The organism is Rhizobium sp. P2_G9, from assembly GCF_056403475.1.
Genome location: NZ_JBFUFK010000073.1, coordinates 1 through 48,280 on the forward strand (window position 1 = coordinate 1; position 48,280 = coordinate 48,280).

General features: G+C 59.2%; 45 protein-coding genes and 4 tRNA genes. 25 read left to right on the plus strand and 24 right to left on the minus strand.

Going from position 1 to position 48,280, the window contains the following annotated elements; translation table 11 throughout:
- Positions 1–204: 204 nt before the first annotated feature.
- Positions 205–681: an Lrp/AsnC family transcriptional regulator gene (locus AC1DYF_RS37075; protein ID WP_477883525.1), complete on the minus strand. Its 477-nt coding sequence runs from the start codon at positions 679–681 to the stop codon at positions 205–207.
- 123 nt (positions 682–804) lie between these two features.
- Between AC1DYF_RS37075 and hppD the strand changes: the two genes are divergently transcribed.
- The 4 genes from hppD to maiA are packed head-to-tail and all read left to right on the plus strand — an operon-like array spanning position 805 to position 5,017.
- A complete protein-coding gene (gene hppD / locus AC1DYF_RS37080) occupies positions 805–1,917 on the plus strand; it encodes a 4-hydroxyphenylpyruvate dioxygenase (RefSeq protein WP_477883527.1) in 1,113 nt (370 codons plus the stop codon).
- Positions 1,918–1,969: 52 nt separating this feature from the next.
- Complete coding sequence (hmgA, locus tag AC1DYF_RS37085; protein WP_477883529.1) at positions 1,970–3,331, plus strand: homogentisate 1,2-dioxygenase; 1,362 nt, start codon at positions 1,970–1,972, stop codon at positions 3,329–3,331.
- A 31-nt stretch (positions 3,332–3,362) separates the two neighbouring features.
- A complete protein-coding gene (locus AC1DYF_RS37090; RefSeq protein WP_477883530.1) occupies positions 3,363–4,385 on the plus strand; it encodes a fumarylacetoacetate hydrolase family protein in 1,023 nt (340 codons plus the stop codon).
- Positions 4,382–5,017 (plus strand): maleylacetoacetate isomerase, encoded by a 636-nt coding sequence (maiA, locus tag AC1DYF_RS37095; protein ID WP_477883531.1) that lies wholly within the window; start codon positions 4,382–4,384, stop codon positions 5,015–5,017. The genes AC1DYF_RS37090 and maiA overlap by 4 nt, the downstream gene beginning before the upstream one ends.
- A gap of 39 nt (positions 5,018–5,056) precedes the next feature.
- Here the strand turns inward: maiA and AC1DYF_RS37100 are convergent, their stop codons facing one another.
- The 4 genes from AC1DYF_RS37100 to AC1DYF_RS37115 form a co-directional block, all read right to left on the minus strand.
- Entirely contained in the window at positions 5,057–5,527 is a 471-nt protein-coding gene (locus AC1DYF_RS37100; RefSeq protein ID WP_477883533.1) for a hypothetical protein, read from the minus strand.
- A gap of 355 nt (positions 5,528–5,882) precedes the next feature.
- Positions 5,883–5,959, minus strand: a tRNA-Pro gene (locus AC1DYF_RS37105).
- A 73-nt stretch (positions 5,960–6,032) separates the two neighbouring features.
- Entirely contained in the window at positions 6,033–6,521 is a 489-nt protein-coding gene (locus tag AC1DYF_RS37110; protein WP_477883535.1) for a DUF192 domain-containing protein, read from the minus strand.
- The gene (locus tag AC1DYF_RS37115; protein WP_477883537.1) at positions 6,521–7,099 is read right to left on the minus strand and encodes a cold-shock protein; all 579 of its coding nucleotides are present in this window, start codon (positions 7,097–7,099) and stop codon (positions 6,521–6,523) included. Before AC1DYF_RS37115 ends, AC1DYF_RS37110 begins: the two co-directional genes overlap by 1 nt.
- 235 nt (positions 7,100–7,334) lie before the next feature.
- Between AC1DYF_RS37115 and AC1DYF_RS37120 the strand changes: the two genes are divergently transcribed.
- The 7 genes from AC1DYF_RS37120 to AC1DYF_RS37150 all read left to right on the plus strand — a co-directional run bounded on the left by AC1DYF_RS37120 (position 7,335) and on the right by AC1DYF_RS37150 (position 11,762).
- Entirely contained in the window at positions 7,335–7,775 is a 441-nt protein-coding gene (locus tag AC1DYF_RS37120) for a VOC family protein (RefSeq protein WP_477883539.1), read from the plus strand.
- Between the two features lie 320 nt (positions 7,776–8,095).
- Positions 8,096–9,451 carry a YcbK family protein gene (locus tag AC1DYF_RS37125; RefSeq protein WP_477883541.1) on the plus strand — a complete coding sequence of 452 codons (1,356 nt, stop codon included), beginning with the start codon at positions 8,096–8,098 and terminating at the stop codon, positions 9,449–9,451.
- A 130-nt stretch (positions 9,452–9,581) separates the two neighbouring features.
- A tRNA-Glu gene (locus AC1DYF_RS37130) sits at positions 9,582–9,656 on the plus strand.
- 218 nt (positions 9,657–9,874) lie between these two features.
- A complete protein-coding gene (locus AC1DYF_RS37135) occupies positions 9,875–10,558 on the plus strand; it encodes a TerD family protein (protein ID WP_477883542.1) in 684 nt (227 codons plus the stop codon).
- A 40-nt stretch (positions 10,559–10,598) separates the two neighbouring features.
- Positions 10,599–11,375: a VWA domain-containing protein gene (locus AC1DYF_RS37140; protein WP_477883543.1), complete on the plus strand. Its 777-nt coding sequence runs from the start codon at positions 10,599–10,601 to the stop codon at positions 11,373–11,375.
- A gap of 190 nt (positions 11,376–11,565) precedes the next feature.
- Positions 11,566–11,640 (plus strand) — tRNA-Glu (locus tag AC1DYF_RS37145).
- 47 nt (positions 11,641–11,687) lie between these two features.
- Positions 11,688–11,762, plus strand: a tRNA-Glu gene (locus tag AC1DYF_RS37150).
- A gap of 1,105 nt (positions 11,763–12,867) precedes the next feature.
- Here the strand turns inward: AC1DYF_RS37150 and AC1DYF_RS37155 are convergent.
- Positions 12,868–14,148: a calcium-binding protein gene (locus AC1DYF_RS37155; protein ID WP_477883545.1), complete on the minus strand. Its 1,281-nt coding sequence runs from the start codon at positions 14,146–14,148 to the stop codon at positions 12,868–12,870.
- A 207-nt stretch (positions 14,149–14,355) separates the two neighbouring features.
- Between AC1DYF_RS37155 and AC1DYF_RS37160 the strand changes: the two genes are divergently transcribed.
- Together AC1DYF_RS37160 and AC1DYF_RS37165 are read left to right on the plus strand one after the other, a co-directional pair.
- Positions 14,356–14,745 (plus strand): hypothetical protein, encoded by a 390-nt coding sequence (locus tag AC1DYF_RS37160; RefSeq protein ID WP_477883547.1) that lies wholly within the window; start codon positions 14,356–14,358, stop codon positions 14,743–14,745.
- Between the two features lie 109 nt (positions 14,746–14,854).
- The gene (locus AC1DYF_RS37165) at positions 14,855–15,310 is read left to right on the plus strand and encodes a hypothetical protein (protein ID WP_477883549.1); all 456 of its coding nucleotides are present in this window, start codon (positions 14,855–14,857) and stop codon (positions 15,308–15,310) included.
- A gap of 126 nt (positions 15,311–15,436) precedes the next feature.
- Here AC1DYF_RS37165 and AC1DYF_RS37170 read toward each other — a convergent pair whose 3' ends face one another.
- The 10 genes from AC1DYF_RS37170 to AC1DYF_RS37215 all read right to left on the minus strand — a co-directional run bounded on the left by AC1DYF_RS37170 (position 15,437) and on the right by AC1DYF_RS37215 (position 27,528).
- Positions 15,437–16,000, minus strand: coding sequence for an immunity 53 family protein (locus AC1DYF_RS37170; RefSeq protein ID WP_477883551.1), 564 nt, complete (start codon positions 15,998–16,000; stop codon positions 15,437–15,439).
- Positions 15,966–16,232 carry a hypothetical protein gene (locus AC1DYF_RS37175; protein ID WP_477883552.1) on the minus strand — a complete coding sequence of 89 codons (267 nt, stop codon included), beginning with the start codon at positions 16,230–16,232 and terminating at the stop codon, positions 15,966–15,968. The genes AC1DYF_RS37170 and AC1DYF_RS37175 overlap by 35 nt, the downstream gene beginning before the upstream one ends.
- A gap of 187 nt (positions 16,233–16,419) precedes the next feature.
- On the minus strand, positions 16,420–17,613 hold the full coding sequence (locus AC1DYF_RS37180) for a calcium-binding protein (protein WP_477883553.1): 1,194 nt from the start codon (positions 17,611–17,613) through the stop codon (positions 16,420–16,422).
- Between the two features lie 362 nt (positions 17,614–17,975).
- Positions 17,976–19,784 carry a single-stranded-DNA-specific exonuclease RecJ gene (recJ, locus tag AC1DYF_RS37185; RefSeq protein ID WP_477883555.1) on the minus strand — a complete coding sequence of 603 codons (1,809 nt, stop codon included), beginning with the start codon at positions 19,782–19,784 and terminating at the stop codon, positions 17,976–17,978.
- Positions 19,785–19,841: 57 nt separating this feature from the next.
- Positions 19,842–21,164 carry a homoserine dehydrogenase gene (locus tag AC1DYF_RS37190; RefSeq protein ID WP_477883557.1) on the minus strand — a complete coding sequence of 441 codons (1,323 nt, stop codon included), beginning with the start codon at positions 21,162–21,164 and terminating at the stop codon, positions 19,842–19,844.
- Positions 21,165–21,187: 23 nt separating this feature from the next.
- The gene (locus AC1DYF_RS37195; protein WP_477883558.1) at positions 21,188–22,411 is read right to left on the minus strand and encodes an LL-diaminopimelate aminotransferase; all 1,224 of its coding nucleotides are present in this window, start codon (positions 22,409–22,411) and stop codon (positions 21,188–21,190) included.
- A gap of 106 nt (positions 22,412–22,517) precedes the next feature.
- Positions 22,518–24,320, minus strand: a complete 1,803-nt coding sequence (locus AC1DYF_RS37200; RefSeq protein ID WP_477883560.1) for a calcium-binding protein — start codon at positions 24,318–24,320, stop codon at positions 22,518–22,520.
- Between the two features lie 248 nt (positions 24,321–24,568).
- On the minus strand, positions 24,569–26,371 hold the full coding sequence (locus AC1DYF_RS37205; protein ID WP_477883562.1) for a hypothetical protein: 1,803 nt from the start codon (positions 26,369–26,371) through the stop codon (positions 24,569–24,571).
- Between the two features lie 182 nt (positions 26,372–26,553).
- On the minus strand, positions 26,554–27,180 hold the full coding sequence (locus AC1DYF_RS37210; protein WP_477883564.1) for a LysE family translocator: 627 nt from the start codon (positions 27,178–27,180) through the stop codon (positions 26,554–26,556).
- A gap of 18 nt (positions 27,181–27,198) precedes the next feature.
- Positions 27,199–27,528: a hypothetical protein gene (locus AC1DYF_RS37215; protein WP_477883566.1), complete on the minus strand. Its 330-nt coding sequence runs from the start codon at positions 27,526–27,528 to the stop codon at positions 27,199–27,201.
- Positions 27,529–27,663: 135 nt separating this feature from the next.
- Between AC1DYF_RS37215 and AC1DYF_RS37220 the strand changes: the two genes are divergently transcribed.
- The 3 genes from AC1DYF_RS37220 to radC all read left to right on the plus strand — a co-directional run bounded on the left by AC1DYF_RS37220 (position 27,664) and on the right by radC (position 31,374).
- Positions 27,664–29,505 (plus strand): PHA/PHB synthase family protein, encoded by a 1,842-nt coding sequence (locus AC1DYF_RS37220; RefSeq protein ID WP_477883567.1) that lies wholly within the window; start codon positions 27,664–27,666, stop codon positions 29,503–29,505.
- A gap of 195 nt (positions 29,506–29,700) precedes the next feature.
- A complete protein-coding gene (map, locus tag AC1DYF_RS37225) occupies positions 29,701–30,525 on the plus strand; it encodes a type I methionyl aminopeptidase (RefSeq protein WP_477883568.1) in 825 nt (274 codons plus the stop codon).
- Positions 30,526–30,561: 36 nt separating this feature from the next.
- A complete protein-coding gene (radC, locus tag AC1DYF_RS37230) occupies positions 30,562–31,374 on the plus strand; it encodes a RadC family protein (RefSeq protein WP_477883591.1) in 813 nt (270 codons plus the stop codon).
- Positions 31,375–31,681: 307 nt separating this feature from the next.
- Here the strand turns inward: radC and AC1DYF_RS37235 are convergent, their stop codons facing one another.
- The 3 genes from AC1DYF_RS37235 to tpiA all read right to left on the minus strand — a co-directional run bounded on the left by AC1DYF_RS37235 (position 31,682) and on the right by tpiA (position 34,899).
- The gene (locus AC1DYF_RS37235) at positions 31,682–33,310 is read right to left on the minus strand and encodes a CTP synthase (RefSeq protein WP_477883569.1); all 1,629 of its coding nucleotides are present in this window, start codon (positions 33,308–33,310) and stop codon (positions 31,682–31,684) included.
- A gap of 142 nt (positions 33,311–33,452) precedes the next feature.
- Positions 33,453–34,016 carry a preprotein translocase subunit SecG gene (secG, locus tag AC1DYF_RS37240; protein ID WP_477883571.1) on the minus strand — a complete coding sequence of 188 codons (564 nt, stop codon included), beginning with the start codon at positions 34,014–34,016 and terminating at the stop codon, positions 33,453–33,455.
- Between the two features lie 115 nt (positions 34,017–34,131).
- On the minus strand, positions 34,132–34,899 hold the full coding sequence (gene tpiA / locus AC1DYF_RS37245) for a triose-phosphate isomerase (RefSeq protein WP_477883573.1): 768 nt from the start codon (positions 34,897–34,899) through the stop codon (positions 34,132–34,134).
- A gap of 221 nt (positions 34,900–35,120) precedes the next feature.
- Here tpiA and AC1DYF_RS37250 point away from each other — a divergent pair, with 221 nt between their 5' ends.
- Together AC1DYF_RS37250 and AC1DYF_RS37255 are read left to right on the plus strand one after the other, a co-directional pair.
- Positions 35,121–36,644 carry a caspase family protein gene (locus AC1DYF_RS37250; protein WP_477883575.1) on the plus strand — a complete coding sequence of 508 codons (1,524 nt, stop codon included), beginning with the start codon at positions 35,121–35,123 and terminating at the stop codon, positions 36,642–36,644.
- A 113-nt stretch (positions 36,645–36,757) separates the two neighbouring features.
- Positions 36,758–37,372 carry a hypothetical protein gene (locus AC1DYF_RS37255; RefSeq protein ID WP_477883576.1) on the plus strand — a complete coding sequence of 205 codons (615 nt, stop codon included), beginning with the start codon at positions 36,758–36,760 and terminating at the stop codon, positions 37,370–37,372.
- On the opposite strand, the gene AC1DYF_RS37260 is transcribed toward AC1DYF_RS37255, so the two are convergent.
- Entirely contained in the window at positions 37,364–38,248 is an 885-nt protein-coding gene (locus tag AC1DYF_RS37260; RefSeq protein ID WP_477883577.1) for an alpha/beta hydrolase, read from the minus strand. The two genes, AC1DYF_RS37255 and AC1DYF_RS37260, sit on opposite strands and share 9 nt — an antisense overlap.
- 140 nt (positions 38,249–38,388) lie before the next feature.
- Between AC1DYF_RS37260 and parE the strand changes: the two genes are divergently transcribed.
- Both parE and AC1DYF_RS37270 read left to right on the plus strand, forming a co-directional pair.
- A complete protein-coding gene (parE, locus tag AC1DYF_RS37265; RefSeq protein WP_477883578.1) occupies positions 38,389–40,437 on the plus strand; it encodes a DNA topoisomerase IV subunit B in 2,049 nt (682 codons plus the stop codon).
- Positions 40,438–40,600: 163 nt separating this feature from the next.
- Positions 40,601–41,206, plus strand: coding sequence for a PilZ domain-containing protein (locus AC1DYF_RS37270; protein WP_477883580.1), 606 nt, complete (start codon positions 40,601–40,603; stop codon positions 41,204–41,206).
- 3 nt (positions 41,207–41,209) lie between these two features.
- Here the strand turns inward: AC1DYF_RS37270 and AC1DYF_RS37275 are convergent, their stop codons facing one another.
- Positions 41,210–41,518, minus strand: a complete 309-nt coding sequence (locus AC1DYF_RS37275; protein WP_477883581.1) for a hypothetical protein — start codon at positions 41,516–41,518, stop codon at positions 41,210–41,212.
- A gap of 236 nt (positions 41,519–41,754) precedes the next feature.
- On the opposite strand from AC1DYF_RS37275, the gene AC1DYF_RS37280 reads away from it, so the two are divergent.
- The gene (locus AC1DYF_RS37280; protein WP_477883582.1) at positions 41,755–42,357 is read left to right on the plus strand and encodes a transglutaminase-like cysteine peptidase; all 603 of its coding nucleotides are present in this window, start codon (positions 41,755–41,757) and stop codon (positions 42,355–42,357) included.
- Between the two features lie 131 nt (positions 42,358–42,488).
- Here the strand turns inward: AC1DYF_RS37280 and AC1DYF_RS37285 are convergent, their stop codons facing one another.
- Positions 42,489–42,803: a DUF6949 family protein gene (locus AC1DYF_RS37285; RefSeq protein WP_477883583.1), complete on the minus strand. Its 315-nt coding sequence runs from the start codon at positions 42,801–42,803 to the stop codon at positions 42,489–42,491.
- Positions 42,804–42,931: 128 nt separating this feature from the next.
- Between AC1DYF_RS37285 and AC1DYF_RS37290 the strand changes: the two genes are divergently transcribed.
- The 3 genes from AC1DYF_RS37290 (at position 42,932) to AC1DYF_RS37300 (ending at position 45,770) form a co-directional block, all read left to right on the plus strand.
- Positions 42,932–43,657 carry a hypothetical protein gene (locus AC1DYF_RS37290; RefSeq protein ID WP_477883584.1) on the plus strand — a complete coding sequence of 242 codons (726 nt, stop codon included), beginning with the start codon at positions 42,932–42,934 and terminating at the stop codon, positions 43,655–43,657.
- 350 nt (positions 43,658–44,007) lie between these two features.
- Positions 44,008–45,402: a D-alanyl-D-alanine carboxypeptidase gene (locus AC1DYF_RS37295; RefSeq protein WP_477883592.1), complete on the plus strand. Its 1,395-nt coding sequence runs from the start codon at positions 44,008–44,010 to the stop codon at positions 45,400–45,402.
- A gap of 101 nt (positions 45,403–45,503) precedes the next feature.
- Positions 45,504–45,770: a hypothetical protein gene (locus tag AC1DYF_RS37300; protein ID WP_477883585.1), complete on the plus strand. Its 267-nt coding sequence runs from the start codon at positions 45,504–45,506 to the stop codon at positions 45,768–45,770.
- A gap of 4 nt (positions 45,771–45,774) precedes the next feature.
- On the opposite strand, the gene AC1DYF_RS37305 is transcribed toward AC1DYF_RS37300, so the two are convergent.
- Positions 45,775–46,209 (minus strand): DUF1489 family protein, encoded by a 435-nt coding sequence (locus AC1DYF_RS37305; RefSeq protein ID WP_477883586.1) that lies wholly within the window; start codon positions 46,207–46,209, stop codon positions 45,775–45,777.
- 52 nt (positions 46,210–46,261) lie between these two features.
- Positions 46,262–47,659, minus strand: a complete 1,398-nt coding sequence (locus AC1DYF_RS37310; RefSeq protein WP_477883587.1) for an L-serine ammonia-lyase — start codon at positions 47,657–47,659, stop codon at positions 46,262–46,264.
- A gap of 152 nt (positions 47,660–47,811) precedes the next feature.
- On the opposite strand from AC1DYF_RS37310, the gene AC1DYF_RS37315 reads away from it, so the two are divergent.
- On the plus strand, positions 47,812–48,280 hold a 469-nt coding region (locus AC1DYF_RS37315), incomplete at its 3' end, for a DUF599 domain-containing protein (RefSeq protein ID WP_477883589.1).

Below are 48,280 nucleotides of genomic sequence, written 5' to 3' on the forward strand. Positions count from 1 at the left end.
TAGCGCCCGCGCGATCGGGGTTCTCTGCGATCATATCCATGAGGCCCTCCAAAGTTGGGATTGCAAACACGACTTTGATACAAGCCGTGGCGCTATCCACCCTCATGGAATCTTGTGGGGGAGATGGCCGGCAGGCCAGAGAGGGTCTTACTATTGCGCGATTACCTTCGGTCGACCTCGCCTGCTCGCACCAACCGCAGCACCCTACCCAATCGCCCCCAGCGGCAGCCCCTCGAATGACTTCAGCGTATCCAGCACGATCGACGTCTTCACATGCTGCACCGAGTCATGCGGCAGAAGGATATCGTTGACAAACCGGGACAAATCCTCAAGCCCGCGAATGGCGACTTTCAGGTGGTAGTCCATATCGCCCGTCAGCGCGTAGGCTTCCAGGACTTCCGGCAATCCGTTGACCAGCTGCGCGAACCGGCGCGCATTGTCCCTGTTGTGGGTGGCGAGCGTCACCGAGATCACGACCAGCATCTCGATGCCGAGCTTTCGTCGATCCAGCACGGCCTGGTAGCCGCGGATGTAGCCATCCGCCTCAAGCCGGGTCCGCCGCCGCGAGCATTGCGATGGCGAAAGGGCGATCAGGTCGCCCAACTCGTTGTTCGTCAGCCTGCCGTCGCGCTGCAATTTATCCAGGAGGCGAAGATCGAAACTATCTAGTTGCTCAGACAACGCATGAAATCCTAAAATGTCGCACGGTTTGTGCAAACAATGCGCGGATGTGACGATAAATGCAAGCACATTGCATGTAAGCTGGCGCATATTGTGCATGATCAAGTTTCAAAGGAGGAGACAATGGGTCCTTTCCCGCACGACGCACCCCCGGCAGAAATCACCGCCGACAATCCGGCCGGCACGGACGGCTTCGAATTCGTCGAGTTCTCCCACGAGGAACCCGAAAAGCTGCGTGAGCTGTTCACGCGCATGGGCTACAGCGCCGTGGCCAGGCACAGAACCAAGGATATCACCGTCTGGCGCCAGGGCGACATCAACTATGTCCTGAATGCCGAGTCGGGCAGCCACGCCCGGCGCTTTGTCGAAAAGCACGGCCCCTGCGCACCGTCCATGGCATGGCGCGTGGTCGATGCCGAATACGCCTTCAACCACGCAGTCGCCAATGGCGCCACGCCCTATGAAGGGCAGGACAAGACGCTCGGTGTGCCGGCCATCGTCGGCATCGGCGGCTCGCTGCTCTATTTCATCGAGACCTACGGCGCCAAGGGTTCGGCCTACGACCGCGAGTTCGAATGGCTCGGCGAGCGCGATCCCCGTCCGGCAGGCGTCGGCTTCTATTATCTCGATCACCTGACCCACAATGTCTATCGCGGCAATATGGACAAGTGGTGGGATTTTTACCGCAACCTGTTCAACTTCAAGCAGATCCACTTCTTCGACATCGACGGCCGCATTACCGGTCTGACGAGCCGCGCCATCACCTCGCCCTGCGGCAAGATCCGCATTCCGTTGAACGAATCCAAGGACGACACCAGCCAGATCGAGGAATTCCTGAGGAAATACAAGGGCGAAGGCATCCAGCATATCGCCGTCGGCACGGATGACATCTATCCCGCAACCGACCGGCTGGCCGACAATGGCCTGAAATTCATGCCCGGCCCACCGGAAACCTATTACGACATGTCGTTCAGCCGCGTGAATGRCCATGACGAACCCATTGACCGGATGAAGAAGCATGGCATCCTGATCGATGGCGAAGGCGTCGTGAATGGCGGAATGACGAAGATTCTGCTGCAGATCTTCTCGAAGACGGTGATCGGCCCGATCTTCTTCGAGTTCATCCAGCGCAAGGGCGACGAAGGATTTGGCGAAGGCAATTTCCGCGCTTTGTTCGAGTCGATCGAAGCCGACCAGATCAAGCGCGGCGTCATCAAGGTCGCCGCCGCCGAATGAGATTGACCGGCCCCGCGTCACCGCGGGGCTCCACTTCGGGGAGGAAAGACCGATGGACCAGATAGTGCCGAACACGGGCGCGTCCGCAGGCGTAGCCGCCGCCGATCTCAAATATATGCCCGGTTTCGGCAATGATTTCGAGACAGAAGCTCTCCCCGGTGCTCTGCCGCAAGGGCAGAACAGCCCGCAGAAATGCAATTACGGCCTCTACGCCGAGCAACTGTCCGGCTCGCCCTTCACCGCGCCGCGCGGCACCAACGAACGCTCCTGGCTCTACAGGATCCGCCCCAGCGTCCGCCACACGCGGCGCTTTTCAAATACGGCCTATCCCTTCTGGAAATCCGCGCCTTGCGTCGAGGAGCACTCGCTGCCGCTCGGCCAGCTGCGCTGGAACCCGCTTCCCGCCCCTGAGCCCAATACCGATTTCCTCAGCGGCATCCGCACGATGACAGCGGCCGGCGACGTGATGACCCAGGCCGGCATGGCGGCGCATGCCTATGCCTTCAATGCCGACATGGTGGATGACTATTTTTTCAACGCCGATGGCGAACTGCTCGTCGTGCCGCAACTGGGCACGATCCTGGTGTTCACCGAAATGGGAGCGATGGCGGTCGAACCGAATGAAATCTGCCTGATCCCGCGCGGCATGATGTTCAAGGTCACGCGCGGCGGCGACGAGCAGATCTGCCGCGGCTATATCTGCGAGAATTACGGCGCAAAATTCACGCTGCCGGATCGCGGTCCGATCGGGGCAAACTGCCTCGCCAATCCGCGCGATTTCAAGACCCCGACCGCCGCCTTCGAAGACAAGGAGACGCCCTCCCGGGTACATGTCAAATGGTGCGGCCGGTTCTACCTGACGGAGATCGGCCATTCGCCGCTCGATGTCGTCGCCTGGCATGGCAATTACACGCCGTTCAAATATGACCTGCGCACCTTTTCGCCCGTCGGCGCCATCCTCTTCGATCACCCCGATCCGTCGATCTTCACCGTGCTGACCGCGCCGAGCGGCGAAGCTGGCACCGCCAATGTCGATTTCGTCATCTTCCCGCCGCGTTGGCTGGTGGCCGAACACACGTTCAGGCCGCCCTGGTATCATCGCAACATCATGAGCGAGTTCATGGGCCTCATCCACGGCCGCTACGATGCCAAGGAGGAAGGTTTTGTGCCCGGCGGCATGAGCCTGCACAATATGATGCTGCCGCACGGGCCGGACGCGCTGGGTTTCGAAAAAGCGTCGAACACGGAACTGAAGCCGGTAAAGCTCGACCAGACCATGGCCTTCATGTTCGAGACCCGCTTTCCCCAGCAGGTGACCCGGTTTGCGGCCGAGACCGAGACGCTGCAGGATAATTATCTCGAATGCTGGGACGATCTCGACCGCAAGTTCGACGGCACGCCCGGCATCAAATAAAGATTCTGCACACACGCATCCGGATCGCATCATGAAGCTCGCGACATTGAAAGACTCTACCCGGGACGGCCAGCTCGTCGTCGTCTCCCGGGATCTCACCCGCTATACCGAGGTCGGGCATGTCGCCCGCACCATGCAGGCGGCGTTGGACGACTGGGCGTATACAGCACCGCGACTCGCCCGCATCGCCGAAGGCGTCGAAACCGGCGCCCAGCCGACCAAACGCTTTCACGAGCACGAGGCCGCCTCGCCGCTTCCCCGCGCCTATCAATGGGCCGACGGTTCGGCTTACGTGAACCATGTCGAACTGGTCCGCAAAGCCCGCAATGCCGAAATGCCGGCAAGCTTCTGGACCGATCCGCTGATGTATCAGGGCGGCTCCGATGGCTTTCTGGCGCCGCGCGACCCGATCCTGATGGCGGACGAGGCGTTCGGCATCGACATGGAAGGCGAAGTCGCCGTCATCGTCGACGACGTGCCGATGGGAGCAAGCGCAGAGACCGCCCGGGAGGCAATCCGCCTGCTGATGCTGGTCAACGACGTCTCGCTCCGCAACCTGATTCCGGCCGAACTCGCCAAGGGGTTCGGCTTCTTCCAATCCAAACCCGCTTCTGCCTTCTCCCCCGTTGCCGTCACGCCGGACGAATTGGGAGATGCCTGGGACGGCGGCAGACTGCATCTTCCGCTGCTGGTCACGCTGAACGGCAAGCCGTTCGGCAAGCCGAATGCCGGCATCGGCATGACCTTCGATTTCGGCCAACTGGTCGCGCACGCGGCAAAGACCCGCAACCTTGCCGCAGGCTCGATCATCGGCTCCGGCACGGTGTCGAACAAGATGGCAGGCGGCCCCGGCAAGCCGATCGACCAGGGCGGCAGCGGCTATTCCTGTATCGCCGAGATCAGGATGGTGGAAATCATCGAGAGCGGCAGCGCCAAAACCCCGTTCATGACATTCGGCGATCAGGTGCGCATCGAGATGAACGGCAAAGACGGCCGCTCGATTTTCGGAGCGATCGARCAGAGCGTGCAAAAATATCAGGGTCCGGGAAGATGAGCGAAGCGATCCTCTACGACTACTGGCGCTCTTCCGCCTGCTACCGCCTCCGGATCGCCCTCAATCTGCTGGGAATTCCCTACGCGACCCAAAACATCGACCTGCTCGCCGGCGACCACCGGCAGCCGGCCTATCTCGCCGTCAATCCGCAAGGCCTTGTCCCCACTCTTGCCCTCGACGGCATGAACATGACGCAATCGCTGGCGATCGTGGAATATCTCGACGAGATCCATCTCGGCACCGGCCTGCTGCCGCGCGATCCCGTCGGCCGGCACCGCGTCCGCTCGCTCGCCTATGCGGTGGCCATGGACATCCACCCCATCTGCAACCCGCTTGTCGCCGGGCATGTGGTGCAGATCACGGGAAACGAGGGGGCGCGGGAGGAGTGGATGCGGCATTTCATATCCAGGGGGCTGACGAACCTCGAAGCGATGCTGGCAGGGAGTGAGGGGCCGTTCTGCTACGGGCAGGTGCCGACCATGGCCGATCTGTGCCTGGTGCCGCAGGTTTACAATGCGCGGCGTTGGGGGGTGGAACTCGGCGGATTGGAAAGGATTGTCGCGATTGACGCCACATGCGGCGAATTAGCGGCGTTTCGCGATGCGCATCCGGATATTGTGAAAAATCGATAACGGGGACGACATTTGCCTACGCTCGGCAGGTGAGTCGACTCACTCGTATGGAAGTCCGCCATGCAACATGCACTCGTGAAGGGCTGGTGCGGTCAGGGGTTTGGCAACTTTCAAACACGCACGTAGGACACCAAAACACCATTTCCAATAGGTTTGCGTCGAGCAAAACTGAGAAGCTGTTTTAGCTATTTCACCTCTCTCGCTATCCAATTTTACTTGGTTCGGATCGAACGCCACACTGACACCAATCGCCTTTGCAATAATTGCCGAGGCCGAATGAGGTGAGAAGCGTCTCTCCGTGTAGGCTCCAGACGCGAATTGAAATCGCAGAAACAGCGTTTTGCCATCGAGCATTTGACGCAAGGTACCAGCGGTAGGGGACGTCCCTTCACCGTGCCAAAGTCGGCCGCGAACATACATTCCTGTTGACGTCGGGCTTTCTAAGTAAGGAGAGCTAAAAATCTCCACATCGAATGGCTTACCTTGGTCGATCTGAATTTTGGCGACCATACCCGTCGTCGAAGGCGATTGGGACTACTTACCGGTAGTGAAAGTCGCCACCTTACGACGTTGTCTTTGTTGCGGAAAATGTCGATCCGGCAGCCTTGATCGTCAGAAACACTAGCGGACACGACCGTCCCAGCTGTTTCCGGATCGTAGAAATTTGTTAGATGCCAATCGCCTGCTTGTGCAATCTCAATGTGGCCGGCGACCAAAGCCACCAGGAAAGCCAGAACTCTCAACTTGCCGGCAAAGCAGTTGCGCAACAGCCGTGACCAACCGTCCGGTTTGTTACATGATTTGTAACCGAGGATTGGTCGAAAACCCTTGGAAATCAACATCTTTTTGATTTCAAAAAAGCAAATGGTCGGAGTGGAGAGATTCGAACTCCCGACCCTCTGGTCCCAAACCAGATGCGCTACCAGGCTGCGCTACACTCCGATCCAACTGAGCGAGGACGAATTACACGCTTCACCCCCATGCTGCAACAGCTAAATTGAGCTATGCAGCAGAACTATTCACCGCTCCTGGTACGCGAGACCTGCATGCTTTTCACGCTATCGCCGATCTTGATCCCCAGCGTGTCGCTGACGCCGGCATTGATCTCCAGCACGAATCGCACCGGCCCCTGCGAGGCGATGATGTCTTCGCTGAGCGGCAGCGTGTTGCGCTTGATGTAGGTGATCTTGCCGCTGCGGTCGATGAACAGCATGTCGAGCGGCAGATAGGTGTTCTTCATCCACATATAGACGGGCTTGTCGATGCCGAAATCGAAGATCATGCCGCGATCCGGCTTCATGCTCTGCCGGTTCATCAGCCCCTGCTCGCGCTCAGCCTCGTCGGTCGCCACCTCGACGATGAAATCCAGTGCACGGCCGTCCTGCCGCACGATCTCAAGACCCTCGGTGCGAAACTCTGCGGCGCTTGCGGCAAACACCGGCCCCAGAAAGCAGAAAAGCGCCAGAATGGCGCCCTTCAAAAACGTCTTTGAACTCAGAATCATCAATGCGGCCGGCTGCTGTTGTTGACGATATCGGGATGGATTTCCGCCGCCATCAGGCCTTTGTCGCCATCGCCGAAGCGCACGAGCACGCTCTGGCCGGGACGCAGTTCGGTGATGCCGTAGCGGCGCAGCGTCTCCATATGCACGAAGATATCCTCGGTGCCCTCGCCGCGCGTCAGGAAGCCAAAGCCCTTGGTGCGGTTGAACCATTTTACAATCGCCCGTTCGAGTCCGCTCGATGGCGTCACCTGGACATGCGTCCTCACCGGCGGCATTTCGGACGGATGGATAGCCGTCGATGTATCCATCGAAAGGATGCGGAAGGCCTGATAGCCCCGATCCCGCTTTTGGATGAGGGCGACGACGCGCGTACCCTCGAGAATGGTCTGGAAACCGTCGCGTCTCAGGCATGTCACATGGAGCAGCACATCGGCCGTGCCATTGTCCGGAATGATGAAGCCAAAGCCCTTGGCGACGTCAAACCACTTGATTATCCCTGTTATTTCGACCAGATCGACCGGCTCTGCGGGCATCTCCTCGAAAAGAGAGATGTTTTTGGAAGAAATCCTGTCCGCCATACTGCCCTTGCCCCTTTACGCGCACATACCTGGTTAACTGATTCTTCATTTACGAGATTAACATCCCGAAATGAAACATATGCAAGTCCTAGCTGTTATAATCCCCACGGGTTTTCATCCCACAAATGGCTTGCTTCAGGCTGTCTTTTTGGTCAGGAATGGCGCGTCATAAGCCGTCGGCAGTACCGCTGTTGAGCCACCCCCGGCGGCCTCCAAAACCAGGCGAGGAAATCCAATGCGCTACCTACACACCATGGTGCGCGTCAAAAACATCGACGACGCGCTCGATTTCTACTGCAACAAGTTCGGACTCGTCGAAGTCCGCCGCACCGACAATGAAGCCGGCCGCTATACGCTTGTCTTTCTGGCCGCTCCCGAGGACAGGGATGCCGGCACCAGCCACGGCGCACCGCTGCTCGAACTCACCTATAATTGGGACACCGAGGATTATCAGGGCGGGCGCAATTTCGGCCACCTCGCCTATGAGGTCGACGATATCTATGCGCTTTGCAAGAGCCTGCAGGACAAGGGCGTCACCATCAACCGCCCGCCGCGCGACGGCCGCATGGCTTTCGTCCGCTCGCCCGATGGCATCTCGATCGAGATCCTGCAGAAGGGCGCCGCACAGCCCCAGGCCGAGCCGTGGAGTTCGATGCCGAACACGGGCGCCTGGTAGTCGGTAGATCAGGACTTACCAAACAGAGACCAAATTGCGGCGATCTTGCTTTCGCCGCAATTCGCTTTCACACAAGTTACGGGGACTAATCTTGCGTGAATAGCGAATCGAAATTGCCGCTCTCGGCGGCGATCACGATAATTTTACAACAGTTTACTTTCCGCGATTTTGTGTTTACGAATCGCGCGCCGACAAAGCCGACAAACAAAAACCTCTGCGGGGACGGATTTTTGCGAGTAGACCGGGTTTCTTCCTCCCTTCCGGGGTGGTCTGTGCGCGTTGCGCTTCTGGCGGGTAGCCTCGGGACTCTGAGCGGCTGCATGTCGTCTCCGGGCGACCAGCTTGCTTCCATCGAGACCTTGCCTCCCGTCTATCACCAGCCTTCGACCGCTCAGAAGACGGACCGCCTTGCCGCGCAGCAGCCCGCGGCCGACGACCAGCAGTCGGCGATCGCCAAGCAGGCCGAGGAAGACGCGAAACTGCTCAACGACCAGGCTTCGCTCAAGGCCAATACACTCAATGCCCAGGCCGCGACGCTGGAAGCCGCAGCGCGTAAGCGTCAGCTTGCCACCGAACTCGCCCGCACCAATTCACTCCTCGCCCGCCAGCATGTCGCGGCGACGAAGACCAGCATTTTCGCCAGCGCCAATACCGCCACCGTCGAAACGGTCGCCGTGCCGCAGCAGGTGGCGCTCAATCAGACGGATCACGGCGTCGAGCCGGGCCAGACGCTGAATGCGGCGCAGAACAGCATCTATTCCGGCGAGACGGATCAGCCGTCGCGCGACACCGCCGCGATTCCCTTGCCGGATGCCCAGCAGGTCAGCCAGGTGCAGGACCTCGCTCTGGCCGGCAAGACTGTCCCCTCCGACGACGAAGTCGCCTCCGCCGACAATGCGGCCAGCGACGTCTCGGCCGCGATGGAGGATATGACGCCGTCGACGCAGCCCAAGACCCGCAGCCTCGAAGCCATGCCGTCCTATGACAAGGCGGTCGCCGACGTGCAGTCAGAGAAGCCGGCTGCCGAGCCCAGGAAGAAACGCCTGACACTGGCCGATTTCTTCCGTCGGACGCAGCCGCGGGAAATTGCCGCCGCCAGCTTCGATGGCGACCGATTCGGCAACAAGCGCCGGATCAACACCCAGTCCATTCCGAACATGCAGACGGCGTCGCTCAACGATCAGGCACTGCCGGGCGTCACGACCACCGCGATGATGCCGACCAACAATGTCACGCAGGACGAGATGGAAGATTCTGGTGACGACCAGCCGGCCGGCCTGATGAAGCTCGCCTCGCTGCCGGGCATGACGCGTATGGCCCCGAACGGTCTCTGGGTGCAGAACCCGACGGTCGATGTCAGCTGTTTCGGCCCGCAATTGAAGGACATGCTGCAAAAGGTCGAACTCCACTACGGCCGCCATGTCGTCGTCACCTCCGGCTATCGCGATCCCGGCCATAACCGCCGGGTCGGCGGCGCGCAGCATTCGATGCACACGCTTTGCGCCGCGGCCGATATCCAGGTCGAAGGCGTGTCGAAATGGGAGCTCGCCGACTATCTGCGCTCGATCCCGGGCCGTGGCGGCGTTGGCACCTATTGCTATACGGAATCGGTGCATATCGACCTCGGTGACGAGCGTGACTGGAACTGGCGCTGCCGCCGCCGCCGTCACGGCTGAATGCGCTAATCTGATGATTTCAATCGCTTTTCCGGCATTTTCCCCGGCTCGCATTTTTCCAATTTGCCACGTCTTTTTAGGCTTGCGGAGCCCGATTAAGCTGTCTATATAGCCCCCACACGAAGCGCAGGCGCCCTTCGTCTATCGGTTAGGACACCAGATTTTCATTCTGGGAAGAGGGGTTCGACTCCCCTAGGGCGTGCCACTCTCCCGCGGAAGAACCGTAGGCCTTCGTTACGCACAGCTGCGAATTCTCCCTTGCCTCAGCTACGTCCGCGTCTCAGAACTCTTCGTCATCCATTTCTCGCCGCTGCCAGATTCGCTTTATGGTCAGGGTTGCCTCGGCAGGACTGCCTGACTACATTGCGTGCAACTTGGCAGAATGGGCACACCGCACATGCTCATGCACAGGAGAGATACCGCGTGGCAACTTTCAATCTCACCAAGGGTCAATCGTTCCAGATCAAGAAGGAAATCCAGCTCGTTCATTCCGGCCTCGTCTGGGATCCGCCTGATGGCTCCGGGCCGGCTTTCGATCTCGATGTCCATTGTTTCGCGCTGATTCATCCTGGTGGCGATCGCAACCGCGCCCGCCTCTATAATTTCGGCTCGCATGCGCTGTGCTATGCCTTCGTCCGCGGTCCCAGCAATCTGGATGGCGCATTGGACAAGAAGCCCGACGGTTCGTTTGAAACCGATGACGGCTCGATGTGGCATCAGCGCGATGATCGCACCGGACGCGGCGGTGGCGCGCATGACGACGACGATCATGGCGGCGGGCATGGTGGCGAAGGCTTTCGCGAAGAGTTCAAGATCGTGCTGGCGAAACTGCCGAAGGACATTGTCGAACTCGCGGTCTGGGCGACCATCCACGAGGCTGACCGCAGAAACCAGGATTTCGGCAAGGTCCGGAATGCCTATATCGAAGTCTGCGACATGGCGGATGTCGAACTCTGCCGCTATCAGCTGACCTCGGAATTTGCCGGAAAGACCACCGTGCACGTTGCTTCTTTCCTCAAGCGGCCGGACGGCGCCTGGGAGTTCCAGGCGGTCGGTACCGCCTCGAGCACCGGCCTCGGCGAGGTGATCGAAGCCTATCTCAGCTAAAGCCGTATTCTTGCAAACTCAGATCGGAAGGATGATCCGCATGCCGACCTTCAAGCTGCAAAAACCGGAAGAGGAAATTCGCCGTGTGGGATTCGTGCTGCAAAAGCAGGGCATCCATGAACGTATCCCGGCGCAGGTCGGCCTGAACATCGATGTCTCCGGCTCGATGCGCGAGCTGTTCGCGGACGGGGTGATGCAGTCCGCCCTGGAGCGTGTCCTGCCCGTTGCGCTTTATTTCGATGATGATGGACGTATCGATACCTGGGTGTTTTCCGACGGCAACAAGATGGCGTCGATCACCCAGGCGACCGCTGAGAATTACAACGACTATATCAGGCGCGAGATCATCGACAATTTCGGCCTCGACGGCATCCTCTGGGGCGGTACGGATTACGGCCCGGTGATCCGCTCCAACCTGCTCACCTACGGCTTGCTCGAGGAGCATCAGCCGGAAGGATTGCTCGGCATGATTTTCGGGCGCAAGCGCGATGTCCTCGGCGAAGAAACGCGCTCCGGCGTGCCGGCCATCAACTACTTCCTCACGGATGGTGAAAACTCGGACATCGAGCAGGCCTGGCACGTCCTGCAGCAGGCAGAGCATGCCGAATCGCAGATCTACTACATCATGGTGGGCATCGGCTCGAGCAGCTTCAGCTTCCTCAGACGCGCGGCCGAAGAATTCCCCAATGTCGGCTTCGTCAGCGTCGACGATCTCGGTAACTTCGTCGGCAGCGACGATGCCTACGAAAAACTTCTGCCCGCAGAGCTATGCTCGTGGCTGAAACATGAGCACGAAGGCGAAGACGATCACCATTGAAATTGTCGTTGCGGCGGAGGCCTCGCACCCTGCCTCCCCGTGATCGCACCGGGATCTTTCTAAAGCGTTCAGAACCGTTTGCGCCGATTTCCTCATCCGGATTTGCCACTGAAAAAAAATGTCATAAAAACTGCACGAGCCGCTTGCGGGAATCCGAACCCCTGACTATAAGGGCGCCACCGCGAAGGAAGCGCCCTTCGTCTATCGGTTAGGACACCAGATTTTCATTCTGGGAAGAGGGGTTCGACTCCCCTAGGGCGTGCCATTTCCCACTTGCGGGAACAGTCGGCGGGATCTATACCTGCTCTCAGTGCGCCCATCGTCTAGCGGTCAGGACGTCGCCCTCTCACGGCGGTAACACGGGTTCGAGTCCCGTTGGGCGTACCAATTATATTAGATACTTAGCCTGCCCTCCCCAAAAAGGATCGAATACGCGGCTGCGGATGGCGACGAACGCCTGCTCACCGCAACTTCCGAACATCGATGTCGTCGAGCGGATGGTCTGGACAGGCTCCGGCTGCTCATCGTGACACTGGCTTTGCACAACGTGTCGATCGCCAGACGGTCGCCGTTGCCGTCCGAACATCCCCATCGGCTTTTCCATCGCAGTGCGAATGAAGGCTCCGATCGGTCCGGGGCGTAGGCGCACCCGGCTTTTCACCCACCTCCGGTCCCATGCTAGAAAACGCAATCGTTTCAATGGTATGGACATTTCATCCATCTCCGGTCGTCCACTTGACACGCGCTGTCACTACAGCCTGTATCGAATGGGGTTTTCAATGACAGGAGCGGATGACCACCGATGCGCAAGCTGTTCGCCTATGTCGGCATACTGGTCGTTATCGCCTTTGCTCTTTAGCTAGTTCCTGCATCGAAGGAGAGCGACTTCTACGTCAAGGCCCTACCGCCTCAATTGGAGACGGAGGGGTTTGTCACCTCAGGCAGCAACTATGGACTGTTCAGTGCATTGACCATGATTGTAGTGACCAAATAGTACGCCTCACAAGGGGGCGTATTCATGAAAGCTATTGTGTTCTTTACTGCATTGATTTTCTTGCCTATTGCCGCGCATGCTGACGGCCCAAGTCATGCTGCAGCAAACCGTCGTTGAACATGCCCCCACGTGGTCGTCCGAAGACCAGGGCCTGTTACAACCCGTCACAAATCAGCACGATCTAATACACGATATAAGTTAATCTGGTCGGGCAAATCAGTTAATTACAATCCTCGACAGGCGGAACAGACAATCGCAATCAGCTTCGGTGCTCTTAATCAGAGCGGCGGCCCGAAGTTGAACCTCCTTCCAAAGCGAACCTGAACATCGGTCAAGCACGACAATTGGCGGCACTTGTCGGCACTTATTCAAGAATGAGACAAAGGCCGGTGCGCAGGGGACGTGCACCGGCCTTTTCTTGTTTCAAGCGAAACGTCGTGGACTCAGAAGACGCTCACTGAGCAAAGGTGTGCCGCTCGAAGACCCGGACAAGCGGCTTCACGGTGCAAAAATGAAGTCGGTCTCCTGAGCATCTGCCTTGTTTGTTTGGGCAAGGATCAGTTCATCGTTGCCGATCATGATCACCAGATTGCCATGATCCATTGCCCAGTGCTGCTTGACGTCGTCGAAACTCGTGATGCCGATCCATCCGGTCAAGTCGATCTTGTCGTGGTGTTCGCCGTGCTTGTCGAAGTCGGTGATCGTGTCGTGATCAAAGCCGGTCTTGAAGACGAAGGTGTCGTAGTGGAAGCCGCCGGTGAGCATGTCGTTTCCCTTGCCGCCGCTCAGCGTATCCGAGCGAAACTTGCCGGACAGGTTGTTGTCGCCGCGGCTGCCAATCAAGATGTCGTTCCCGTCAGTGCCGGTGCCGTCGATATTCGCCTTGCCGGTCAGGATCAATCGCTCTACATTGTCAGACAACGTGTAGCTTGCGCTCGACTTGACGGTGTCGAAGCCCTCGTCGCTGTTCTCTTTTAGCTGCACAGCTCCGTTGTCGGTGATCAGCGTGTCGTCGCCGAGGCCGCCGGAGATTGCTTTGTTGACGCTGCCACCAATCGCGTCGAACACGTCATTGCCGCCGCCCAAGAATACAGAGCCTCTAATCACGCCTCTGTTAACGACGGTGTTCTCGTTGTCTCCGCAATAGATCGCATAGGATTTGCTATCAATAAGGCCGTGATTGATAAGGCTGACATTGTCGCTGTAGACCACTTCAATGCCAACAGACGAAGCGAATATTCTGCTGTCGCCGCCAAGTTCGACCGTCGTGTTAGAGGCCGAATTCACCACGATGCCATTAAAACCCTTGAGAACACCGTTGTTGTTGATATCCCCGCCCTCTGCTGCCGCAACCAGGATGTCGGTACCGTATTGGCTCTGGATGGTGCCGGTATTTGAGATCGATGCGTTGGCGCCCCAGGTCGTGACCGCATCTTTGAACTGCTCGGAATCCCTGGCCGAAATGGTGCCGTCGTTGTCGATAGTGGCGTTCGCTCCGCTGAAATACACGCCGCCATTGCCGAGAATGGAACCGGTGCTTGTAACGTCGAGAGTGGTGTTGGGACCGGCGGCGTTGATTATCCAGTTCGCCGGGAACTGATTGCCGACCTGGTCGAGCTTGCCCTGTATGATAAGCGTGTCGTTTTGACTGTCCTCAGTCACCACGATTGTAGGAACATCGCCCTGCGTTCTGTGCTCGACGCCTGTCGCGAGAACATAGATCTGATCGCTGTCTTCGATGACATAACGGGCGTGGCCGCGCGGAATTTTGATTGTCATTGGCTTCCTCAGCGCGGGCATCAAAGCGCCCGTCGACAACGCGTTTGTCTGCGTTATTTTAGAGCAAGACTATACAACCCTTGCTCGATGTCAATTTACTCATGGGGTGACAATCGCCTTGTGTAGGGCGAATGCCCGCGTCTTGACTTTCCCGCCAGTCGTGCAACTTTGCCGATGTTTCCAGGGGGCATTATGAGATTTCGACTGATGATCGTGGCTGCGGCTGCTGCATTCTCGACCGCAACACTGCCAGCGCTTGCCAAGCATTCCCACTTGACCCAACAGAGCCGCTTCAAATCGGTCAGCCAATGGGTCTGCGTAAATCCGCATGGAAAGACTGCGAAATATCTGATGATCGGGACAACGGACAAAGGCACGTTCAAGAGCGTATGGTCGGAGAAAGCTCTGCGCGCCGAACTATTTAAATGGTCGGATGATATAACTCCGGAGACCTGGGACGAATTTAAGGCAATTGTCGCCTCGGGACAGACGGCATTGCTGCCCGAGCGGGGCAGTGACATCTACACTCGGGTGTGCGCCACTGACCCCCGTGTTCCGCTTACCAGCCCTGAGACTGGAGCCGCGAGCCACAACTGACCTATTGCCATCGATCGCCCTCGCCAAAGGGTGACTGCTTGCGTCTTGACTCCGCGGAAGATTGTGGGATCCACCAGATTTGAAGCATTGCGGCTCGAAAAGGGATCAAATGGGCACCGACATAAGAATTTCCGCCGAGCGGCGCGTTGGCGATCGGTGGCAAATCGTTAAATCGGAATATGACGGCTGCGAGCAACGTTACTCACTATTTGGCTGGCTTGCCGATGTTTGCAATTACGCGGCAATACCTCCGCTTGAGCCCATCAAAGGTGTCCCTAGAGATGCTTGCGCCCAGACATTCGAATATCATTGGGATGAGGGTCAATTTGGCCAGACGTGGTACCTGGTCGATGATCTGCTCGCATTCGATTTTGATCAGCCAGTAGAGAACCGCCGTGTCGGCGGCTATCTGCCGAATGGCATTTTCGACGGCAGCATAACAGCAGAGCCTGGAGGCGGCGTGATGACAACGTATCGCGAGATTGTTGGCATCTATTTTCTCAAAGAGCTTGAGCGCCTCAAATCAATTTGTGCCGAACGCATCGTCATCTCGTTCGATAGATGATGACGTGCTGGAAACGAAATTGAAGAAACAGCACCCTAAATGTTCAAGAAAATCCGTCACGGTTGTGCATGACACACATACCCTGCGGGTGTTGCCATGATGGCATAGCTTGACGTTGCGCGCACGCTAGCGGCAATTTGTGGCCCAGTCTCGGAATGCTTCAAGAAGCGACCGAAGGTGAAGCGGCCCGCCAGCGCCGTGGAACACGTTGCCATCCGTCCAGCACGTCCACCAATCGGTTGGGTGGTCGTAATTATGCGTGATCCGTTCAAGCTCCCGACCATCACAGTCGGTCCCCGCGAGATCGATCTCTAGCGACCAGCCCGGGTTATCGACGGTGCTGATCGATGGGCCGAAACCGTGTTCCCAATCTCCGTCGCATTGGGCTTCATACCAGTGTGCAAACCAATCCAGAACGTCCATCGCGCCACGTTTATCTAAACGGCATCTGGATGCAAGGACGCAAGCACTTCCAACTCGGTCTCGAAGTAGGTTCCGACGAAATACGTCGCGACCTGCGCTCGCTTCGGACGCATCGTGTACGAAGGCATGTGCATGACACACATACCCTGCAGGTGTTGCCATGATGGCAATGCCCCGGGAGGTGGATTTTTCAGCAAAGATTGCGGATGCGGTCGGGCAGCGACAAGCGGCTTCACGGTGCAAAAATAAAGTCCGTGTCGTGAACATCTGCCTTGGTTGTATCGGCAAGGATCAGCTGGTCGTTGCCGATCGTGATCACCAGATTGCCATGATCCATCGCCCAGTGCTGCTTGACGCCGCCGAAACTTGTGATGCCGATCCATCCGGTCAAGTCGATCTTGTCGTGGTGTTCGCTGTGCTTGTCGAAGTCGGTGATCGTATCGTGATCGAAGCCGGTCTTGAAGACGAAGGTGTCGTCGTGGAAGCCGCCGGTGAGCATGTCGTTGGCCTTGCCGCGGTCAGCGTATCCGAGCGAAACTTGCCAAAGAAGCCTTCCGCGGGTGCGGCTTGATATAGCCCTTGCGGGACAGCGTGCGGACCCGGTTCGTGGTGATGGTGAGCCGCCGCGCGGCCTCGTCAGTGGAGATCAGATAATCCCGGAACGGCCGCTGGTGCTCCTGGCTTCGTCAGTAGACCAGAACGGAATCGGCGGTCACGTCAAGCTGCTTGCCGATATAGGCTATCTCCGACAATCCACCGGCATGACTGCCATTGGAATCGTAATAGAGCATGCCATCCGTGCTGTCATAGAGGACCCGGACTCGGGTATTGTCCGCATCGTGGTCGCTACCGGCCTGGAACTCGTGCGAATCGATATGGTGATAAGCGAACACGCCGAGAGTCAATTCACTGCCTGTCGGATCGACATCGAAAATGTCGCTCTTGAGAGCAAGACCGTCCTTGCCAGGCGTGAAATCGGTCACTTGATCGACATTATCTGCAGTTGGATCTGCACTGAACAGGAATATATCGCTGCCGCGGCCGCCGGTGAGCAAATCCTGGCCAACTCCCCCCTCGAGCAAGTCGCTGCCCCTGCCGCCCGACAGCTTGTCGTCGCCGTCATTGCCCCAGAGAAGGTTCCCCGACTTATTTCCGCTCAGTGCGTCGGACAAGGTCGAGCCCCAAGCATTCTCGATATGCAGGATTGTGCTTGTGCCCTTGCCGTCAGCAGTGGTCAGGCTGACGCTGCCATGGGAAAGCGATGCCTTGACGCCCCTTGTCGCTTCCACGAAATTGATCGTATCGATATCGGCGCCGCCATCGATCGTATCGCTGCCGGCCGACAGCTTGAATTGGTCGAAGCCCGCGCCACCCAGCAGCTTGTCGTCGCCAATCCCACCGTTGATAATGTCGTTGCCGTCGCCACCATTGATCGTGTCATTGCCTGCCAGCCCATCGAGCTGGTTTGCCAAACCATCGCCGGTTATCTGATCGTTGCGGTTGGATCCGAACACACCGCCCACATGCAAAAATGTCGTCGTGTTACCGGCAAGGCCGTCGGCATAGACGGTGACGCTGCCGAGGCTGAGATCGACGGTCACACTCCTCTTGATCTGCGAGAAATCGAGAAAATTGAACCCGGCGCCCCCATCGAAGCTATCGGCGCCGGAACCGACGACGACTGTGTCGTCGCCCCCGTCGCCCTGCATCGAGTCATCGCCGCTTCCTCCCGCCAGGATGTCTTTTCCAGAGCCGCCAAACAATTGATCTTTGCCACCGGAGCCGAACAGCTCGTCATTGCCGCCGAGGCCACTGAGGATGTCCGCACCAAGGCCACCCGTCAATTTGTTGCCATGTTCGTCGCCAGTTTTCTCAACCATAATTACCCTCACGCGCAACTTTGCCCCAGCAGGTTAACCTGCAGAAGCAGGCAAGTCTATAGCCGCAAAATTCCCGCGGTCCGGCAACAGCTTCGTTTCGTTAATTTGCAAAGCGTCATCACTAGTCTTGTGCGTTGCAGCATGCCGCCGCGCAGATCAGCATCCGTTCTCAGTGCACACGGTCCGCGACTTCGATTTACTTCCGCCCTATGCTGGAAAACACGGACTTTCACCGGGGCACATCGCCACGGCTAGTCGAAGCATGTCTTACGAAAGCGCGTGCGCTCTCTCGAAAAAGCCATGCATTCACGTCGGTCGCTTATACATCGAATGGTGAAGCCGGCTTGGACGAATGTCTGATATCAAACCATCTGCGGCCGCGCCGCATCCATGATCCGAAACTGGATGCGCTTCTGCCCCTGCCAGAATTCCGCCGACAGAGAGCCGGCCACATGGATCTGCTCGCCGCGCGACGAGAGCAGCAGCCGGCCGAGATCGGTATCGCCGGCGCGAAAAGCCATGCCTTCGATGCGGCCGCCATCCGGCCCTTCGAGCGTGGTTTTGATATGGTTGGTGCCGATGAAGCGGCTGTCCGTCACGCGGTGCATCGGCATGGCGAAGATCGGCTGCGAATGGCCGGAACCGTAGGGGCCGGCGGATTCCAGCTGGTCGCAGAAATCATAGCTGGCGCCGGAGGCGGAGAGTGCGCCATCGATCTTGAGCGTCCGGTTGGAGGTGAGATGCGACACGGTTTCGTTCGCCGCTTCCTCGAAGAAGGCGCGGACAGCGCCCAATCTGGCGCGTTCGACGGTGAGCCCGGCGGCCATGGCATGTCCGCCACCCTTGATCAGCAGGCCGCTGTCGACGGCGTCGCGCACCATCCGGCCCATGTCGAAACCATTGATCGAACGGCCCGAACCGGTGCCCCTGCCGGATGCATCGAACGCGATGGCAAAGGTCGGACGGTTGAATTTTTCCTTGAGCCGCGCCGCGATCAGCCCGACTATGCCGGGATGCCACTTGTCGCGGGCGGTGACGATCACCGAGGCGCCCTCGCCCGTACCGTATTCGGCCAGCGCTTCGGCTTCCGCCTCGGCCAGCATCTGTTGTTCCATCGCCTGGCGCTCGCGGTTGAGCTCGTCGAGCTTGGCGGCAATCTCCTGCGCATGACCGGGATCGTCGAGCGTCAGGAGGCGCGAGCCCAGCGCCGCATCGCCGATCCGTCCGCCGGCATTGATGCGCGGGCCGACCAGGAAGCCGAGATGATAGGGCGTCACCGGCCCGCCAATGCCGGCTTTGGTGAACAGCGCCGCCAGGCCGGGATTCTGCATATGCCGCGCCGCGATCAGACCCTTGACCACATAGGCGCGGTTCAGGCCCTTGAGCGGCACGACATCGCAAATGGTCGCCAGAGCCACAAGGTCGAGCAGTGCCAGGAGGTCGATGCCGGCGGCGCGCGGGTCGCCGCGTTCGCGCATCAGCCGCTGCAGCGCCACCAGCACCAGGAAGACGACGCCGGCGGCGCAGAGATGCCCCTGCCCCGACAGATCGTCCTCGCGATTGGGATTGACCAGCGCGTGGCAGACCGGCAATTCATGCGTCACCTGGTGGTGATCAATGACGACGACGTCGACGCCGCGCTCATGTGCTGCCGCCAGCGCCTCATGGCTGGTGGAACCGCAATCGACCGTGACGATCAGCTGCGCGCCGTGGTCGATCAGCTGATTGATCGCCGCCGGATTCGGCCCGTAGCCTTCAAAAATACGGTCGGGGATATAGATCGTTGGATCGATGCCGAACTGCCAGAGAAAGCGGTGCATGAGGGCGGCAGACGAAGCGCCATCGACATCATAGTCGCCGAAAATCGCCACGTGTTCATGGCGCTCGATGGCATCGGCGATGCGTTTTGCCGCCGCCTCGCAATCCGTCAGCGTATACGGATCCGGCATAAGGCTGCGGATGGTCGGATCGAGGAAGGCCTCGGCATTATCGACGCTGACGCCACGGCCGGCCAGCACGCGAGCGATCAACTCGGACAGGCCGTGATGCTGCGACATGGSAAGTGCACGGTTCAGCCCCGCCTGGTCGAGACGCGACACCCAGCGCTGGCCGCTGACCGAGCGCTCGACGTTAAGAAATGCCCTTTCGACAGGGTCGACCGCTTCCGCCATGCTACCTCTCTTCACCTGGTCGAGAGGTAAGCACGAATAGAAAACAATTCAAAGCGATCACGCCGCTTTCGGCCGCTCGATGCGGATAACCTGCGGCTTGCCGATCAGATAGCCTTCGCGCTCGATCACGCCGACAGCCTTGCGCACCGATAGCTCGGTCGTTGCATGGGTGACGAGGATCACGGTCTGGCGGTCAGCCGTGTCGCTATGCTGCTTCGGCCGCTGCACGATCGATTCGAGCGAGATGGCATTGTCGGCCATCGCGGTGGCGATGCTGGCGAAAACGCCAGCACGGTCCTCGACGGTGAGCCGGATGAAATAGCCGCCCTCATGGCTGCGGATCTCGCCGCGGACATAGGGATCGAGCTGGAGGGCCGGACGTCCAAGGCTGGGCACGAGTTGGGCGCCCGGACGGCTCTTGGCGATATCGGCAATGTCGCCCATGACCGCCGAGGCCGTGGCATTGCCGCCGGCGCCGGGGCCGACCATCAGGAGTTCGCCGAGCACGTCGGATTCAATCGCTACCGCATTGGTGACGCCATCGACCTGGGCAATTACCGAATCCTGCGGCACCATGGTCGGATGCACGCGCTGTTCGATGCCGGATGGGGTCTTCTGCGCCACGCCGAGCAGTTTGATGCGGTAGCCGAGATCGGCTGCGGCATGGATATCGGCAAGCGAGATATTGGTGATGCCTTCGAGATAGATGTCGTCGGCCGCGATCTTGGTTCCGAAGGCCAGCGTTGTCAGGATCGACAGCTTGTGGGCCGTGTCATTGCCCTCAATGTCGAAAGCCGGATCGGCCTCTGCATAGCCGAGCCGTTGCGCTTCCTTGAGGCAGGCCTCGAAGGACAGCTCCTCGCGCTCCATCCGCGTCAGGATGTAATTGCAGGTGCCGTTCATGATGCCATAGACCCGCGACACCGTGTTGCCGGTCAGCGATTCCCGCAATGCCTTGATCACCGGAATGCCGCCGGCAACCGAGGCCTCGAAATTGAGGATCACGCTCTGCTCTTCGGCGATGGCCGCGAGTTCGACCCCGTGCTTGGCCAGCAGCGCCTTGTTGGCAGTCACCACATGGAGACCGCGCGACAAAGCCGTCTTGACCGCGGTATAGGCCGGGTCGCCGGCGCCGCCCATCAGTTCGACGAACACATCGATCTTGCCATCGCGCGCCATAGCAATGGGATCATCGAACCATTCGGCCTTGGAAAGATCGACGCCGCGGTCGCGGCTCTTGTCGCGGGCGGAGACCGCTGTAACCTCGATCGGCCGGCCGCAGGCCACGGCCAGCATATTGTGGCGCTCACCGAGGATCTTGGCCAGCGAGGCGCCAACAGTTCCCAAACCTGCAATGCCGAGTTTAAGGGCATCAGCCATCATCAATTCCTGTCTTTTAAAATTCAGCTGGCGGATTTCAGCGAGATGACATTGTGCAGCGTCTCGTCAGCGGTACCGAAGAACTTTTTGATACTGCGGGCGGCCTGACGCAGGCGGTGCTCGTTTTCGACCAGCGCGATACGGACATAATCGTCGCCATGCTCGCCGAAGCCGATGCCGGGCGCGACCGCGACATCGGCCTTCTCGATCAGCAGCTTGGAGAATTCGAGGCTGCCGAGATGGCGGAATTTTTCTGGCACGGGCACCCAGGCGAACATCGACGCCTTCGGCGCCGGGATATCCCAGCCGGCGCGGCCAAAGCTTTCAATCATGACGTCGCGCCGGCGCTTGTAGACCTGGCGCACCTCGTCGATATGAACATCGGCGTCGGGATCGTTGAGCGCAGCACTCGCCGCCACCTGGATCGGCGTGAAGGCGCCGTAATCGAGGTAGGATTTCACCCGCGTCAGCGCCGAAATCAGCCGCTCATTGCCGACGGCAAAGCCCATGCGCCAGCCGGCCATGGAGAAGGTCTTCGACATCGAGGTGAATTCGACCGCGACATCCATGGCGCCCGGCACCTGCAGCACCGAGGGAGGCGGATTGCCGTCGAAATAGATTTCCGAATAGGCAAGGTCGGAGAGCACGAAAATGCCATGCCTTTTGGCGAAGGCGACGACGTCCTTGTAGAAATCGAGATCGACGACCGTGGCCGTGGGGTTCGACGGATAGCAGAGCACCATGGCGATCGGCTTGGGAATCGAATGCACCACGGCCCGCTCGAGCGCGCGGAAAAATTCCGCATCCGGCTCGACGGGGATCGAGCGGATCACGCCGCCGACCATCAGGAAACCGAAGGCATGGATCGGATAGGACGGATTCGGGCAGAGCACGACATCGCCCGGCGCCGTGATCGCCTGCGCCATATTGGCAAAGCCTTCCTTGGAGCCCAGCGTTGCCACGACCTGCGTGTCGGGATTGAGCTTCACGCCGAAACGGCGGGCATAGTAATTGGCCTGCGCCTTGCGCAGCCCGGGAATGCCCTTCGAAGAGGAATAGCCATGCGTGTCGGGCCGTTGGACGGATTCGATCAGCTTGTCGACGATGAACTTGTTGGTGGGCAGGTCGGGATTGCCCATGCCGAGATCAATGATGTCGGCCCCGGCGGCTCGGGCCTGTGCCTTCAAACGGTTGACCTGTTCGAACACATAGGGCGGAAGGCGCCTGACCTTGTGAAACTCTTCCATCATTGACCTCGGTGATTGGGATGCGACTTTTTTGATGCCGCAAATCACGCTTTGAGACCAAACGAGGCGAAACGCAAGTGCAAAAAAGGCGCGGCTCGCGGTCCCATCAGAAATGGAACTGCGAGGCGTGCAGGTCTGACATGTCCGTGTGGTCGAGGGTCAGCGTGTCCTTGCCGTGGTGGATGACAAGATCATCGCCGGACACAGTGACATGCGCCATCATCGCATCGAAATCCTTGAATAGCATCGGGCCTTGCGAGAAATCGACGCGATCCTTGCTGGAGAAATCGGTGATCTCGTCCTTGCCGAAATGGCCGTTGAAGATGAAGACGTCGCCGCCGCTATAGCCGCTCAGAACATCATTGCCCTTGCCGCCAGTCAGGAGGTTCTTGCCGTCATCGCCGCCGAGCGTATCGTCATGGGCGGAGCCTTGCAGGTTCTCGAAACCCAGGAGGACATCGCCTTCCGCATCGCCACCGCTCCTCGTATTTGCTTTCAGATCGACGTTGACGGCGTCGGACGAATGCTCGTAGCTCAGCGTATCCTTGCCGCCATTGCCGTTCAGCAGGTCGCCGCCGGCGCCGCCTTCGATGACATTGGCCTTGTTGTCACCATTGAGGATATCGACAAACTGGGTGCCGCGCAGATTCTCGACATTGGAAACGAACGAATAGAGGCCATCGGCACCGTGCACTTTGCCAAGCAACAGGCTGGCTTGGACACCCTTGGCGCCGTTTGGATCGAAAACCAGCGTGTCGATCCCCGCGCCGCCGTCTATCAAGTCCTCGCCGCCCACGCCGTTGAGTATGTTGTTGCCAGCATTACCCGTGATGACGTTGTCGGCGCTGTTGCCGTTGCCATCGATATTCTTGTTGCCGAGCAGGGTCAGGTTCTCGAAATTGTCGGCAAGCGCAAAGGACACCGTGCTCTTCACGGTATCGATGCCGCCGCTATTGGCGTTCTCTCGCAAATCGAAGGTGGTCTTGTCGACGATATAGGTGTCGTTACCGCTCTCGCCCCAAATCTGCGGCGTCATGCCTTGGCCAGTGGTTGCTGTACTGCCCCTCAGATCGATTGTGTCATTGCCGTTGCCGCTGTCGAGCATGCCAACGCCGCTCATGTCACCACCCTTATTCGAAAAGTGGTCGTTGCCGCTGTTGAGAAAGATGTCGCCGTTGACCCTGCCGGTATTGACGAAACTGTCGTTTCCGCTCCTCAGCACGACAGTTCCGTCTATCGTGCCGCTGTTGGAAACCATATCTGCGGTGACGCTGCCCTCGATGGCGGTATCGGGGGATGAGATCATGCCGGCATTGACAAGCGACACTTGCGCGCCTGGCAAGTCGTCGCTGCCGAGCCGAACACCGAAGTCATCGCCGAAGATGAGGCCGCCTTTGACATTGACGATATCCACATTGCCACTCCTCACCCCGATACCAGTGGTCTTGGAAGTGATCGTGCCGTGATTTTCGATCGCCACTCCGTCGGTTTCGTAAACGTAGATGGCGGCGGACGTGCTGCCTGGTCCCGTCGCCGCGATCGTTCCGAAGTTGCGAAATTGCTGCACGCTGTCGGCAATGAATGCGCCGTTTCCATTGATGGCCGTGCTTGTCATCTTGCCGTAATTGGTGAAATTGGTGCCGTCGCCGTCGAGATAGGCTGCAGTGTTGGCCGAGATGTTCGCGTCCTTGCCAACGATGATATCGTTGCCGGCCCCACCTGCGTCGTAAATTCCCTTGTCGATCGTATCGATATCGCCATTGATCAGAACGTGACTATTCTTTGCCGTCGTATCAAGCGCGATTCCGTAACTGACGAATGTCGCTCCTGCGTCGACGAGCCAGGTGTCGCCGTCCGTATCGATATGCAGATCCTGGCTTTGGGCGCCGTTGATCGTATGCAATGCCATTTCAGCCTCCATGAGTTGGTTTCATGAAAAGGAAACGGAAAACGAGCGCGAAATATTCTTCTATTATGAAAATTGTTTCATGTATTTCATTTTTGTAAAAGTGGCGATCACGTCAAAAATAAACGAATTGTTTCACAATGCCGAGACATATGAGGACAGACGCAATAGCCCGAGGTGAAACGTGAGCGCAAAAAAGCGACTCGCGGCCAGGTGCTTTTCCTGGTCGCGAGCCGCGTCCCCCGTTCACCTCAGAAATGGAACTGCGAGGCGTGCAGGTCGGACATGTCCGTGTGGTCGAGTGTCAACGTGTCCTTGCCGTGGTGGATGACGAGATCGTCGCCCGACACCGTGACATGCGCCATCATGGCGTCGAAGTCCTTGAACAGCATCGGGCCTTGCGAGAAATCGACGCGATCCTTGCTGGAGAAATCGGTGATCTCGTCCTTGCCGAAATGGCCGGTGAAGAGGAACACATCAGCCGCACCATAGCCGGTCAGGACATCATTGCCCTTGCCTCCAGTCAGGAGGTTCTTGCCGTCATCGCCGCCGAGCGTATCGTCATGGGCTGAGCCTTGCAGGTTCTCGAAACCCAGGAGGATATCGCCTTCCGCATCGCCACCACTTGCCGTATGCGCTTTCAGATCGATGCTGACGGCGTCGGATGAATGCTCATAGCTCAAAGTGTCCTTGCCGCCATTGCCGTTCAGCAGGTCGCCGCCGGCACCGCCTTCGATGACATTGGCCTTGTTGTCGCCATTGAGGACATCGACAAACTGGGTGCCACGCATATTCTCGATATTGGAAATGAAGGAATAGAGGCCATCGGCACCGTGCACTTTGCCGAGCAACAGGCTGGCCTGGACACCCTTGGCGCCATTCGGGTCGAAGACGAGCGTATCGATACCCGCGCCGCCATCGATCAGGTCCTCGCCACCCATGCCGTTGAGTATGTTGTTGCCGGCATTGCCGGTGATCACATTGTCGGCGCTGTTACCGTTGCCATCGATGTTCTTGTTGCCGAGCAAGGTCAGGTTCTCGAAATTGTCGGCAAGCGCAAAGGACACCGTGCTCTTCACGGTATCGATGCCGCCACCGTTGGCGTTCTCCCGCAAATCGAAGGTGGTCTTATCGACGACATAGGTATCGCTGCCGTCGCCGCCCCAGATCTGCGGCGTCGCACCCTGGCCGGTGGTTGCTATGCCGCCCCTGAGATCGATCGTGTCATTGCCATCGCCACTGTCGAGCATGCCAAAGGCGGTCCAGTTGCCGCCCTTGTTGGAGAAATGGTCGTTGCCGGCACCGAGGAAAATGTCGCCATGGATCACGCCGGTATTGACGAAACTGTCATTGCCATTCCTCAGCCAGACTGTTCCGTTTATCGTACCACTGTTGGATACGATATCTCCCATAGCGCCGCCCTCGATGGCGGTATCGCCGGATGAAATCGTGCCGGCATTGACGAGCGTCGTTCGCGTATCCAGGAAATTGTAGCTGCCGAGCCGAACGCCGAAGTCGTCGCCGGTAATGCTACCACCTTTGAGGTTGACGATGTCGGCATTACCGTCCCTCACCTCTATACCGGTGACCTTGGAACTGATCATGCCATGGTTTTCGATGGTCACCCCCTCGGTCGCTTCAACTTGAACGCCGACCGACTTGACTGCTCCCGTTACCTTGATCGTTCCGAAATTGCGAAATAGCTGTACGCCGCTGGCAAGGTATGCGCCTGTCCCATTGTCGACTGTGCTTCCCATCGTGCCATAGTTGGTGAAATCGGTGCCCTCACCGTTGAGAGAAGCTGCGGTATATGCTGAAATATTCGCGTCCTTGCCGAGAATGATGTTGTTGCCAGAGGTGCCGAACACATCGTAAATTCCGACATCGTCCGTCGAAATCTCGCCGTTAAACAGAACGCGATTGCCGCTCGCCATGTTGTCGAGGACGATCCCGCAGTTCGCGAAAGTGGCCCCACTGTCGATGAGCCATGTATCGCCGATGGTGTCGATCTGCTGAGTCTGGGTCTGAACGCCGTTGATCGTATGCAATGCCATGTTAGCCTCCGTGTGTTTGTTTCACGGAGAAAACGGAGAATTGACGTAAAATATTCGGAGTCTGTGAAATTTTTTGTGTAGATTTCATTTATGAATAGAAAATCCGTACGATTATATGAAATCGCCCTCGACCTGCCGCACAATATCGGAAAATATACGGAGACGAATGTGAGGCTCCCGCCTTACCGTTCTGCGGCCATCCTGACCGCAAAGCAGGCCAGAACCGTGCCCATCAGCCAGCGCTGGATGATCATGACCTTCGGTCGGCTCGCCAGGAAGGCCGCGATCAATCCGGCGACAATGACGATCAGGCAATTGAAGGTGATGCTGACCAGGACCTGGCTAAAGCCGAGCACCAGCGACTGCACAAGCACGCTGCCCCGCTCCGGGTGAATGAACTGCGGCAAAAGCGAGAGATACAGGACGGCGACCTTCGGATTGAGAAGCGCGGTCACAAGGCCCATGGAAAACAGCCTGCGCGGGCTGTCGACCGGCAGGTTCTTCACCTGGAACGGCGAACGGCCACCTGGCCTGACCGCCTGCCATGCGAGATAGAGCAGATAGGCCGCCCCACCAAGCTTCAAGGCTTCATAGGCGAAGGGCACCGCCACGAACAGCGACGTGATGCCGAGTGAAGCGCAACACACATAGAAGACGAGGCCGACCGCAACTCCGACCAGCGAGACTAGGCCCGCGGCCCGCCCCTGCGAGATTGAACGTGAGACGAGATAGACCATGTTCGGCCCGGGCGTCAGCACCATTCCGACGCAGATGAGCGCAAAGATCGCAAGTGTGGAAGCGGCCGGCATATCGAGGACTCCGAAGCGTCAGGTGGCTGGTTTCTCAGGCACTGTGGCCTTGAGCTTGCGCATTTCCTGAACACGTCGCCGATATTCCGCTTCTGAGATCGTGCCGCGGCGGCGCTGGCTCGCAAGACCCGCAAGCTGCGCTTGCTGAGCCTTCGCCTCTTCGTCCGACATCTGGTCCATCGCCGAAGTCAGCGGCTTGGAGAAATCGGGATATTTCGTATCCTTGGGCACGGGTTCGTCGCCTGCGAGCAGCGCCTTGTTCTCGTCGATGGATTGCGAGCAGGCGGAAAGCACCAAAAGCCCACCAATCAGAAGAACGCGGCTCGACAACGATTTCAGCTGCGCCATCGACGCCATATCCGGCTCACTTTCGCCACCAACATGAATTTACGACTTCATTGCTCTAAACGATGGAAATTGCAATGCGCTTCATGCAGAGTAATTCAAACCGAACCAAGCCAATGGCGGAAGAGATGTATCCTCATGAGTGACACCAGCGGCTCCGACGACAAATCCGGCAAGGGAATACCTGGCTTCGATCCCGCCGCATTCGAGCCTTTCGTCGTCAAGAATCCCGAGATGATGACGCTCAACCTGGCGCGATCGCTGGAAAATCTCGGCAAAGCGGCGGGAGAATGGCTGAGGCCTCGCGAGAGCGGCGAGAAGCTGGATACCCTCGATCCGATGACGGACATTGTCCGCACCCTGTCCAAGGTGGTGGAATACTGGGTCGCCGATCCGCAACGATCGCTGCAGGCGCAGACGCTGCTGTTTTCCACTTATTACAATATCTGGATGCGATCTCTGATGCGCGTTTCCGGCGATCAGACGCCGGCCGCGCCACTGGTCCGGGAAGACAAGCGATTCTCGTCAAACGACTGGAAGGACAATCTCTTCTTCGATTTCCTGCGCCAGATCTATACGGTCACCACAGACTGGGCGGAAAAACTTGTCACCAATGCCGATGGCCTGGACGACCACACGCGCCACAAGGCGGCCTTCTATGTCAGGCAGGTGTCCGCGGCGCTGTCGCCGACCAATTTCGTGCTGACCAACCCGGTTCTCTATAAGGAGACGGTGGCACAGAGCGGCGCCAATCTCGTCGAGGGGATGAAGAAGCTCGCCGAGGACATCAAGACCGGCCACGGCGAACTGCGCATCCGCCAGACCGACATGACCAAGTTCAAGGTCGGCGAGAACATGGCGGTGACGCCGGGCAAGGTGATCGCCGAGAACGATCTCTGCCAGATCATCCAGTATGACGCGACGACGCCGGATGTGCTGAAGCGCCCTCTTCTCATCGTCCCGCCCTGGATCAACAAATATTATGTGCTCGATCTCAATCCGCAGAAGTCGTTTATCAAGTGGTGCGTCGAGCAGGGCCATACCGTCTTCGTCGTCTCCTGGGCCAATCCCGATGCCCGGCACGCGCTGAAGGACTGGAATGATTATTCCGCCGAGGGCGTGGATTTCGCCCTCGATACCATCGCCAAGGCCACTGGCGAGAAGGATGTCAACGCCATCGGTTATTGCGTCGGCGGCACCCTGTTGGCGGCAACGCTGGCCCTGCATGCGGCGCGCGGCGACAAGCGCATCAAGACGGTAACTCTGTTCACCACCCAGGTCGATTTCACCCATGCCGGCGACCTCAAAGTCTTCGTCGACGAGGAGCAGGTGCAGGCGATCGAGAAGAGCATGGCCGCCGAGGGTTTTTTGGATGGCTCGAAAATGGCGCTCGCCTTCAACATGCTGCGCGCCTCGGAACTGATCTGGCCCTATTTCGTCAACAACTATCTCAAGGGTCAGGAGCCGACGCCCTTCGACCTTCTCTACTGGAATGCCGATTCGACCCGCATGGCGGCGGCCAATCATTCCTTCTACCTGCGCAACTGCTACCTCAACAACACTCTCGCCCGCGGCGAGATGACATTGGGCGGCAAGCAGCTCGACCTCGGCCAAGTGAAAATCCCGGTCTACAACCTCGCCACCCGCGAGGATCATATCGCGCCGGCCAAGTCTGTCTTCGTCGGCTCAAAGCTGTTCGGCGGCGATGTCACCTATATCGTCTCCGGCTCCGGCCACATTGCCGGCGTCGTCAACCCGCCAGACAAGATGAAATACCAGTATTGGAGCAACGGCCCGGTCGAAGGCGAGTTCGAGGATTGGCTGGCAAACGCCACCGAAAGCGCTGGCTCCTGGTGGCCGCACTGGCATGCCTGGATTCTCGAACATGATGCCAGGAAGGCCAAGCCGCGCATTCCCGGCGGCACCAATCTCAACCCGATCGAGGAGGCACCCGGCTCCTATGTGAAGGTTCGGGTCTAAGCAGGTTCCGGAACAGTGTCCCACGGTTTTCCGACAAGAACCTGCGACAAGACAAAGGATTAAGCGGACTTTAGCTGGCTTGCCAGCGAAAGTCCGCTTAGGGTCCAGGATGCCGCGAATTACAGAAATGCTTGATTGGCCGGTCTGAACCCGGCATAGAGTCCCTCTGGTTCCCGCAAGTGAAAGCTATCCCGCATGGTCACCTATATCGAAGCCTATTCCGCGCCGATGAAGAATACGGGTGTGATCCGTATTTACGGTCCAGAGGATTTCGAGGGCATGCGCAAAGCCTGCCAGCTGACCGCGCGCTGCCTCGATGCTCTGGTGCCGATGGTCCAGCCTGGCGTGACCACCAACGAAATCGACCGCTTCGTTCTGGAATTCGGCCTTGACCACGGGGCACTGCCGGCGACGCTGAATTATCGCGGCTATCGCAAGTCTTCATGCACCTCGATCAATCACGTCGTCTGCCACGGCATTCCCGACGACAAGCCGCTGCGCGAGGGCGACATCGTCAACATCGACGTGACCTATATCCTCGATGGCTGGCATGGCGATTCGAGCCGCAGCTATCCGGTGGGCGAGATCAAGCGCGCCGCCGAACGCCTGCTCGAAGTCACCTATGAATGCCTGATGCGTGGTATCGGCACGGTGCGGCCCGGCGCCCGCACCGGCGCCATTGGCGAAGTCATCCAGAACTATGCCGAACGCGAGCGCTGCTCGGTGGTGCGTGATTTTTGCGGCCATGGCGTCGGCCGCCTGTTTCACGACGCGCCGAACATCCTGCATTACGGTCACGCCAATGAAGGTCCGGAATTGAAGGAAGGCATGATCTTTACCATCGAGCCGATGATCAATCTCGGCCGGCCGCATGTGAAAGTGCTCTCCGACGGCTGGACGGCCGTTACCCGCGACCGCTCTCTTTCGGCTCAGTACGAACACACCGTCGGTGTGACCAAGGATGGCTGCGAAATCTTCACGCTGTCGCCGGCCGGCCTCGATCGTCCGGGCCTGAGCTGAGGAGCCAACATGGCGCGTCGGTCGCAGGGGCCTGGATTGTCGTTGCCATCGGAGGAGTCCATCGAGGCGGCCGCGGAAGCCGAGCCGACCGATGAACGCGGCCTATTCGCCTTCGCCGACACTTTCCCGCAGATAAACTCCAAAAAGCCGCCGGCAAAGACCGAACCGCTCCAGCCCGAGCCGCATTATCACGGCCACCGCGAACGGCTGCGCACGAAATTCCGCGAACTCGGCGACACCGCACTCGCAGATTACGAACTGCTGGAACTCCTGCTCTTCCGCCTGATTCCGCGCCGCGACACCAAGCCCGTCGCCAAAGCCTTGCTCGAACGCTTCGGCACGCTTGCCGGCGTCTTCGGCGCACCGCAGCATTTGCTGGAGGAAGTCAACGGCATCGGCGAAGCGGTCGCGGCCGACATCAAGCTGGTTTCCGCCGTCGCGCACCGTACGCTCAGAAGCGAGATCAAGGGCAAGAAGGTGCTCRGCTCCTGGAAATCGGTCATCGACTACTGCCACCAGGCCATGGCCTACGAAACCAACGAGCAGTTCCGCATCCTGTTTCTCGACAAGCGCAACCAGTTGATTGCCGACGAGGTCCAGCAGCGCGGCACGGTGGATCATGCGCCGGTTTATCCACGCGAGGTCATCAAGCGCGCGCTGGAACTATCGGCCACTGCGATCGTCCTGGTGCACAACCATCCCTCGGGCGACCCGACCCCGTCACGCGCCGATATCGAGATGACGCAGACGATCGTCAGTAGCGCCCAGCCGCTCGGCATCACCGTCCACGATCACATCATCATCGGCAAGGACGGGCACGCCAGCATGAAGAGCCTGCGGCTGTTCTGACATCGCGCTGCGAGCCGGCTATGCAATCAAGAATCGGGATCACAGACCTTCGTCGGCTAATGGCTCTGCCCAAACTATTGTTTAGCCAGGGCGTCGATCGCCATCTGACGCGGTGGTCGGTCAAGATTTTGTCTGCACGAAAGAAATCGCACCAAACCAGCTTTGTTTGGCGCGATTAACCTCTTTGAACCAGTGTCTTCGCCGCAAAAGCTATTGTAAAACATTAGCCGGCCAATCATCGCGATGACGCCGGCCCTGCCCCGCATCCGGTCCCCTGTGCAACCGTATGAAATGATTGAGCGGGCCGTTAAACCAACCGGCTTTGCTCCAGCGCGGCTTCTACGAAGCTGGCAAACAGCGGATGTGGCTCAAATGGCCGGCTCTTCAACTCCGGATGATACTGAACGCCAATGAACCAGGGATGGTCGGCATATTCGATCGTCTCGGGAAGGACGCCGTCCGGCGACATCCCGGAAAACACCAGGCCGCAACCTTCCAACCGCTCCTTATAGTCGACATTGACTTCGTAGCGATGCCGGTGCCGCTCGGAAATTTCGGTCGAACCATAGATGTTGGCGATCCGCGTCTCTTTCTTCAGCACCGCGCGATAGGCGCCGAGGCGCATCGTGCCGCCGAGATCGCCGCTGGCCGAACGCTTCTCCAGCTCGTTACCCTTGATCCATTCGGTCATCAGACCGACGACGGGCTCCTTGGTCTTGCCGAATTCCGTAGATGATGCGCCTTCGATGCCAGCCAGGCTGCGGGCTGCCTCGACGACGGCCATCTGCATGCCGAAGCAGATACCGAAATATGGCACCTTGCGTTCACGGGCAAAGCGCGCCGCCCGGATCTTGCCTTCCGAACCACGCTCGCCGAACCCGCCCGGCACGAGGATGCCATGCACCTTTTCGAGATAGGGCGACGGGTCTTCCTTCTCGAAGATCTCCGATTCGATCCATTCGAGATTGACCTTGACCTGGTTGGCGATGCCGCCGTGATAGAGTGCCTCGATCAGCGACTTATAGGCATCCTTGAGGCCGGTATATTTGCCGACGATGGCGATCGTGACGGTGCCTTCCGGATTGCGGATGCGGCGCGCCACCTCGTCCCAGGCCTCCATGCGCGGCTGCGGCGCCGGCTCGATACCGAAGGCGGCAAGAACCTCGTCGTCCAGGCCTTCCTTGTGATAGGCGATCGGCACGTCATAAATGCTCTGCACGTCCAATGCCTGGATAACGGCAGACGGCCGCACATTGCAGAACAGCGACAGCTTTTTGCGCTCCGCTTCGGGAATCTCCCGGTCGGCGCGCACAAGCAGGATGTCGGGATGGATGCCGAGGGCCTGCAATTCCTTGACGGAATGCTGCGTGGGTTTTGTCTTGAGCTCGCCCGCCGCCGGAATGAACGGCATCAGCGTCAGATGGACATAAACAGCGGTGTGTCGCGGCAGGTCGTTGCCGAGCTGCCGGATCGCTTCGATGAACGGCATGGCCTCGATGTCGCCGACCGTGCCGCCGATTTCGCAGATGACGAAATCGTAGCTCTGATTGCCCTCGGTGACGAAATCCTTGATCTCGTTGGTCACATGCGGAATGACCTGGACGGTGGCGCCGAGATAGTCGCCGCGCCGCTCCTTGTCGATGATGTTCTTGTAGATGCGACCGGTGGTGATGTTGTCGGTCTTGGTCGCCGAGCGACCGGTGAAGCGCTCGTAGTGACCAAGATCGAGGTCGGTCTCGGCGCCGTCATCGGTGACGAACACTTCACCGTGCTGCGTTGGGCTCATCGTGCCGGGATCGACATTCAGATAAGGATCGAGCTTCCGGAGCCGAACCCTATATCCACGGGCCTGGAGCAACGCTCCAAGAGCGGCGGCGRCAATCCCCTTACCAAGAGAGGAAACCACACCGCCAGTGATGAAAACATATCGCGCCATGGGCTTTAATCCCTAATTCGTCCCGGCTGATTCCGCCAGACTTAAATTGAACACGGGCTGTTTTTCCAAAAATTGCGTTGCCGCAAATCCAACAAAAAACCGGCGGGTCAAGCCCGCCGGTTTTTCATCCCAACCCGGGAAATCACTTGGCCGTTGCCGGCTTCTGATCGGTCGTCGTCGTCGCCGGCTTTACCGTTGTTGCGTTGTCTGCCGGCTTCACGTCTGTCTTGGTGTCAGCCGGCTTGACCTCGGTCTTGGTGTCCGCCGGTTTCGTCTCGGTCTTCACGTCGGCCGGCTTGCTGTCCGTCTTCGTGTCGGCGGGCGTGCTGGTGTCGGTGTTGTCGCCGGTCAGCGGAATGTCGTTGTTGTTGGCCGGCTTCTGTTCGGTCTTCTTTTCGTCCGGCTTCTTGCCGCCGAGCGAATTCAACAGGCTCTTGTCGCCCTGCGTCGTGCTGGGCAGCTTGTCGAGAATGTCGCTCGGCTTCGCTTCGTAGCGCGCCAGAAGGCCGAGCGCGAGCGAGGTGGCGAAGAACAAAGCAGCGAGAATCGCCGTCGTGCGGGTCAGCGCATTGGCAGCACCTCGTGCCGTCATGAAACCCGATCCACCGCCGATGCCGAGGCCACCGCCTTCGGAACGCTGGATTAGCACGACGCCGACAAGCGCCAGCACGATCATCAGATGGATCACGATCAAAACGGTCTGCATACATCCATTCCCGCCCGGATCTTGCCGGACATGAGCTCACAGTTGGCGCGCTCTTACACGAGGCTTTGACAATTTGAAAGCCCCCAGCGCGCGGATTCAATCGATGGTAAGAACCTCAGGCGAGGAGGTTTTCGTAGACCCTGCAAATGGCGAGGAAGTCGGAGGATTTCAAGCTTGCCCCGCCGATCAGTGCGCCGTCGACATTATCGACCGCCATAAGTTCGGCAGCATTCGCAGGCTTGACCGAGCCGCCATAGAGCAATCGCATCTTCCCGCCTTCCTTGCCAAACCGTGACCGCAACTGGTCGCGCAGGAATGCATGCGCCTCGGCGACATCGGCCACCGTGGGCGTAACACCCGTGCCGATCGCCCAGACCGGCTCATAGGCAATCACCGTGTTGGCGGCGGTAGCGGCGTCGGGCACGGAACCGGCCAACTGACCCAGAAGCACGTCGAGTGTGGCGCCGGCGGTACGTTCGGCCTCGGTCTCGCCGATGCAGATGATCGCTTCGAGCCCTGCGGCATGCGCGGCCTCAGCCTTGGCACGGATCAGTGTATCGGTCTCGCCCTGCAGGATGCGGCGTTCCGAATGACCGACGATGACATGCGTGCCGAAACTGTCGGCGACCATCTCGGCCGACACTTCGCCGGTGAAAGCGCCTGATATCTGCGGGTGGCAGTCCTGCGCACCGATCTTCAGCGGGCTGTCGGTGACAAGCGCCGTCGCGACATAAAGAAGCGTCACGGGAGGGCAGATCAGCGTGTCGATCTTCGACGACAGCGGGCCTACTCCCTCGGCCATGGCTTTCAATTCCGGCAAGGACTGGCGCAGGCCATTCATCTTCCAATTGCCGGCGACCAGCGGACGCACATCCGGTGTCATTGTTGCCCTCCTTGATTAAAGTGTCACAGCCTGTATCAGAACCCAGAAAAATATCGCAAGCAAAACTTCCTAAAGGGCATCAGCGCCTTGGCAAAAACGCAATCCGGTGCATAAGAATAAGCGCATAGAATAAATGAGAAGCATTGACCGTACTCCTTTCATAGATTTCAATATCAATCGAATATCGGCTGACATCCGCCGTCGATAAAGGAACACTGGCTATGCGTGCCCTCTCCCGCCCCACCCGGCTTGCTATGGGATTGCTGGCAACGTTCTTTCTCTTCGTCGCGGCGATTGCGGCGGAAGCCAGCCCGCGCATCGCGCTTGTCATCGGCATGGCGAAATACGAGAATATTCCGGGCCTGGCCAACACGGTGAGCGACGCCACCGCGATTGCCGACAAACTCAAGACGCTCGGCTTCGACGTCCATACCTCGATCGACCAGCCGCTCGCCTCGCTGGTCGATACCATCAACAAGTTTTCCTTCCAGGCCGAGACGGCCGATATCGCCATGGTCTACTATGCCGGTCACGGCGTCGAACTCAACGGCGAGAACTTCCTGATTCCCGTCGACCTCAAGATCACCAAGCCCGAGGAAATCGGCTCGCAGGCGATCACGCTCAGAATGCTGCTGAAATCGGTGGAAAACGCCCGCAAGCTCAGGATCGTCATCCTCGATTCCTGCCGCAACAATCCTTTCGCCAACTGGCCGGTTCAGGAGGTCGCCAAGGCAACCTCGGCGAATTACCAGACCGGCGAGGTCACCAAGCTGCGCAGTGGCGGCCTGGCGACGCCCTCGGTCGACCGCGGCATGATGGTCGTTTATTCGGCCAAGGATGGCGAGGTCGCGCTTGACGGCGACGGCGCCCACAGCCCCTTCGCCCAGGCGCTGCTCAACGAGCTGCCGGCCCGCAATGTCGAAATCGGCATGATGTTCCGCAAGGTGCGCGACGATGTCATGGCCGAGACGACGAACAAGCAGGAGCCGCATTTCTACGGCTCGCTGTCCAGCACGCCCTATTTCCTCGCCGGTTCGGACCTCAATGTCGCTTCGCTGAGCGACCGGCAAGCCGCCTGGAGCGCGCTCAAACCCGATCAGGAACTGCAGCTCGCGTCACTCGCCGATGCAGGCAATACACGTGCGATGATCGGTCTCGCCTATATGTCGCTGGCACCGGATAAATCACGTTTCAAGCCGGAACGCGCCTTCGATCTCTTTTCCCGCGCCTCGATGAAGGGTGACGCGGAAGCGATGTTCGAACTCGGGAAACTCTATGAAAAGGGTATCGGCACGAACCAGGATTTTGCCAAAGCGCTGGAACTGTACCGGAAAGCGGCCGATCTCGGTTTTGCCGATGCACTCAACGATCTGGGCTTCCTCTATTATCAGGGCGCGACCGGCCTGCCACGCGACCAGGCCAAAGGCATCCAGCTTTTCCTCAAGGCCGCCGACATGCGCCATCCGCAGGCCATGTACAACGTCGCCTCTTTGATCGATGATGGCGTGATCAAGGGCAAGACATCCGATGATGCCGCCCGCTATCTCTATGCGTCGCTACGCTCGGGGGTGAAGGACGTGCTCGACCAGTTGACCGAACGGCCGAACCAGTTCAAGCCTGCGACCCGCAAGGCGCTGCAGCAGCTGCTGGCCGAAAACAAATTCTATGCAGGCGGCATTGACGGCAATATCGGCAAGGGCACGCAACGCAGTTTGCGGCTGGCGTTCGGCGAGACCGTCCAGTAGCCAATTCAGGGGACTTATCGGACATGTGGAAGAAATCCGCGGATATTGCCTTGAGAGCAGCACTTCTGGTCTCTGTTGCAGCTTTTGACGTTGCGCCAGCGGCGGCGTCCATCATGCCGACAACGAATCCGGCCGGTGCCACCGACACGGCCGGCGACTTCCCGGTCGGCGTGCCGGATTTCGCACCGCTGATCCTGGCGCAGTCGGTCGACCATCCAGGTGGGCAAACTGGGGGCAACGATCACTCGACCGACAGCCAGGTCGGCGTTCGTCTCAGCGCGACGATGACGCACAAGGTGGTCCTCGACCTGAATTCGATCCGCAAGGAATGCGGCCATTATGACGAGGCCTACCGTATCGATTGCCTTCGCCAGGGCATCGACATGCTGGCGGCGTCGCTACCGGACAACAGCGAATACCGCGACGTCAAGCGCATCCTGAAAAAGGCCGGCGGCAAGCTCGGTCGCATCGTCGACACCTACCAGGATTCGTCGAAGCCGAAGCTGGACGCACCAGCGAACGCCAATCCCCGCTTCCGCTCGCGCCGCCACTACACCGCCATCCGTCGCGCCGCGGAGCCAGAGGCCATGGCCAAGGCGCAGAAGGTTATCGACGAGGCGGCGACTCAGCTGCTGCGCTCGAGCGAAAATTCCGAACTCCGCTACGCGCACTACCAGCAGATTTCGGCGGCCGTCAACTCCACCAAGGTCCTGCTGCGTTCATCCTGAGACACGGAAAATCCAGTTGAGACTGTCGCGCCAGTCCGTCATGCGGATTGGCGTGCCATGGTTTCCGGTCTGGAACAGCACGAAACGCGTCGGATAATTCTCCGCGAACAGCGATTTGTAGAGCTTGATCTGGTCCGTGGCCGCGTAGACCGGGTCAATCGAACCATGACTGAAGAACATCGGCAGCTTCGCCTGATAGGCAGCCGTTTTCGGGAAATTGGGATCGGAAATGCCGCTCATGATCATCATGCCGGATAGCTGGCCGACAACCGTGGCGTCGCGGGTCAGCCGCCAGCAGATCAGCGTCCCCATCGACGCACAGGACAGCACGATCTTGGCATGCGGCGCGTTTGCGTGGATATAATCGATCAGTGCCGCAACGTCGCCGGTGCCGCGATCCTCGAAATCCTTGGCGCTCGCGGTGAAATAGACGCCGCCATTGTCGGAGGCGAGGTTCTTCAGCCGGTTGAAATTGCCGCCGAACGTATAGTCGTTGGCGCCGAGCTTGCGGTCGCCGCCGCGGCCATGGATGAAGATGACGGCGAATTTTGCCGTCGGCAGTTTTCCAACGCGGAACACATCGACCTTGTGGCCGGCATTCTCCACCGTCTCATAGTGCTGCGACCATGTCACGCCGAGCGAGACATATTTCCCCTTGACCTTATGCTCGGGGATCTCGTCGCGGCCGTAGATGTCACGCTTCTTATTGTAGTCGACGGTGATGAAGGCGCCGCCATCCTCCTGGGCCAGGATGCCGGGATAGGCGAACAGGTCGTCCTCATAGCTCTTGAGCTCCAGCGCCGTGGCCCCATATGCAGGAAGAGCAAGGATAAGAGCGGCTGCAGCGAGCCGGCGGATCATATCAATTGTGGACATCGCGTCCCTTTCCCGATAGAGCCCGGCTGGCATCTTGCCAATGGAGCCTTGCTAACGCAGTTTCCTGGTTATTCGCGAACTCTCAGCCTTCTGGCAGAATCATGTGATTCGCGGAACCAACGATCTCCGAACTGGAACAGATGAGCCAAGCCCTGAATCTCTTCGACGACATGCCCGAAGCCCCCAAACCGGAGCGTCAGACCGTGATACCGGCCAAGGCAGCGGCACCCGCCCCCATCCAGCCCGTAGCGGATAAATCCGGCGAGGACTATGGCGCATCTTCGATTCGCGTGCTCGAAGGGCTGGAACCGGTGCGCATGCGGCCGGGCATGTATATCGGCGGCACCGACGAAAAGGCGCTGCATCATCTGTTCGCCGAAGTCATCGACAACTCCATGGACGAGGCTGTGGCTGGCCACGCCAACTTCATCGATGTCAATCTCGACGCCGAGGGATATCTGACCGTCACCGACAATGGCCGCGGCATCCCGGTTGAAAACCATCCGCAGGTGCCCGGCAAGTCGACGCTCGAAGTGATCATGACCAAGCTGCATGCCGGCGGCAAGTTCGATGGCAAAGCTTATGAGACCTCGGGCGGTCTGCACGGCGTCGGCGTCTCGGTGGTCAATGCGCTCAGCGATTTCGTCGAGGTTGAGGTCGCCCGCAACAAGCGGCTCTATCGCCAGCGCTTTTCCCGCGGCATTCCGCAAGGGCCCCTCGAAGAACTGGGCGAAGTGCACAATCGCCGCGGCACGCGGACGCGCTTTCATCCCGATGCGCAGATTTTCGGTGCACATGCCAAGTTCGACCCGGGCCGCATTTTCCGCATGGCCCGTTCCAAGGCCTACCTGTTCGGCGGTGTCGAAATCCGCTGGTCCTGCACCCCTGAACTGGTCGAAGGCACGGATGTGCCCGACAAGGCGGTGTTCCACTTCCCTGGCGGCCTCAAGGATTATCTCGCCGCCCAGATCGGCAAGGAATTCACCGTCACCCGCGAGATCTTCTCCGGCAAGACGGAAAAGTCCGGCGGCCATGGCTCGATCGAATGGGCCGTGACCTGGTATGGCGGCGACATGATGCTGCATTCCTATTGCAACACTATCCCCACGCCCGAGGGCGGCACGCATGAAGCCGGTTTCCGCATCGCGCTGACCAAGGGCCTCAAGGCCTATGCCGAGCTCACCAACAACAAGCGCGCCGCCGGCATCACCACCGATGACGTGATGATTTCCGCCGCCGGCATGCTCTCGGTCTTTATCCGCGAGCCGGAATTCGTCGGCCAGACCAAGGACCGGCTGGCAAGTGTCGAAGCACAACGCATCGTCGAAAACGTCATCCGCGACCCCTTCGACCACTATCTCGCCGACAATCCGAACGAAGCTGACAAGCTGCTCGACTGGGTGATCGAGCGTTCCGAGGAGCGGCTCCGCCGCCGCAAGGAAAAGGAAGTCAACCGCAAGACTGCAGTGCGCAAGCTGCGCCTGCCCGGCAAGCTCGCCGATTGCTCGCAGAATACCGCCGACGGCGCCGAACTCTTCATCGTCGAAGGCGACTCGGCCGGCGGCTCGGCGAAGCAGGCGCGAAATCGTACCAACCAGGCGATCCTGCCGTTGCGGGGCAAGATCCTCAATGTCGCCAGCTCCGGCCGGGAGAAGCTTGGCGCCAACCAGCAGATTTCCGACCTGATCCAGGCGCTCGGCTGCGGCACGCGCACGAAATATCGCGAAGAGGACCTGCGCTACGACCGCGTCGTCATCATGACCGATGCCGATGTCGACGGCGCCCACATCGCCTCGCTGCTGATCACCTTCTTTTATCAGGAAATGACCGACCTCGTCCGCAAGGGCCATCTCTTTCTCGCCGTGCCGCCGCTCTACCGCATCACGCAGGGCGGCAAGACGCTTTATGCCCGCGACGACCTGCATCGCGCCGAGCTGATGGAGAAGGAATTCACCGGTCGCGGCAAGGTCGAGGTCGGCCGCTTCAAAGGCCTCGGCGAAATGACCGCACAGCAGCTCAAGGAAACCACAATGGATCCCAGGAGTCGCACGCTGTTGCGTGTCGAGATCGACGAGGTGGATTTCGAAGGCACGCGCGGCGCAGTCGACAGCCTGATGGGCACCAAGCCGGAGGCCCGCTTCCGCTTCATCCAGGAACGTGCGGCGTTTGCCGAGAACCTCGATATTTAGCAATTGATAATTGTCAGTCTTCTAATGATTGTCGCGCTGGCAAACCGGCGCGGCAATCGTGCCATTTTGGCCCTCTTCACACACAGAATTGAAGCGCCGGCGACACGCTTTGTTAACGCCGCGCCGATTACAATTGGGGTGCCCATGAAGAGTGAGCCATGACATGCCCGCATTCCAGACTGCTGCAGCTTCCACGCCGATGGTTGATACCCGTGCCTTTCAGCGCGTGGTCGTCAACCTGCAAGGACGATTGATGCTTGCGGACCTGTCGGAATTCGATTGCAAGGCCATCGACATGTCGCCGGGCGACATCCATTTCCAATGCACGGCCTTCCCGCAGGTCGGCGAGCGCATCATTGCCTATGTCGATCATATCGGCCGTCTTGAAGGTGCGGTGGTCAAGCTTGTCGATCACGGCTTCATCGTCTCGCTGCAGGCGACCGAACGCAAACGTGAAAAGCTCGCCGCACAGCTGACCTGGCTTGCCAACAAGCAGGAACTCGGCTTGCCGGAAGACCGCCGGCATGAGCGTATCGCGCCGCGCTCGGCCCGGTCGGAACTCGGCCTCGACGATGGCCGCGTCTATCCTTGCCGCATCATCGACCTTTCCATGTCCGGCGCCGCGGTCGAGATCGAAGTCCGTCCCGCCATGGGCACGCCGGTCCGCCTCGGCAACATGCGCGGCCGCGTTGTTCGTCATTTCCAGGAAGGCGTGGCGATCGAATTCCTGAGCCAGTTGAGCCGAGAGAGTTTCGAAGCTTATCGATAAGCTTTACCGGCTTTCGGACTGTATCGGCCGGCCTCGCGCCGGCCTTTCCATTCGTGGCGACGATATCGACTGTTCCAGTTTGAGCCGTAGAGCCATCATTTCAGCCCAATCGCGCCACGATTCCGCCGCGGCCATCAAAAAAAGATTCAACATTTTTTCGGCGGCCAATAACGCTTCATCGCCACAAAATGCCTCGCGGCAGGTCACACGGCCCATCCTTTCATAATCGCGATTTTTGCAAAGCAACAGCAACGGGCAAAAAAGCGAGCGGCATGTGACATCCCGCAAAACTGGGCTTGAAAAAATATCCATGTTTTTCAGCGTGCTAAACGCCTTTCACTCAAATTCGCATCAATTGCTCCGACAATTTGAGGCGAATTCTCTTCGAATGAAATTCAAATGAAGATAAAATGAATCTAAAGTATTATTCAAAATAGATTATCGTTTTATATTTATGCAATTCAATTTAATACTTGATTTTACGGTTGTTTTTCGCGTCGGATAAAAAACTGTGTGTCATTGTCTCAGCATCACGGGGAGACAAGAACATGCAGATCAAAAGCATCGTGACGGGACTCTACACTTGTATTCTACTTGGCGCAGCAGCCAATACTGCATATGCCTATTCGCCCAACATGATGACGCTCGGACGCACCAATCCGCCGATCGGCCATTACCAGTTCTGCCAGGAATATCCCAAGGAGTGCCTGGGCAACGGCGCCGACCCCGGCCCGATCGAGCTCACGGAAGCCCGCTGGAAGACGCTCCTGCAAGTGAACTACAAGGTCAACAGCACGATCCAGCCCGAGACCGACATGGAAATCTATGGCGTCGAGGAAAAGTGGGAATATCCCAAAACCGTCGGTGACTGCGAAGACTATGTCCTGCTCAAGCGCAGGCTGTTGCAGCAGCAGGGCTTCTCGCCGGCGAATCTGCTGATCACCGTCGTCCTGCAGCCCAATGGCGACGGCCACGCCGTGCTCACTGTGCGCACCGATCGCGGCGATTACATTCTCGACAATATGCGCAACAAGGTGCTGCTCTGGTCGGACACCGAATACACCTATCTCAAGCGGCAGTCGGTCAAGAATTCCGGCCAGTGGGTCAAGATCGAGGACGATCACTCGCCGGCCATCGGCAGCGCGGAATAGTGGCGGAAGGTCAATTGGGATCTTGCTGCTGAACAGTTAAAGGACCGGTCACGTCCCCAATCCCCGTCCCGACCGGCCCTGTCTGGCCGGCCCCGCGTCCCCGGGGCCGGCCTTTTTGTTATCGTGCGCTGTCATGCGCCCAGGAAATGCACCACCTGCAGCACAACAAACCCGTAGATCGTCGCCCAGCCGGCGGTGATGAGCGCGCCGCTCAAAATATCGCTACGGCTATAGGCGCCTTCGCGCCATCCTTCCGCGACCCGGTCGAACAGCAGCGCTGGTCCGGCGAGGAGCGCCAGCAGCCAAGGCGTCCACCGCCGCTCGATCTGAAAGCCGGCGCCTTGCTCCGGCAGGCCTTCCAGCATGGTTCGCGCTGCATCGAGAATCGCCAGTGGCACGGCAAGGCCGACCACAAGGCATATGAAAACGTCACCACCAGACATCATGACAGTACTCTACGCGTCGATTGTTTTGACGATAAGCAGCAACCTTCGTGCCAAGCTCAACTGTTCCAGCCTGGCACAGGCAAGGCTGGTTCAGAATACGTACGGTTAACCTTTCCCCGGACGCTGCTATGGCGAGCGATGAGACTGATGATAAGGCGTTGCCGCTTTTATCCAATGGGTTTCTACTGAAACTCACAGCTTTGATTGGCCTGCTCGCGATGCTGACTGCAGCGCTGACCGTGGCCGGCAAATATTACGGCGACCGGCTCGCCATGGACGACCATACCGAGTCGCGCGAACGCATCCACATCGTCGTCGGCCAGGACGTGCTGGCGCTGCCGGCCAATATGATCCGCTTCCAAAACCAGCGGCATGACGGCCAGGCGGATGCGGTCAGCGTCTATCTCTCCTGGCCGGAGCTCGATGGCTACACGGCCAGTTCCAACGGCCGTTTTTCCGACCCGTCCGGCTCGCAGGACCTTATATTCATTGAATTTTCGCAGAGCGTCATGTCGCGCGACATGTCAGGTCGGCTAGGCCCGATCTATAGCCGCCTCTTCACCGGCGATCCGCAGGCGGGGCCAGCGGGACTGATCCTCCATCATCTCGATCCAAAATCAGGATTCAGCAATGAGGCCGTGCTGACCGGCATGACCAGGACTGGCGAAGCCTATGTCGTCCGCTGCCTCCTGCCACCAGCCGATGCCAAGCCCACCACGGCGGATTGCCAGCGCGACATCCATGTCGGCCATGACCTTACGCTGCTCTATCGATTCTCATCCGAACTTCTGCCCGACTGGGAGATGCTGGATGCAAAAATGCAGGCTTTTGCGCACCAGCATATCCAGAACTAAGCCGGCCTCTGCTTCGCGTCCGCTGTTCGAAACGGGACGAAGCTACGGAAATTTCTCGCAAATGCACAGAAATGCATAAACCCATAGGCCGGAATAAACTGATTGGTAACCCTGACAAACTAGATTTCTCTTTCAAGTCCACTGGGTCCGAGCCCCGGCCAGTCCAACAGCAGCGAAGAGTTAGCATAGTGTTCCAATCCAGATTCCAGTTGCCCGATGTTATGGGCAAGATCGTCAAGACCCTTTGCTCCGTGGTTCTGGCAGTGTCGCTGGGATTCGGGCTGGCCTCTGAAGCAAACGCATCGGCGCGGCCGGCGGCTATCGTCGTCGATGCCAAGACCGGCAAGGTGATGTACCAGGAGGATCCGGACGGCCTGCGTTATCCGGCCTCGCTGACCAAGATGATGACGCTTTATCTCGTCTTCGAAGCCTTGGAGACGGGCCGGATTTCGCTCAATACAAGGGTTCCGGTTTCCGACCATGCCGCCAACCAGGCGCCGTCCAAGCTCGGCGTCCGGGCTGGTGGATATTTTACCGTCGAACAGGGCATCCTGGCGATCGTGACGCGCTCGGCCAATGACTGCGCCACCGCCTTCGCCGAATTCCTCGGCGGCAGTGAACCGCGCTTTGGCAAGATGATGACCGCCAAGGCCCGCAGCCTCGGCATGAACCGGACGGTCTACTATAATGCCAATGGCCTGCCCGATCCGCGCCAGGTGACGACCGCCCGCGATCAGGCCCGTCTCGGCGTTGCGCTGCGTAAGCACTTTCCGGAATATTTCGGCTATTTCTCCACCCGCATGTTCCATTACGGCCGGCAGAACATTCCAAGCCACAACCGCCTGGTTGGCTCCGTTCCTGGCGTCGACGGTATCAAGACCGGTTATACCCGCGCCGCCGGATTCAATCTGGTGACGTCTGCCCAGCTCAACGGCCGCTCGGTCGTCGGCGTGGTGCTCGGCGGCACTTCGACGCCGCAGCGCGACAGCAAGATGCGCCGCCTCATCGAAGCCTATCTGCCGCAGGCCTCGCGCCGCGGCGAAGATGACACCTTCGTCTCCATGCGCTCGAAGAATTCCGTCGAGACGGCTTTCGCCGAACAGACCAAGGACGAACCGGCCGAGAAGGCTGCCGAAGTCGCCACGGCCGACAGTGATGTCGATCTGCCCCACAAGGGCCCTATGCCGGAGACGCGTTACACCGCCGACGATCAGACCTCAGCTGACCAGACGACGGACGATCAGGCTTCCAACGATCAGGCTTCCAACGATCAGGGCGATAGCGACGATCAGGAAGTGGCGTCCACCGACACGTCGAGTGACAATGATGCCGGCAACATGGTGCCCGTTGTGCGTGCCAAGACAATCCGCATGTCGAGCAAGAAAGTCGCTCAGATCGATGCACCCGTTCCCGCGGAAGACCTGACCCGTTCGATGCCGAAGCTTGAACCGAAGACGGAGCAGAAGGTCGATACCGTGACCACCGCCTCCACCAAGTCCGAGCCTGCTCAGAAGGGCTGGGTGATCCAGGTCGGCGCAGCCCCTGGCAAGGAAGAGGCGATGGGTCTGTTGCAGAAGGCGCAGGATAAGGGCGGACGGCTGCTGCGCTCCGCCACGCCGTTCACCGTCGCCTACAATTCCATGTATCGCGCCCGTTTCGGTGGCTTCCGCGACCAGGATGAAGCGGTCAATGCCTGCAAGGCGCTGAAGCGCCGCGGTGTCAGTTGCTGGGCAAGCCTGCGGTAACAAAAATAGGGGTGGCCGTGTTCAAGGCCACCTTCTGAAATCCGGCTGACAAGCAGCCGGATCCCGTCGAAACCTCGATTTGTTTGGTGTACGAGGCAGATATGGCGCAGAATGGAAATTCCAAGGATTTTCCCACCGAGGGCCAGAAGCGCCCGACCAAAGGGATGGGCTTGCTGCCGCTTCACGAAGCGGCGATGCGCCTCGCCAGCATGGGGCTTGATCGCTCGCATGCGAAGACCCGCGACCTCGTCGCCATGCTGCTCGGCCACGGCGCCCGCGCCTGGCGCGGCAGCCAGCCGCTCGCAGAACTCCACCTGCATGTGACGACGCCACTAGGTAAATATCCGGTCCGACTCAGGCTGCGCTAAACCTTCAAAGCAGTCCCAGTTCCGCCAGCTCGCGCTTCAAATCCGCCGGCATGTCGGCCTTCTCGCCTTCGCCGAACAGGTCGGCGGGCACATCCTTGGCTTCGAGATAACGCCAGCCCTGGAAAGGCCGCTTCGGCTGCGGCATGGTCTCGATCACTTCCGGGCCGAGGATCAGCTTGCAGCGGCCGATGCCGTCGGCATCGGTGAATTCCTCGATGTCGAGCAGCTTCTGCCGCGCAGAAAGCTGGCCCTTGATCACCCAATAGAGCGAGCCGCCTTCGAGCAGGTCGGCCTGCCGTTTCGGCACCATGCGGGTGATGTGATAGGAATGCGGCTCACGGCCCTCGGCGATTGCCTTCAGGCAGCGTTCCGCCACCCATTCCCTGAGGTCCTCGATGGACTCGGCGCCGACGCACAGTTTGATAAGATGAAGTGCCATGGCCTTTTCATCCGCCAATGCGCCGACGCCGTCAATTCGGAAATCGAGGATATCAACACTCGACGACATTGACGGCGAGACCGCCGGTGGAGGTTTCCTTGTATTTCTCGCTCATGTCGTTGCCGGTCTGGCGCATGGTCTCGATGCAGGCATCGAGCGGCACAAAATGCTGGCCGTCGCCCTTGAGCGCCAGTGACGCAGCGGTGACTGCCTTGACGGCGCCCAGCGCATTGCGCTCGATGCAGGGCACCTGCACAAGGCCGGCAACCGGATCGCAGGTCATGCCAAGATGGTGTTCGAGCGCGATTTCGGCGGCATTCTCGACCTGTTCGGGCGAAGCGCCCATCACGGCCGCAAGACCGGCCGCCGCCATCGCCGCCGCAGAGCCCACCTCGCCCTGACAGCCGACCTCGGCACCGGAGATCGAAGCATTGTGCTTGATGATACCGCCTACCGCCGCCGCCGTCAGCAAGTAGTCGCGGATGCCGTCCTGGTCCCAGTCTTCATGGAAATGCTGGTAATAGCGGATCGTCGCCGGAATGACGCCGGCGGCGCCATTGGTCGGGGCCGTGACGATGCGGCCGCCGCCGGCATTTTCCTCGTTGACCGCCATGGCGTAGACGGAGAGCCAGTCATTGGCGAGCAGCGGGTTGACCTTATTCGAACGCCATTCTTCCTGTAGCTTGTCATGGATCTGCTTGGCGCGGCGCCGCACCTTCAATCCGCCTGGCATGATGCCATCGACGGCAAGCCCGCGATCGATGCAGGAGCGCATCGCATTCCAGACCTTGTCGAGCTTTTCGTTCAGAGCCTCGCGGCTCATCGTCATCTCTTCATTGGCGCGTTTCATCTGGGCGATCGTCAAGCCCGAGCGCGCCGCCATGTCAAGCATCTGCTTGGCGCTGGCAAAGGGATAGGGCACCTTCTGGGCTTCGGCCTTCCTGGCGTTGCGCATCTTTTCCAGCTCGAGGTCCGTGACCACGAAGCCGCCGCCGATCGAATAGTAGACCTGCTTGAGCAGAAGCCGCCCTGCCCCGTCGAAAGCCTGGAACATCATGCCGTTGGCATGGCCCGCAAGCGGCGTCTTTTTGTCCAGCGCGAGATCTTCCTTCGGCTGGAAATGATAGGCCGGGTGGCCGGGCGGTATGATCTGGCCGGTGCGTTGCACATCCGCCACCATTTCGTCCATCTTGTCAGGATCGATCGTATCGGCCTTGGCGCCGGTCAGGCCCAGGATCACCGCTCTGTCCGAGCCGTGGCCGATACCGGTATAGGCGAGCGAGCCATGCAGGCTGGCCTTGATCGCCGCAACCTTGGCGCCGGCCGGCCGCGGCCAATCGGGCGACAGGATCAGGTCGAGAAACATGTTCGCCGCCGTCATTGGCCCCATCGTATGCGAACTCGACGGGCCAATACCGATCTTGAAGACGTCGAACACCGAAAGAAACATTGGCTACCACCTTGCTGCCGAAATCGGGAATGTCGCAAACTAATCTAGTTCGCTGCGTGCCGCGCGCCGAACTTCCGCCAGCGGCTGGCATCCGCGYGACATGATTCCCTGCGAAACTTTCATATAGGCGCGAATCCGTGCAAGGAGAAGGCATGACCATCATTGACTATATCGCCGTGCTTTTCTTCGTCGGTTCGTGGGCGCTGTTCACCTGGGTTTCAGGCGCGGAGCGCCGGTTCGGGCGGATCAGCCTCACCCGCGCCATGGCGATCCACCGGGCCAACTGGATCAGGACGTCGCTGACCCGCGATCTCAAGATGATCGACACGGCGATCATGGCCGGACTACAGAACGGCACGGCCTTCTTCGGCTCAGCCTCACTCATTGCTCTCGGCACGTCTTTCGCGCTGCTCGGTGCCACCGATCAGGCCGAGGCATTGTTCCATGACTGGCCGATGCTTTTCCACAGCAGCCGCACTGCTTTCGAAATCAAGGTCGGCGGCTTGTCGGCCATCTTCGCCTATTCCTTCTTCAAGTTCGGCTGGTCCTACCGTCTGTTCAACTATTGCTCGATCCTGTTCGGCAGCACGCCGATGTACAGCGAGGCGATCAAGGATACGC

Coding starts and splice junctions, on each gene's coding strand:
- hmgA (WP_477883529.1), top strand. CDS start 1,970: ATGGACCAGATAGTGCCGAACACGGGCGCGTCCGCAGGCGTAGCCGCC.
- maiA (WP_477883531.1), top strand. CDS start 4,382: ATGAGCGAAGCGATCCTCTACGACTACTGGCGCTCTTCCGCCTGCTAC.
- AC1DYF_RS37100 (WP_477883533.1), bottom strand. CDS start 5,527: ATGGTCGCCAAAATTCAGATCGACCAAGGTAAGCCATTCGATGTGGAG.
- AC1DYF_RS37110 (WP_477883535.1), bottom strand. CDS start 6,521: ATGATTCTGAGTTCAAAGACGTTTTTGAAGGGCGCCATTCTGGCGCTT.
- AC1DYF_RS37115 (WP_477883537.1), bottom strand. CDS start 7,099: ATGGCGGACAGGATTTCTTCCAAAAACATCTCTCTTTTCGAGGAGATG.
- AC1DYF_RS37120 (WP_477883539.1), top strand. CDS start 7,335: ATGCGCTACCTACACACCATGGTGCGCGTCAAAAACATCGACGACGCG.
- AC1DYF_RS37125 (WP_477883541.1), top strand. CDS start 8,096: ATGTCGTCTCCGGGCGACCAGCTTGCTTCCATCGAGACCTTGCCTCCC.
- AC1DYF_RS37140 (WP_477883543.1), top strand. CDS start 10,599: ATGCCGACCTTCAAGCTGCAAAAACCGGAAGAGGAAATTCGCCGTGTG.
- AC1DYF_RS37155 (WP_477883545.1), bottom strand. CDS start 14,148: ATGACAATCAAAATTCCGCGCGGCCACGCCCGTTATGTCATCGAAGAC.
- AC1DYF_RS37160 (WP_477883547.1), top strand. CDS start 14,356: ATGATCGTGGCTGCGGCTGCTGCATTCTCGACCGCAACACTGCCAGCG.
- AC1DYF_RS37165 (WP_477883549.1), top strand. CDS start 14,855: ATGGGCACCGACATAAGAATTTCCGCCGAGCGGCGCGTTGGCGATCGG.
- AC1DYF_RS37170 (WP_477883551.1), bottom strand. CDS start 16,000: ATGTTCACGACACGGACTTTATTTTTGCACCGTGAAGCCGCTTGTCGC.
- AC1DYF_RS37175 (WP_477883552.1), bottom strand. CDS start 16,232: ATGCTCACCGGCGGCTTCCACGACGACACCTTCGTCTTCAAGACCGGC.
- AC1DYF_RS37180 (WP_477883553.1), bottom strand. CDS start 17,613: ATGGTTGAGAAAACTGGCGACGAACATGGCAACAAATTGACGGGTGGC.
- AC1DYF_RS37190 (WP_477883557.1), bottom strand. CDS start 21,164: ATGGCTGATGCCCTTAAACTCGGCATTGCAGGTTTGGGAACTGTTGGC.
- AC1DYF_RS37195 (WP_477883558.1), bottom strand. CDS start 22,411: ATGGAAGAGTTTCACAAGGTCAGGCGCCTTCCGCCCTATGTGTTCGAA.
- AC1DYF_RS37200 (WP_477883560.1), bottom strand. CDS start 24,320: ATGGCATTGCATACGATCAACGGCGCCCAAAGCCAGGATCTGCATATC.
- AC1DYF_RS37205 (WP_477883562.1), bottom strand. CDS start 26,371: ATGGCATTGCATACGATCAACGGCGTTCAGACCCAGACTCAGCAGATC.
- AC1DYF_RS37210 (WP_477883564.1), bottom strand. CDS start 27,180: ATGCCGGCCGCTTCCACACTTGCGATCTTTGCGCTCATCTGCGTCGGA.
- AC1DYF_RS37215 (WP_477883566.1), bottom strand. CDS start 27,528: ATGGCGCAGCTGAAATCGTTGTCGAGCCGCGTTCTTCTGATTGGTGGG.
- AC1DYF_RS37220 (WP_477883567.1), top strand. CDS start 27,664: ATGAGTGACACCAGCGGCTCCGACGACAAATCCGGCAAGGGAATACCT.
- map (WP_477883568.1), top strand. CDS start 29,701: ATGGTCACCTATATCGAAGCCTATTCCGCGCCGATGAAGAATACGGGT.
- secG (WP_477883571.1), bottom strand. CDS start 34,016: ATGCAGACCGTTTTGATCGTGATCCATCTGATGATCGTGCTGGCGCTT.
- tpiA (WP_477883573.1), bottom strand. CDS start 34,899: ATGACACCGGATGTGCGTCCGCTGGTCGCCGGCAATTGGAAGATGAAT.
- AC1DYF_RS37250 (WP_477883575.1), top strand. CDS start 35,121: ATGCGTGCCCTCTCCCGCCCCACCCGGCTTGCTATGGGATTGCTGGCA.
- AC1DYF_RS37255 (WP_477883576.1), top strand. CDS start 36,758: ATGCCGACAACGAATCCGGCCGGTGCCACCGACACGGCCGGCGACTTC.
- AC1DYF_RS37260 (WP_477883577.1), bottom strand. CDS start 38,248: ATGTCCACAATTGATATGATCCGCCGGCTCGCTGCAGCCGCTCTTATC.
- parE (WP_477883578.1), top strand. CDS start 38,389: ATGAGCCAAGCCCTGAATCTCTTCGACGACATGCCCGAAGCCCCCAAA.
- AC1DYF_RS37270 (WP_477883580.1), top strand. CDS start 40,601: ATGCCCGCATTCCAGACTGCTGCAGCTTCCACGCCGATGGTTGATACC.
- AC1DYF_RS37275 (WP_477883581.1), bottom strand. CDS start 41,518: ATGGATATTTTTTCAAGCCCAGTTTTGCGGGATGTCACATGCCGCTCG.
- AC1DYF_RS37280 (WP_477883582.1), top strand. CDS start 41,755: ATGCAGATCAAAAGCATCGTGACGGGACTCTACACTTGTATTCTACTT.
- AC1DYF_RS37285 (WP_477883583.1), bottom strand. CDS start 42,803: ATGATGTCTGGTGGTGACGTTTTCATATGCCTTGTGGTCGGCCTTGCC.
- AC1DYF_RS37290 (WP_477883584.1), top strand. CDS start 42,932: ATGGCGAGCGATGAGACTGATGATAAGGCGTTGCCGCTTTTATCCAAT.
- AC1DYF_RS37295 (WP_477883592.1), top strand. CDS start 44,008: ATGTACCAGGAGGATCCGGACGGCCTGCGTTATCCGGCCTCGCTGACC.
- AC1DYF_RS37300 (WP_477883585.1), top strand. CDS start 45,504: ATGGCGCAGAATGGAAATTCCAAGGATTTTCCCACCGAGGGCCAGAAG.
- AC1DYF_RS37305 (WP_477883586.1), bottom strand. CDS start 46,209: ATGGCACTTCATCTTATCAAACTGTGCGTCGGCGCCGAGTCCATCGAG.
- AC1DYF_RS37310 (WP_477883587.1), bottom strand. CDS start 47,659: ATGTTTCTTTCGGTGTTCGACGTCTTCAAGATCGGTATTGGCCCGTCG.